Source organism: Bacillus cereus group sp. BfR-BA-01349, assembly GCF_022663795.1.
In the GTDB taxonomy this organism is placed as follows: domain Bacteria; phylum Bacillota; class Bacilli; order Bacillales; family Bacillaceae_G; genus Bacillus_A; species Bacillus_A cereus.
The window spans coordinates 114,566-172,236 of the sequence record NZ_JAKUGE010000002.1 but is presented as its reverse complement, the minus strand read 5'-3'; the positions used below and the strand labels follow the sequence as shown (position 1 = coordinate 172,236).

Below are 57,671 nucleotides of genomic sequence, written 5' to 3'. Positions count from 1 at the left end.
CTTAATCTGTCTTGTATAATGAACAGGTTAAGGGGTGATTTCGTGTTACAACCGAAGACGCGTTGGAAAGAAAAAGAATATAATGACGAGCGAGTGAGTGAATTAGCAAGTAAATTACAGTTATCGCCACTTGTCGTTTCATTATTCCTCGGTAGAGGACTAGATACAGAAGATAAGATTTTAGATTTTTTAAATACAGAAAATCAAGAATTTCATGATCCATTTTTATTAGAAGGAATGGATAGAACGGTAGAACGTGTAAATAAGGCCATTCAAAATGGAGAGCAAATATTAATATTTGGTGATTACGATGCGGACGGAGTAAGTAGTACGACGGTTTTATATCTTGCTCTTCAAGAATTAGGTGCAGAAGTAGAATTTTACATTCCAAATCGTTTTACAGAAGGGTATGGACCGAACGAAGAAGCGTTTCGTTGGGCGCATAGCGCAGGGTTCTCACTGGTTATTACTGTCGACACTGGCATCGCAGCAGTACATGAAGCAAATGTAGCGAAAGAGCTTGGAATAGATCTAATTATTACAGATCACCATGAGCCACCGCCAGAATTGCCAGAAGCACTTGCGATTATACATCCGAAATTAGAAGGTGGCGTATATCCGTTTCACTATTTAGCTGGTGTAGGTGTTGCGTTTAAAGTTGCGCATGCACTATTAGGCCGTGTACCAGAACATTTATTAGAGATTGCAGTAATTGGTACAGTAGCCGATTTAGTATCACTTCATGGTGAAAATAGGTTGCTAGTGAAACGCGGTTTAAAACATATGCGTATGACGAGAAATATTGGTTTGAAGGCATTGTTTAAAGTTGCTAACGTTTCGCAAAGTGAAATTACCGAAGAGAGTATTGGTTTCTCAATTGCACCTCGTATTAATGCGGTCGGGCGTTTAGAAGATGCAGCGCCGGCTGTACACCTTTTATTATCAGATGATCCAGAGGAAGCGAAAGAGCTAGCTGAAGAAATTGATGAGCTGAACAAACTGCGAAAAGATATTGTAAAGCAAATTACAGAAGAGGCTATCGCTGAAGTGGAAAATAACTTCCCACCAGAAGAAAATAAAGTATTAGTACTTGCAAAAGAAGGCTGGAACCCAGGGGTAATTGGAATTGTTGCTTCTAAATTAGTTGAACGTTTTTATCGTCCGACGATTGTATTAAGCATTGATCCTATAAAAGAAACAGCAAAAGGCTCAGCACGTAGTATTGCAGGATTTGATTTGTTTGCAAATTTATCAGATTGTAGAGAGTTATTACCACACTTCGGAGGGCATCCGATGGCAGCGGGAATGACGCTACATATGAATGATGTAGATGAATTACGTCGCCGCTTAAATGAACAAGCAGATGCAATTTTAACAGACGAAGATTTTATTCCAATTACAGCAGTTGATGTTTTTTGCAAAGTAGAGGATGTAACGTTAGCGGCAATTGAAGATATGCAAAAACTAGCCCCGTTTGGTATTGGAAATCCGAAACCACGTATTGCAGTAAAAGATGCAGAGTTAGAAAGCATTCGCGCAATCGGATCAGATGGCTCTCATTTAAAAATGGCTCTTCGTGATGGACAAGCAACACTGGATACAATTGGATTTGGTTTTGGTGCATATGCGAAAGAAATCTCTCCAGTTGCAAAAGTATCTGTAATAGGAGAAGCGTCTATTAATGAATGGAATAACTTTAAGAAGCCACAACTAATGGTACAAGATATTGCTGTAGAGGCGTGGCAATTATTTGATTGGCGTAGTATGCGTAATGCAGAAGCAAATTTAGCAGAACTTCCGAAAGAAAAAATAACAATGGTGTATTTTTCTGAAGAGGTATTGAATAAATTTTCTTTAGAGAGCTATAAAGAAAAGCTCATGCATGCTTCAGAAGTAACGCATTTAGATGATCAATATATCGTGTTACTTGATTTACCAAAAGGAACAGATGAATTACGTGAGCTATTTAAGGTAGGATTCCCAGCGCGAATTTATACGCTATTTTATCAAGAGAATAACCACTTATTTAGTACAGTTCCGACGAGAGAACACTTTAAATGGTACTATTCTTTCTTAAGCCAAAAAACACCATTTTCTTTAAGACAATATGGAGAACAACTATGTCGTCATAAAGGTTGGTCAAAAGATACAGTAAATTTCATGACACAGGTGTTTTTTGAGTTAGAATTTGTTACAATAAAAGATGGCGTCATTTTTATGGCAGACAAAAAACAAAAGCGTGATTTAATTGAATCGAACACATATCGTGAGAAAATGAACCACTTACAATTAGAAAAAGAATTGGTTTATAGCACATATCAGCAACTATATACATGGTTTGAAACGATTCGTAATCATAAAGAAGTAGAACAGTTAGGGTAAAGGATTTGTATTTACAAACCTTTTAGATCTGAGGAGGATTCAGAAATATGGATTTCAAGCAACATATCGCAATTGTACCGGATTATCCGAAAGAAGGTATTGTGTTTAAAGACATTACACCTTTAATGAATGACGGTAAAGCATACAAAGCAGCAACAGATGCAATCGTTGAATACGCAAAAGAAAGAGATATCGATGTTGTAGTAGGACCAGAAGCTCGTGGTTTCATTATCGGTTGCCCAGTTTCTTATGCGTTAGAAGTAGGATTTGCGCCAGTTCGTAAATTAGGAAAATTACCACGTGAAGTAATTACAGTTGACTACGGTAAAGAATATGGTAAAGATGTTTTAACAATCCATAAAGATGCAATTAAGCCAGGTCAACGCGTATTAATTACAGATGACCTATTAGCTACAGGTGGAACTATCGAAGCGACAATTAAGCTAGTTGAAGAACTTGGCGGAGTTGTAGCAGGGATTGCATTCTTAGTAGAGCTTACTTACTTAGATGGTCGTAAAATGTTAGATGGTTACGATGTATTAGTATTAGAAAAATACTAATCACTATATAGGTAAAACTACGGTGATAAAAAGTACCCGTGAATCTCTTGGAGAGGAGCGGGTACTTTTGTATAATTGAACAAAAAATCATGGTGAAATGTCAGTAAAATCTTTTCCTTTTCACAATTCACAATCATTGGGTTATAATGATAGAATATAATTTATTCTATTAAATAAAGATAAAGTCAATTTTCAATAAAAGGTGATTCGATGGCAAATGAGCAGGTACTAACAGCTGAACAGGTACTCGAGAAAGCAAGTCAATATTTAGTGGATGAAGATATTGAGCTAGTAGCACGTGCCTATGAATATGCACGCGATGCGCATAGCGAACAATACAGAAAATCGGGTGAACCGTATATTATTCATCCAATTCAAGTTGCAGGTATTTTAGTTGATTTACACATGGATCCAGCTACGGTATCAGCAGGTTTCTTACATGATGTAGTGGAAGATACAGAGATTACGTTAGAAGATATTGAACGGGAATTTAACAAAGAAATTGCTATGCTTGTTGATGGTGTTACGAAGCTTGGGAAGATCAAATATAAATCTCACGAACAACAACAAGCAGAAAACCATCGCAAAATGTTTATTGCAATGGCTCAAGATATTCGAGTTATTTTAATTAAACTAGCTGATCGTCTTCATAACATGCGTACATTGAAACATTTGCCTCAAGAGAAGCAGCGTCGCATAGCGAATGAAACGCTAGAAATCTTTGCACCTTTAGCACATAGACTCGGAATTAGTACTATTAAATGGGAGCTAGAGGATACGTCACTTCGCTATTTAAATCCACAACAATATTATCGTATTGTAAATTTAATGAAGCGTAAACGTGCAGAACGTGAAGAATATTTAGACGAAGTAATGACTGGTATTCGTGAGAAATTAAAAGAAGTTGCAATTCAACCTGAGATCTCTGGAAGACCGAAACATATTTACAGTATTTATCGTAAAATGGCACTGCAAAATAAACAGTTCAATGAAATTTATGATTTATTAGCTGTACGTGTCGTTGTAAATAGTATTAAAGATTGTTATGCAGTGCTTGGAATTATTCATACGTGCTGGAAGCCGATGCCAGGTCGTTTTAAAGATTATATTGCAATGCCAAAAGCAAATCTATATCAATCTCTTCATACGACTGTAATTGGACCGAAAGGTGATCCGCTTGAAGTGCAAATTCGTACGAAAGAAATGCACGAAATTGCAGAATTCGGGATCGCGGCACACTGGGCATACAAAGAAGGAAAAACAGCAGAAACAACAGGTACATTAGAGAAGAAACTCACGTGGTTCCGTCAAATATTAGAATGGCAAAATGAAACTTCTAATGCAGAAGAATTTATGGAGTCATTAAAAATTGATTTATTCTCTGACATGGTATTCGTCTTTACACCGAAAGGCGATGTAATGGAATTACCACTTGGATCGGTTCCAATTGATTTCGCGTATCGTGTCCATTCGGAAATTGGGAATAAAACAATTGGTGCAAAAGTAAACGGGAAAATGGTGACGCTGGATTATAAATTAAAAACAGGCGATATCATTGAAATTTTAACGTCGAAACATTCATATGGCCCAAGTCAAGATTGGGTAAAACTTGCTCAAACATCTCATGCGAAAAATAAAATTCGTCAATTCTTTAAGAAACAACGTAGAGACGAAAATATTGAAAAAGGCCGTGAACTTGTTGAAAAGGAAGTACGTGGTCTAGAGTATGAGATGAAAGAAGTATTAGCGCCTGATAACTTAAAACGCGTCGCTGAGAAATTTAACTTTGCAAATGAAGAAGATATGTTTGCAGCAGTTGGATATAGCGGAATTACAGCTTCGCAAATTGTTACGCGACTAACGGACAAGTTCCGCAAGCAACGCGAAGAAGAAGAAATTGTTGAAGTTAAAGAAGTTCGTAAACCGATGAAAATTCGAAAATGGGATTCTGGTGTAAAGGTAAGCGGTGCTGATAATTTATTAATCCGTTTATCGAAATGCTGTAACCCAGTTCCGGGTGATGATATCGTTGGGTATATTACCAAAGGCCGAGGTGTATCGATTCACCGCCGTGATTGTGTAAATGTTCATACAGAAGAAGCGATAGAACGTTTATTAGAAGTTGAGTGGGAAGGTAGCCCTGAAAAAGAAATAGAGTATAACGTTGATATTGAAATTTCAGGTTACGATCGCCGCGGTTTATTAAATGAAGTACTGCAAGCTGTTACAGAGACGAAAACATACATTTCAGCTGTTTCTGGTAGAAGTGACCGTAATAAGATGGCAACAATTAATATGTCAATCTCGATTCGTAATTTACAACACTTGAAAAAAGTAGTAGAACGCATTAAACGCGTTCCAGAAATTTATGCAGTACGACGCATGATGCATTAATAGGGAGTGTAGAAAGATGAGAGTTGTTTTACAACGATCAAAGAAAGCGTCTGTCACAGTAGACGGTGAGATCGTAGGACAAATTCCGTTCGGTTTAACATTACTAGTTGGCATTACGCACGAAGATACAGAAAAAGATGCAACTTACATTGCGGAAAAAATTGCAAACTTACGTATTTTTGAAGATGAGAGCGGAAAGATGAATCATTCTGTACTTGATGTAGAAGGACAAGTTCTATCTATTTCGCAATTCACATTATACGGAGATTGCCGCAAGGGAAGACGTCCAAACTTTATGGATGCTGCGAAACCTGATTATGCAGAGCGTCTATACGATTTCTTTAATGAAGAAGTTCGTAAACAAGGATTACATGTGGAAACAGGGAAGTTCGGAGCAATGATGGATGTTTCTTTAATCAATGATGGTCCGGTGACCTTAATTGTAGAAAGTAAATAGTGTTGATAAAAAAGAGAGGGTTATATAATCCTCTCTTTTTTATACATTGTTGTATGTTTTGTTCATTTATTTGGAATCAATAGCAGTTTCGGTTATGTATAACTCTCCCATCAATATGGAACAATAAAAAGTAAAACATCCATATTGAATGTGAGGGATATACGTATGCGTATGAATGAAAAAGGGCATTCTGTTACAAATGGTGCAAATCAACTATTTAACGTGAATTTTCATGATTTTATTTCAAAAGAGCAAAACAATACTTCAATGGAGCTTGCTTCCGAGTTTGGGATTTCTCTTCAAGATGTAAAGCGTTTAAAGAAGCAGATTGAACGTTCTTAGAGCACTTGACAATCCTACTTAACAAACGTATAGTAATTTTATATTTACATATGAATATAACCGTTGATAGAGAAGAGTAAATGAGACACACATGGAAAGAGAAGGAATGTCTTAGGCTGAAAACATTTCTGCATGATGACTGATTGAATGACACTCTAGAGGTTTCAACTTGAACGGCATATACGCTTAGTAGGGATGAACGCACATTTAAGCGTTATTAAAAAAGTGGAAGCATACGTGCTTCAATTAGGGTGGCACCACGGGTATAATACTCTCGTCCCTACTGTTTAAACAGTAGAGGCGGGAGTTTTTTTATTTTTATTAAGATTAAAACAATTTGAGGAGGAACTGAATATGTCTATTCAAATCCCACGCGGAACGCAAGATATTCTTCCAGGCACTGTTGAGTTATGGCAGTATATCGAAGGGCAAGCACGCGAAATTTGCCGTCGTTACAATTATAAAGAAATTCGTACACCAATTTTTGAGCACACTGAGCTATTTTTACGCGGTGTTGGTGATACGACAGATATCGTACAAAAAGAAATGTACTCATTCCAAGATCGTGGAGAGCGCAGCTTAACATTACGTCCAGAAGGTACTGCACCTGTTGTACGTTCTTACGTTGAAAATAAAATGTTTGGTGATGCAACACAACCAACGAAATTATACTATATCGGTCAAATGTTCCGTTATGAAAGACCACAAGCAGGTCGCTATCGTCAATTCGTACAATTCGGTATCGAAGCAATCGGCAGTAATGACCCTGCAATTGATGCAGAAGTAATTGCACTTGCTGTTGAATTTTACCGCGGCATGGGCTTAAAAAATATTAAAGTTGTATTAAACAGTTTAGGTGACGCAGCGAGCCGTCAAGCGCACCGTGATGCATTAATCGCACACTTTGAGCCACGTATCGGCGAATTCTGTTCTGACTGTCAATCTCGCTTAGAAAAGAACCCACTTCGAATTTTAGACTGTAAGAAGGACCGTAACCATGAATTAATGGGAACAGCACCATCTATTACAGAATACTTAAACGAAGATTCAGCAATATACTACGACAAAGTTCAAGAACTATTAACGATGATGGATGTTCCGTTTGAAAAAGATCCGAACTTAGTGCGTGGTTTAGACTACTACCAACACACTGTTTTTGAAATTATGAGTGAGGCAGAAGGTTTCGGTGCAATCACTACATTAAGCGGTGGTGGCCGTTATAACGGACTTGTACAAGAAATCGGTGGACCAGAAATGCCAGGTATCGGTTTTGCAATGAGTATTGAACGTTTAATTATGGCGCTAAAAGCTGAAAACATCGAATTACCACTTGAACATAGTATTGATTGTTACGTTGTGGCGCTTGGCGAAAAAGCGAAAGACCATGCTGCAAAAGTTGCGTTCGATCTTCGTAAAGCTGGATTGTCAGTTGAAAAAGATTATTTAGATCGTAAAATGAAAGCACAATTTAAATCAGCAGATCGTCTAAAGGCGAAATTTGTAGCTGTATTAGGAGAAGATGAGCTAGATAAAGGCATCATTAACTTAAAAGATATGGCAACAGGTGAACAAGAAGAAGTAGCGTTAGATGTATTTGCTTCATACGTAGCAGAGAAATTAATATAGGGGGAACTTACAGTGGCTGAAAGAACACATGCATGTGGAAAAGTAACAGTAGAAGCTGTTGGACAAACAGTTCAATTAAAAGGTTGGGTACAAAAACGCCGTGACTTAGGTGGATTAATCTTTATCGACTTACGTGACCGTACAGGTATCGTGCAAGTTGTATTTAACCCAGAAACCTCAAAAGAAGCGTTAGAAGTAGCAGAAACAATTCGTAGCGAATACGTATTACACGTAGAAGGTACAGTTGTTGAACGTGGTGAAGGCGCAATTAATGACAATATGGCAACTGGTCGTATTGAAGTACAAGCAACAAAAGTAAATGTACTAAATGCAGCGAAAACAACGCCAATCATCATTGCTGATGATACAGATGCATCAGAAGATGTGCGTTTAAAATATCGTTATTTAGACTTACGTCGCCCAGTAATGTTTAACACATTCAAAATGCGTCATGACGTAACGAAAACAATTCGTAACTTCTTAGACACAGAAGAGTTCTTAGAAGTAGAAACACCAATTTTAACGAAAAGCACGCCAGAAGGAGCTCGTGACTATTTAGTACCAAGTCGTGTGCATGATGGTGAATTCTATGCACTACCACAGTCACCACAGTTATTTAAACAGCTTCTTATGGTCGGCGGATTTGAGCGTTACTATCAAGTAGCACGTTGTTTCCGTGATGAAGATTTACGTGCGGATCGTCAACCGGAATTCACGCAAATCGATATCGAAGCTTCATTCTTAACACAAGATGAAATTTTAGATATGATGGAGCGTATGATGACGAAAGTTATGAAGGATGCAAAAGGTGTAGAAGTTAGTGCACCATTCCCTCGTATGAAATATGCTGATGCAATGGCTCGCTACGGTTCTGATAAGCCAGATACACGCTTTGAAATGGAACTAACAGACTTATCTGAGTTTGCTGCAGGTTGTGGCTTTAAAGTGTTTACAAGTGCTGTAGAAAGCGGCGGACAAGTAAAAGCAATCAATGCAAAAGGTGCTGCAAGTAAATATTCTCGTAAAGACATCGATGCATTAACTGAATTCGTGAAAGTATACGGTGCAAAAGGTCTAGCTTGGCTTAAAGTTGAAGAAGACGGTTTAAAAGGACCGATTGCAAAATTCTTCGGTGAAGAAGATGCAAATGTGTTAATGAGCACATTAGAAGCTACTGCTGGCGACTTATTACTATTCGTAGCAGATAAGAAGAGCGTTGTTGCAGATAGCTTAGGCGCACTTCGTTTACGTCTAGGTAAAGAGCTTGAGTTAATTGATGAAAGTAAATTTAATTTCCTATGGGTAACGGATTGGCCACTTCTTGAGTACGATGAAGATGCAGATCGTTACTTCGCAGCTCACCACCCATTCACAATGCCATTCCGTGAAGACGTTGAGTTACTAGAAACAGCACCAGAAAAAGCACGTGCACAAGCATATGACCTTGTATTAAACGGTTATGAGCTTGGTGGTGGATCACTTCGTATTTACGAGCGTGACGTACAAGAAAAAATGTTCAAAGCACTTGGATTCTCACAAGAAGAAGCGCAAGAGCAATTCGGATTCTTATTAGAAGCATTCGAATACGGTACACCACCACACGGCGGTATTGCATTAGGTTTAGATCGTCTTGTTATGCTGCTTGCAGGCCGTACGAACCTTCGTGATACAATTGCATTCCCGAAAACAGCAAGCGCAAGCTGCTTATTAACAGAAGCTCCAAGCCCAGTTGCAGAAGCACAGCTTGAAGAGTTAAACTTAAAATTAAGCTTAAAAGAAGAGAAGTAAGAATAGGGTCTAGATGGTTATACTAATACCATCTAGACTTTTTTTGAGAGGTTGTTTAAAAAGTCCGGTTTAGATAACTGTCGCATCTCATCGTTGCTTCGCCAGTTCGGTGCTCGAGTAGTATTTCTACACTGCGCTCCTCCTGGCTTCAGCGCCTCGATCTGCTCGGTTCTCTAAATCCTCCTTTTTAAACGTGTATTGAAAGGAAGTAAAAAAAGACCGGTTTACACTATGTTTTCATTATCGAAATATGTATTTTTAGGAATTCTATAACTTTTTCTATACAAATAGTCGGAAAAACGCTAGAATACATGGTAGACCATTTTTGTAATAGGAGTGTAGAGCTGAATGTTACATCAATTTTCACGTAATGAATTAGCCTTCGGTAAAGAAGGACTTGAAATATTAAAAAATAGTACAGTCGGTATTTTAGGAATTGGCGGCGTAGGCTCTTTTGCAGCTGAAGCGTTAGCACGTTCTGGCGTTGGACGTCTTGTATTAGTTGATAAAGACGTTGTAGATATTACAAACGTAAACCGTCAAATTCACGCTTTAGTATCTACTGTAGGACGTTCAAAAGTAGAATTAATGAAAGAGCGTATCGCAGACATTAACCCAGAGTGTGAAGTAATTGGACTTGAAATGTTTTATACAGATGAAACATATGAAGAGTTCTTTAAGCACGGTTTAGATTTCGTAGTGGATGCATCTGATACGATTACGTTCAAAATCCATTTAATTAAACAATGTTTACGTCGTAAAATTAAAATTATCTCATGTATGGGTGCAGCAAATAAAATGGATCCAACTCGCTTCCGTATTGCGGACATTTCTAAAACACATACAGATCCAATTGCGAAAGTAATTCGTACGAAGCTTCGTAAAGATGGTATTAAAAAAGGTGTAAAAGTTGTCTTCTCTGACGAAAACCCAATCGTAATTCGTGAAGAAGTACGTAAAGAAATCGTACCAGACGAAAATGCAAAAATTCGTAAAGCGAAATTACCACCTTCATCAAATGCATTCGTACCATCTGTGGCAGGCCTAATCATGGCAAGTCACGTTGTACGTGAACGTATTAAAAACGTTGAAGTGAAGCGTGTAGGGCAAGAATAAAAAGAAAGCATATATCCGTCAAGGGTATATGCTTTTTCTATTATGTTTTAAAGAATTGCAGATATTTGCAATACTAATAATTCGAATGTAAGTAATCCTAATAAAGAATAATCGTATTTATCCGACTTATAGGCGGAAGTCTTTTTTAAACTCTTAATGGTAAAAAGACCTAATATTAGAACGAGAATACCGAGTGTTATTTTGAAGACTATTAATGAAATAGCAACCATCGCCCTTAAAATGTATATGTTTATAATAACATTTTAGTAAAAAATATCTAATCTATACCGAGAGTTTTCTTGTGTGATAGGGAGGGATATTTCTTGTCGAATCATCGATATATTAAAAAAATCGTTGATATATTTTGAGTTACGATAGATATATTTGAAAAATCGTCGGTGTAATTTCATTTACCGACACATACATATATACTCTCCACCAAAGAAACAAACAGGGACGTCACTTAGTCAAAAAAGTGACATCCCTGTTTTTAATTCTCTGCAGAATAAATAATATCTAAATTCCCGTTTTGATCGGTTTTGAAAATCGGGGCAATTTGCTCTTCTTGCTCTTCGACCGAAACAAGTTTTCGAGCACGATCCATAATTCGAACAAGCATCGCGTAATCTTCTTCGATTGCTTGTTGTTTTTTTGTGAGTACCGCTAATTTCGTTTCAAGTTCATGATTCGTTTTTTGCAGAGAAGTGAGCTGAGCTTGTAATACATCATTTTCAGTTTGCAACTTTGCGAGTGAAGGGTTATTATGCTCCAAGTTTTGCAAAAATGAGATGACATTTTGCATCGTAAGTTCTTGTTTACTTGGCGTAATATCTTCAGAAAACTCAGCATCGATTACGAGTTGTTTCGTTTTCGTGAACTGATTTTTTTCTATTTTAGCTTCAGAGCGCTTTAATTCTTTACGTTGTTTCTTCGCAAGTTGCACAGCATCTTCGTAATTCGGCCTTACTTCAGCATTCCATCTAAAGCCGCAAGCTGCTGAAGTCCGGTTCAACGTATCGCCGACTTCATCAAATGCTTTTATTTGTGTACTTCCGCTGCGAATATGTCGTAAAACAGTTTCTGCTAAAAGGAGATCATCTTCTTTTGTCCATGCATCTTGACGTGTTTTCATAAGCGAAGCCTCCATAATGGTGACGTTTTCGTTTATGTTACCCTTTATTTTTCGTTTTATTCGAAGTTTGTAATCTTTCATAAACAGTAGAAAGGGCTTGCTCAAATTTCCCTGTCGTTTTCGGTTTATAATATTGCTTGTTTTTTATTTTATCAGGTAAGTATTGTTGCCTTACCCAGCCATTTGGATGGTCGTGTGGATATAAATATCCAATGCCTCTTCCAAGTGATTCTGCGCCTTTGTAATGACTATCTTTTAAATGGCTTGGAATGTCACCTGTTTGACCGTTGCGTAAATCGTGTAATGCAGCATCAAGTGCTTTATAAGCTGAATTTGATTTTGGTGATAAGCATAGCTCGATAACGGCATTTGCAAGTGGGATGCGTGCTTCTGGGAATCCAACTCGTTCAGCTGATTCAATTGCAGCTAGTGTACGTGGTCCAGCTTGTGGGCTAGCAAGTCCAATATCTTCATAAGCCATAATAAGAAGGCGTCTGCCAATACTTTGTAAATCACCTGCTTCAATAAGGCGTGCTAAATAATGGAGCGCTGCATTTACATCACTTCCGCGCACTGATTTTTGAAATGCTGATAATACGTCATAATGAGCATCGCCGCCTTTGTCGTGAACGAAGCTCTTCTTTTGTAAGCATTCTTCCGCAATCTCGAGTGTGATTTCAGCCGCTTGATCGTCTGTAGTAAAGCTAGATAGTACAGCAAGCTCAAGTGCGTTATAAGCGGAACGCATATCACCACCAGAGGCATTTGCAAAGTGATGTAGTGCTTCATCTGTTACCGTTACAGCATATTCTCCAAGGCCTTTTTCTTTATCTTCTAAAGCTCTTTTTAACCCAATTAAAATATCATCTTCTGTTAGTGCGTGTAATTCGAAAATTTGACACCTGCTTCGAATAGCGTAGTTTATTGCATGGAATGGATTACTTGTCGTTGCACCAATTAAAGTAAGAAGTCCGCTTTCTAAGTGAGGTAATAGAAAGTCTTGCTTTGCTTTATCTAGACGGTGAACTTCATCTAAAATTAAAACGAGGTGTCGATGCATCTTCGCTTCTTGCACGACAACTTCCATATCTTTTTTATTGTGAGTAACAGCGTTCAATAGACGAAACGGGGTACCGGTACTTCCAGCAATTGCACTGGCAATGGATGTTTTTCCTGTACCTGGAGGACCGTATAAAATCATAGATTGAAAATGATTGGCTTGGACCATTCGCCATAAAATCTTTCCTTCACCAACTAAATGTTGTTGCCCAATAATTTCTTGAATATTTGTAGGGCGCATTCGATGTGCGAGTGGTTGTTTCATTTGGACCGTCTCCCTTAATATATAATCTCGTTCTATCGTATCATTTTTTGCTACGAAATTTGAAATAGGATGCTGTTTTATGGGAAAAATGAAGGATAATATTTTCATTTTTCTTTCAATTGTAATAATTTCCGAGTTTTTCAATGTGATTTTATGTTATCATTTTGATACACAAGTTGAAATTTCTTATAATACTATATTATGCTATAATTTCATAGGATTTTAAATTGTGTTCTTTTTATAAATAAGATATAACCAATAGAAGTGAAAATTTGAAAAGAGGTGCAAAATAGATGAAAATTTCAACGAAAGGCCGCTATGGCTTAACAATTATGATTGATCTTGCAAAAAAGTTTGGTGAAGGTCCGATTTCATTAAAATCAATTGCGCAGGCGCATGACTTATCTGAGCATTACTTAGAGCAATTAATTTCACCACTTCGTAACGCTCGTCTTGTAAAGAGTACGCGTGGGGCATATGGCGGATATGTATTATCTGATCAACCGGCTAACATTACAGCTGGGGATGTAATCCGTGTATTAGAGGGACCGATTAGTGTTGTAGAAATGATAGAAGAAGAAGAGCCAGCGCAGCGCCAGTTATGGATGCGTGTTCGTGATGCGGTGCAAGAAGTGTTAGATAGTACAACGTTAGAAGATTTAGTACGTTATGAGGAAGAAAATCACGGGGGCTATATGTTTTACATTTAATTCCTTGTGAAACGATTTGGAAAGAAGGAGATTTAATGGAACGCATTTACTTAGATCATGCTGCGACATCTCCGACTCACCCAGAAGTGGTCGAAAAGATGATTCCATATATGACAGAAATATTCGGGAACCCGTCTAGTATTCACTTTTATGGACGTCAAACTCGTCACACAGTAGATGAGGCGAGAAGAGTGTGTGCACGCAGCATTCATGCGAATCCGAATGAAATTATATTTACGAGCGGTGGTACAGAAGCTGATAATTTAGCGCTTATCGGTGTAGCACGTGCGAACCGTCATAAAGGTAACCACATTATAACGACGCAAATTGAACATCATGCGATTTTGCATACGTGCGAATTGTTAGAGCGTGAAGGGTTTGAAGTGACATATTTACCTGTCGATGAAACAGGGCGCATTCAAGTTTCTGACATACAAAAGGCATTAACAGAAGAGACGATTCTTGTATCTGTTATGTTTGGGAATAATGAAGTAGGGACGATGCAACCGATTGTGGAAATAGGAAAGCTGTTAAAAGAGCATCAAGCGTATTTCCATACAGATGCGGTACAAGCTTACGGTTTAGTAGAAATTAATGTGAAAGAGTTTGGTATTGATTTATTATCAATTTCAGCTCATAAAATTAACGGGCCAAAAGGTGTAGGTTTCTTATACGCTGGTGCAAATGTGAAATTTGAACCGTTATTAATAGGCGGAGAGCAAGAAAGAAAACGCCGTGCTGGTACGGAAAATGTGCCTAGTATTGCTGGGCTTCAGTATGCAATTCTTATAGCTGAAAAAACTTGTGAGCAAAAAAATGCCCAATATGAAGAGTTTAAAGATATAATGGTATCTGTCTTCAAAAATGAAGGCATTACTTTCGAGGTAAACGGAAACTTAGAACATCGCTTACCGCATGTACTTAATGTAAGTTTTACAGGAATGAACATTGAACCTTTCCTTGTGAACTTAGACTTAGCTGGCATTGCAGTATCAAGTGGTTCTGCTTGTACAGCTGGTTCGATTGATCCATCACATGTATTAGTAGCGATGTTTGGAAAAGACTCCGATCAAATACGTTCATCCGTACGCTTTAGTTTTGGACTTGGAAATACGAAAGAGCAAATTGAAAAAGCGGCGTACGAAACAGTGAAAATCGTGAAGCGATTAACACAAAATTAGCATGGGAGGTGACATGATGAACAAACTACCTCACGAAACACGCGTTGTCATCGGAATGTCCGGTGGCGTCGATTCATCTGTAGCAGCACTTTTATTAAAAGAGCAAGGTTATGATGTAATCGGAATTTTTATGAAAAACTGGGATGATACAGATGAGAATGGTGTCTGCACAGCAACAGAAGATTACAATGATGTAATTGAAGTGTGTAACCAAATTGGTATTCCGTATTATGCAGTAAACTTTGAAAAACAATACTGGGATAAAGTATTTACGTACTTCTTAGATGAGTACCGAGCTGGTCGTACACCAAACCCAGATGTAATGTGTAATAAAGAAATTAAATTTAAAGCATTTTTAGAGCATGCAATTGCGCTTGGTGCGGATTATGTGGCAACAGGCCATTATGCACGCGTTGCTTATATGGACGGCGAATATAAAATGCTTCGCGGTGTTGATGACAATAAAGATCAAACATATTTCTTAAATCAATTAAGCCAAGAGCAATTATCAAAAACAATGTTCCCGTTAGGTGAATTAAAGAAACCGCAAATTCGTGAAATGGCGAAAGAAGCTGGCTTAGCGACAGCGGCGAAAAAAGATAGTACAGGTATTTGCTTCATTGGTGAGCGTAACTTTAAAGATTTCTTAAGTAACTACTTACCGGCACAACCAGGTGTAATGCAAACATTATCTGGTGAAGTGAAAGGGAAGCATGACGGTTTAATGTATTATACAATTGGACAACGTCATGGCCTTGGAATTGGTGGTAATGGTGATCCATGGTTTGCTGTTGGGAAAAATCTAAAAGAAAACATTTTATATGTTGATCAAGGATTCCATAACGAACTTCTATATGGTGATGAAGTTATTGCTACGAATGTAGGATGGGTAAGTAACAAAGAAAAAGAAACAGAATTTAAGTGCACGGCGAAATTCCGTTATCGTCAAGAAGACAATAAAGTAACGGTTCAAATCGTTGATGAAAATACAGTTCGTATTCTTTGTGATGAGCCAATTCGTGCAATTACACCAGGACAAGCAGTCGTTTTCTATGATGGAGATGAGTGCTTAGGCGGTGCTACAATTGATGAAGTATACCGTAGTGGTAAGAAATTGGATTATTTAGGATAAATGAGAAGCCTCTGCCGATTAGCGGTTAGAGGTTTCTTTTACATAAAGCGAATTTTCGTTCGCTTGGAAAATACATTCTTTGTTATAATTTGTTGTAGAGGTGAAGGACATGTCAAACAAACTTGAAACAGGTATTCAATATATGCAAGAAGGAAACTGGGAAGAAGCAGCTAAAAATTTTACAGAAGCAATCGAAGAAAATCCGAAAGATGCGCTTGGATACATTAATTTTGCAAATTTATTAGACGTATTAGGTGATAGCGAGCGAGCGATTTTATTTTATAAACGTGCACTAGAGTTAGATGATAAATCTGCAGCAGCCTACTATGGTTTAGGAAATGTATATTATGGCCAAGAGCAATTTACTGAAGCGAAAGCTGTATTTGAACAAGCAATGCAAGCTGGATTACAATCAGCTGATGTAACATTTATGTTAGGTATCACACATGTACAGCTTGGAAATGATCGTCTTGCACTACCATTCTTACAAAGAGCAACAGAATTAGATGAAAACGATGTAGAAGCTGTATTCCAGTGCGGACTTTGCTTCGCGCGACTAGAACACGTTCAAGAGGCGAAACCTTATTTTGAAAAGGTATTAGAAATGGATGAGGAGCATGCAGATGCGTATTACAATTTAGGTGTTGCGTACGTATTTGAGGAAAATAATGAGAAGGCTCTCGCTTTATTTAAGAAAGCAACTGAAATTCAGCCAGATCACTTTTTAGCGGGTAATGGCGTTCGTTTATTAGAGCAAGAAGCTGAATAAGATAAAAATATAGTTTAATGGGTAGTTATCCCTCATCTAAAAAGGTGGGGGATGTACTGCTCATTAAAGTGAAAATACCGGAAAGGAGAGGAAAAATGGGAAATCAACATGCAATGGATTTGTTTGAGGAAGAGAAAAAGTTTATAAAAGCGCAAGTTCTTCATACCATTTTCCACAACGAAGAAAACCTCTATTCCGTTGTCAGTATGAAAGTCATTGAAACGAATGAAACGTATGACGAAAAGAAAGTAATGATAAACGGTCATTTTCCCCGCATGCATGAAGATGAAGTGTTTACATTGACAGGTCATTTTAAGGACCATCCAAAGTATGGAAAACAATATATGGTTGAAACATTTAAAAAAGAATTGCCGCAAACAAAAGCAGGTATGGTGCAATATTTAGCGAGTGATTTATTTAAAGGGATAGGAAAACGTACAGCTGAAAAAATTGTGGACCATCTCGGAGAACATGCTATTTCTAAAATTATGGATGACCCTGAGGCATTAAATGGTGTTGTTAATAAACAAAAGGCTCAGGAAATATATGAGACAATTGTTGAACATCAAGGGCTAGAGAAAGTAATGAGCTTTTTAAATGGCTACGGTTTTGGAACGAAACTTTCTATTAAGATTTACCAGCAATATAAAGAGATGACATTAGAAGTGATTCGTAATAATCCGTATCAACTTATCGAAGAAGTGGACGGGATTGGTTTTGGAAGAGCGGATGATATAGGGCGTGCGTTAGGGATATCGGGTAATCATGACGACCGTGTACGCGCAGGATGTTTTTACACATTAGAGAATGTCTCATTACAACTTGGTCACGTTTATATGAGGAAAGATCAACTTGTAAGAGAAACGATGTCACTTTTAAACAATCATGAAGGGAGAGTGACTGAGGAAGATATTATAGGTTGTATTGAAACGATGCAAAGTGAAGGGAAAGTCATCATAGAAGAAGAACGAGTGTATTTAGCAACGTTATTCTACTCTGAGAAAGGTGTTGTAAAGTCTATTCGCAGGCTTATGAATCAAGAAGAAACACCTTCATTTCCAGAAGCAGAAGTGTTAAAAACGTTAGGTGAAATTGAAGAACAACTGAACGTACAATATGCACCGTTTCAGCAAGAAGCAATTCAAACGGCACTTCATAAACCGATGATGTTATTGACAGGTGGACCAGGAACAGGGAAAACAACAGTTATTAAAGGGATTGTTGAAATGTATGCATCACTACACGGGTTATCGTTAAATCCGAATGAATACAGTGATGATAATCCATTTCCAATACTATTAACAGCTCCAACAGGAAGAGCAGCGAAGCGAATGAGTGAATCGACAGGACTTCCAGCTTGCACAATTCACCGTTTACTTGGTTGGACGCCAGAAGGATCTTTCCAGCGTAATGAAACGGACCCTGTCCAAGGTAAGCTCCTTATTATCGATGAATTTTCAATGGTTGATATTTGGCTTGCAAATCAGCTATTTAAGTCGTTGCCGACGAACATTCAAGTTATCGTTGTAGGTGATGAAGATCAGTTGCCATCTGTAGGACCTGGACAAGTATTAAAAGATTTATTAAATGCAGGCGCAGTTCCGACAGTGAAGCTTACTGAAATTTATCGTCAAGCGGAAGGCTCATCAGTGATTCAACTTGCCCATGCGATAAAAAATGGAACTCTACCACCAGATTTAGCACAAAATCAAAAAGATCGTTCATTTATCGGCTGTACAGGAGCTCAAATTGTTGAGGTTGTGAAAAAAGTTTGTGAAAATGCTAAAACAAAAGGCTTTAGCGCAAGAGATGTACAAGTATTAGCACCGATGTACCGCGGGCCTGCTGGTATTAATGTATTAAACGAAGCGCTGCAACAAGTATTTAATCCGAAGAGGGAAAAGAGTAAAGAACTTGCTTACGGTGATGTTGTGTACCGAAGAGGCGATAAAGTACTGCAACTCGTGAATCAGCCGGAGAGCCAAGTGTTTAATGGTGATATTGGGGAAATTGTTTCGGTGTTTTATGCGAAAGAAAACGTTGAGCAACAAGATATGATTATCGTTTCATTTGACGGAATTGAGGTAACGTATACGAAGCCCGATTTAAATCAAATTACGCATGCATATTGTTGTTCCATTCATAAATCACAAGGTAGTGAATTTCCGATTGTTATTATGCCAATCGTGAAAAGTTACAACCGTATGTTACGTCGTAATTTAATTTACACGGGCATTACAAGAAGTAAGAAGTTCCTTATTATTTGCGGAGAGGAAGCAGCTTTCCAATCTGGTGTAAATCGCCTTGATGATGCAATGCGTCAAACAACCTTAGCTAGTCGCTTGCAAGAATCACAAGGAGAAGTACAGATGGTCACAGTTAATGGCGAGGAAATGGACGTGGAAAACATTTCACCGTATGATTTCATGTAACAAGGTGAAATTATATAGTGAAACTTTCAAACGCATAGCGTTGAAAGGCTCCAGTAAAATGTATAAATGAATGCAGTTTGGACATAATGGCGAATAGAATCTGGGAGACTGTAAGGAGATGAAAGCCATATGTTTATTTGTCCAAATTGCAAAGGGAAAGACATTGGAAAAATAGGTGTCAACCAATTTTATTGCTGGAATTGTTATATCGAATTATCGGTTTCAAAGGGGAAAATCCATACGCATCAAGTTGAGGAAGATGGTTCACTAAGCTCTCTTGATGATTTATTTGATGAGAATGAAAGAACGATCGGATAACGAAAAGGGGGATTTACTTTGAATCTACGCAATTCATTAATCGCATTAGGTGTTGGAGCTGCAGCATATCAATATGCTCGTAAGCAAGATGTATTTTCAAAACGCAATATGAAAAAAGCACGTAAGATGATTAAGTCTTACTTATAATCATTTCGATAAAGTGAAAAACTCCCTTGTAGACAAGGGAGTTTTTTTATGCACCCATATGCAAATAAAAAAGTCCGATCTCTGAGAAAAGATAAGATAGACCGTAGCAGCCAACGCCAAGTATTCCATACTGCCATAATTGCTTCGCTTTTTCTTTACGTGAGGAATGAATAAAGAACCCCTTCCAAATACCGAACCCGATACAAATCCATTCAAGAATCATAAAAAGTGCTGATAATCCAAGCATAAACAAAACCATAATTAGCCCTCCTGATTATATTAATTCATGCTGTATTCTCAGGGGTGGTTGTCCTTGTTATGTTATTTATATGTACGTCTTTAAAAAACAGTATGGTCCGTATGAAAAGATTTTAAAAGTTTCGCACATAACCTACCCCATTTATTTTCAAAATAAAGGTGGAGGAGGTTTTTCATGTGAAGAATCTTAAAATCATTTGGATATATCGTTTAGGATTATTGTTACTTGTTTTTCTTTGTCTGCTCGTCTTTTTAAAAATTAAGCCGCTATGGGCACCGATTATTTTTGTATTTAAAGTAGCGATTACGCCGTTTCTTATCGCGTGTTTTATTGCGTATTTATTGCACCCTTTAATTGAAAAAATTCATAAGGAAGGGATGCCCCGTACACTTGCCATTTTGCTCATTTATATCCTTTTCTTTGGCGGAATTGGTTATGGGATTTATAAAGGAACACCAGTCGTTATTAAGCAGTTACAAGAGATTAATGAACAATTTCCGCAGTTTACAAAAATGTACGATTCGTGGATGGATGGCGTTACAGAACAAACGGCGAATTTCCCTTCGTTCATTCATGAAAAGGTGAAACAACTTTTTGTGGGTGTGGAAACGAAGATTCAAGCGCTTTTAAATAAAGTGATGAGTACAGCTCGTGGTGTACTCGATTCATTGCTCATTATTTTCTTAATACCGTTCATTGTATTTTACATATTAAAAGATTATGGTGAGTTTTATCATATCTTTTGGAAACTAGTCCCAAGTAAATGGCGAGGTACGGGGCAAATGCTTGCGAAAGAAATTGATAAATCACTTGGAAGTTATATTCGAGGACAGTTATTTGTTTGTTTAGTATTAGGGGGAGTATCAGCTCTTTCTTTTTGGTTTATCGGTATGAAATATCCATTATTGCTTGGCATTATTATTGGGGTAACGGATATAATCCCGTACTTCGGTCCTATTTTAGGAGCAATCCCGACGTTAATGATTGCAGCAACAGTATCAACGAGTTTACTTATTAAGGCGGGGATCACAATTGCGATTTTGCAATTTGTGGAGAGTAACATTTTATCGCCTTACATCGTTGGTAAGTCACTTCGTATGCATCCCGTTATTATTATGCTTGCCTTACTAGTTGGGGGAGAGGTAGCTGGGATTGTAGGATTGCTAATATCGGTTCCGATTTTAGCAGTTATTCGCACTGTCACTGTTCATGTGAGACCGCTCTTGAAAAAAGAAGATGTGTAAGTATAGAAGCCCTCTATGTAAGAAATAGAGGGCTAATCATATATTTATTTAGAAAGCTGCTCGTGTATCTTTTGAACGAGGGAGCTCACATCATTTGTTTGAATATGTTTTATTTTTTTCCATTCGTTATCATACATAAATACAATTTGATTGTTGAAAAGACGCTTTTGTTCTTTTAGATTAGAAATTTTTGCGAAAGAGTACTCTTCAAATATTGGATTCTTACTTACATCTGGCCCATAAAAGAATAGCCTTTTGTTCGTTAAAATTAGCAATCCTGGCCTTGCGACGGAACGATAAATAAATATGTCTAATGAACATGCTGCGTAAAATAATATCGTTTCGTCAGTCGCTAATATGTTTTTAGCTTTGCTAAGTAAGGTTGTCATTGTGATCGCTCCTTTATTTTATTAACAATAATTTAATTGTCACAAAAAAAGTAATATTTAGAAATTTTTATAAATTATTCTTATAAGGAGATTCCGATTTATTAATAAATGCATACTATATGAAAAGGCTGTTAAGAATGAATAGTGGAATACTTATGATTAATAAGTAATTAATCCAATATAAATGATTATCTACATTGACAAACTTAAGAGAATTCTATTATATTTAATCATATAATACATTAAATCAATGACGGAACAAGTACGTTACAGTCCATTTATAGAGAGAAGCTTCCATATGGCTGAAAGAAGCTTTAAATGAAGGGTAACAGAAAGCTAATCCTGAGAGCAGCTAATCACTGCCGTCTTGCCACGTTACGGCACCATGAGGTGATGAATTGATTGTTATTGTAATCAATTCATAATTAGGGTGGTATCGCGAGTTAACTCTCGTCCCTTTTATAGGGACGGGAGTTTTTTATATTTAAGGAGGAAAATACAATGAAACAACTAACAGGCGCACAAATTCGTCAAATGTTTTTAGACTTTTTCCAAGAAAAAGGACATGCAGTAGAACCTAGTGCATCACTAGTTCCGCATGAAGATCCATCTCTGTTATGGATTAACAGTGGTGTAGCGACATTAAAAAAATATTTTGATGGACGTGTAATCCCGCAAAATCCACGTATTACAAATGCCCAAAAATCAATTCGTACAAACGATATTGAAAACGTAGGGAAAACAGCTCGCCACCATACATTCTTTGAAATGTTAGGAAACTTCTCAATCGGTGATTACTTTAAAGAAGAAGCAATTACTTGGGCTTGGGAATTCTTAACGAGCGACAAATGGATCGGATTCGATAAAGAATTACTATCAGTTACAATCCATCCAGAAGATGAAGAAGCATTCACAATTTGGAATGAGAAAATGGGCGTTCCAAAAGAGCGTATTATCCGCTTAGAAGAAAACTTCTGGGATATCGGTGAAGGCCCAAGTGGACCGAATACAGAGATTTTCTATGACCGCGGAGAAGCTTACGGTAATGACTTTAGTGACCCAGAATTATATCCAGGCGGAGAAAACGAACGTTACTTAGAAGTATGGAACCTTGTATTCTCTCAATTTAACCATAATCCAGACGGTTCATATACACCACTTCCTAAGAAAAACATTGATACAGGGATGGGTCTAGAGCGTATGACATCTATCGTTCAAGATGTGCCTACAAACTTTGATACAGACCTATTCATGCCGATGATTGGTGCAACAGAAACAATTTCTGGTGAAAAATATCGTAATGGCGATTTAGAAAAAGATATGGCATTCAAAGTAATTGCTGACCATATCCGTACAGTAACATTCGCTGTTGGTGACGGTGCTCTTCCATCTAACGAAGGCCGTGGTTATGTATTACGTCGTTTATTACGCCGCGCTGTTCGTTATTCGAAGAAATTAAACATCAACCGTCCATTTATGTTTGAATTAGTACCGGTTGTTGGAGAAGTAATGAAAGACTTCTATCCAGAAGTACTTGAAAAGAAAGATTTCATTGCGAAAGTTGTGAAGAACGAAGAAGAGCGTTTCCATGAAACACTTCATGATGGTGAAGCGATTTTAGCTGAAGTAATTGCAAAAGCAAAAGAAGAAAAAACAACTGTTATTTCTGGAGTAGATGCGTTCCGTCTATATGACACATACGGTTTCCCAATTGAATTAACAGAAGAATATGCAGAAGAAGCTGGCATGACAGTTGATCATGAAGGTTTTGAAAATGAAATGGAAAAACAACGTGAGCGTGCACGTGCTGCTCGTCAAGACGTTGATTCTATGCAAGTTCAAGGTGGTGTCCTTGGAGAAATTAAAGTAGCGAGCGAATTCGTTGGTTACGGTACAGTTGCAGCAGAAAGTAACGTTGTTGCACTTGTGAAAAACGGCGAATACACAGACAGCTTACAAGCTGGTGAAGAAGGACAGTTAATTCTTGATGTAACACCATTCTATGCTGAGAGCGGTGGACAAATTGCAGACCGTGGTTACCTTCTTGCAGATGGTGTGAAAGTTCTTGTAAAAGACGTACAAAAAGCACCAAACGGCCAAAACTTGCATAAAGTTGTTGTTGAAGAAGGAACATTAACGAAAGATGCGGCTGTAAAAGCTATTATCGATACGAAAAATCGTAGTAGCGTTGTAAAAAATCATACAGCAACTCATTTACTACACCAAGCATTAAAAGACGTACTTGGAACACACGTTAACCAAGCAGGTTCTCTTGTAACTTCTGAACGTCTACGCTTTGACTTCTCTCACTTCGGTCAAGTACAAGCTGACGAATTAGAAAAAATTGAGCGTATGGTAAACGAGAAAATTTGGGAAAGTATTGATGTTGAGATTTCTCAAAAAGCAATTGAAGAAGCGAAAGAAATGGGCGCAATGGCATTATTCGGTGAAAAATACGGAGATGTTGTACGCGTTGTACAAGTTGGCGATTACAGCTTAGAGCTTTGTGGTGGTTGTCACGTTGATAATACAGCTTCTATCGGTATTTTCAAAATCGTTGCTGAATCTGGTATCGGTGCAGGAACTCGTCGTATTGAAGCAGTAACTGGTAAGTCTGCATACGAATTAATGAACGATCAAGTAGGTTTATTAAAAGAAGCAGCAGGAAAAATGAAAACAAATCCGAAAGATATTTTAACAAGAGTTGATGGTCTATTTGCTGAAGTGAAACAACTGCAAAAAGAAAATGAATCTCTTGCTGCGAAATTAAGCAATATCGAAGCTGGAAACTTAACTGATTCTGTAATGACAGTTGATGGGGTGAATGTATTAGCAGCGAAAGTAAATGTTGCAGATATGAACAACTTACGTACGATGATGGATGACTTGAAAAATAAATTAGAGTCAGCAGTTGTTGTATTAGCGTCTGTTAATGACGATAAAGTAAACATCCTAGCAGGTGTAACGAAAGACTTAATTAGCCAAGGTTACCATGCTGGTAAACTTGTGAAAGAAGTAGCTTCTCGTTGCGGCGGTGGCGGTGGCGGCCGTCCTGATATGGCACAAGCAGGGGGTAAAAACCCAGCTCAAGTCGAAGAAGCTTTAGCATTTGTACAAGAGTACGTTAAATCTGTTTCAAAATAAAGAGATAGTAGTGTACAATGGTAGGGAGAGGAGAAGTTCTTCTCCCTATACTTACTATATAAGTGAGGTGCTTGAAATGGACGGTTTTGATAAAACAATGAAGTTTAGCATTCAAGATGAAAAACAGAGTGTCCATGTAAATGATGTACTTTTAACTGTGTATGATGCACTTCAAGAAAAAGGCTATAATCCGATTAACCAAATCGTCGGTTATTTATTAAGTGGAGACCCAGCATACATACCTCGCCATAAAGATGCACGTAGCATCATTCGCAAGCTTGAACGTGATGAGTTAATTGAAGAGCTTGTGAAGTCTTACTTGAAACATCATCGTGAGGAGTAGTTTATGCGGATATTAGGTTTAGATGTAGGTACAAAAACAGTCGGAGTTGCAATTAGCGACGAAATGGGCTGGACAGCACAAGGATTAGAAACAATTAAGATTAACGAAGAACGAGGTCACTTTGGTTTTGATCGTATTTCTGAGTTAGTAAAGCAGTACAATGTGGACAAGATAGTAGTAGGTTTACCTAAAAATATGAATGGTACAATTGGCCCGCGTGGTGAAGCGTGCCAACAATTTGCAGAAAACCTACGAGAGCTGTTACAATTAGACGTTGTAATGTGGGACGAGCGTTTGTCAACAATGGCAGCGGAACGTCTGCTCATTTCAGCCGATGTAAGCCGTAAGAAGCGAAAGCAAGTAATTGATAAGATGGCTGCAGTCGTAATCTTACAAGGATTTTTAGATAGTAAATAAGAGGTGACCAAAATGGAAGAAAATCAAATTACAATTGTAGACGAAAAAGGTAACGAACATTTATGTGAAATTATTTTCACTTTTGACGCGGAAAAATTTGGAAAAAAATCATACGTAGTCTTCTATCCAATCGGTGAAGTAGACGAAGATGGAGACCAAATTTATGATGCAATGGCTTATGAGCAAAATGAAGAAGAGGGCGGAACTTTACTTCCAATCGAATCTGAAGAAGAGTGGGAAATGGTACAAGAAATGTTCAACACTCTAGCTGATGAGCAAGAAGCTGAATAATAAGTACTGAAAAGATGGACGACATACAGTCCATCTTTTTTTTGTATTTATATGTAAAATGAAAGATTTTTTGTCGAAACTGTGTAAGTCTTTGTAGTATAATGAGACGGATTGTAGAAAAATAAAGTGTCAATTAAAAAAGATAAGTGAATTTTTTGCGTTTTTACATCGTGCTGTATAGAAAGGTGTACATACGGTCTACAATTAAGTAAGGAGGAAATGTTTTGATAGAGAATCAAGTGAAAAAGAAGCGTAGACGTATCTTTTTATTTTCGATTATTGCACTGCTTTTAGTTTGTGGTTCAGTCTATGCGTATATTTCATCCGCATTAGGACCAGTTGATAGCGGGAATAAAAAAGAGATTGAAGTAGAAATTCCGAAAGGATCATCTACAAGTAAAATTGGAGAAATTTTAGAAGAAAAAGGTGCTGTGAAAAACGGTACAGTTTTTAGTTTTTATACAAAGGCTAAATCGAAAAGTTTACAAGCAGGTACATATCTATTAAACCCTTCAATGAGTGCTGAAGATGTGATCGAACAAATGTCATCTGGCAATGTGCATCGTCCAGCTCTTTATAAAGTGACGATTAAAGAAGGGGCGCAAGTAACTGAAATTGCAGAAACGATTGCGACAGAACTAAAGTGGAATAAAGATGATGTTACGCGTCAATTAAACGATAAAGCATTTATTCAAAAAATGCAGCAAAAGTATCCGAAGTTATTAACGGATAAAATCTTTGATAGCAATATTAAATACCCATTAGAAGGTTATTTATATCCTGCAACGTATTCGTTTTATAAGAAAGATACGACGTTAGAAGAAATTGTAATTCTAATGCTTGAGAAAACAAATGCAATCATTGTTCAAAATGAGGCGACAATGAAAGCGAAGAATTGGGATGTTCATCAGCTTTTAACATTATCTTCACTTATTGAAGAAGAGGCAACTGGTTTTACAGATCGTCAAAAGATCTCTAGTGTCTTTTATAATCGTTTAGCAAAAGGTATGCCGCTTCAAACGGATCCAACGGTATTATATGCACTTGGAAAGCATAAACAACGTGTATTATACGAAGATTTAAAGGTCAACTCACCGTACAATACGTATGTTGTAAAAGGATTGCCGGTAGGGCCAATCGCAAACTCTGGTAAACATTCAGTAGAAGCTGCGTTAGAACCTGCGCAAACAGATTATTATTATTTCTTAGCTGCACCAAGTGGTGAAGTGTACTATGCGAAAACATTAGAAGAGCATAATGCATTAAAGCAAAAATACATTACGAAAAAACAGTGAAATGGGGAGGGATAGCGAAAAAAGTCGCACATCCCTCTTTTTTGTGGTAAAATATATCGGGTTAAAAACTGGCAGAAGAATCGTTTTTAATATCAAAACGGGACGTACAAGCTAAGGGTAAAGCTGGCTTGTATTTTTATTGCATTCTATGTGTGAAAAGACGTCATAGAGGCACTTCTCCATGTAAATAAGGAGGACCATTTATGGAGGATGCAGTTAACGAGTACCTATTATCATTTATTGATCCGAAAGATAAATTAATTCTTGAAATGGAAGAATATGCAACAGAAAATCATGTGCCGATTATGGATCGACTTGGAATGGAATTTATGCTGCAATTTTTACGTTTAATTGGACCGAAAAGCATTTTAGAACTTGGAACAGCAATCGGTTATTCTAGTATTCGTATGATGCAAGCTATTCCAAATTCACGTATTGTGACAGTTGAGCGCAATCGTGAGCGATATGAAAAAGCACTTGAATATATAGAACGTTCCCCAGTAACAGATCGTATTTCAGTTATTTACGGTGATGCGTTAGAGACAGGTGAACAAGTAAAAGAACACGGGACATTTGGCGTTATTTTTATTGATGCAGCAAAAGGACAGTATCGTCGCTTTTTTGACTTATATGAACCGTTATTAAATCCTGGTGGCGTAATTATTTCAGATAATGTTATGTACCACGGTCTTGTAACGACAAAAGAGAAAATTGAAAACAGACGTACACGTGGTTTAATCCGTCGTATTAAGACGTACAATGAGTGGCTTATGAACCATGAAGGATATGATACAACGATTTTCCCAATTGGTGATGGAGTAGCTGTTAGTAAAAAGAGAGGGTGACCAAGGTATGAAGAAACCTGAATTGTTAGTAACGCCAAGAGCGGTGGCGGATATCGAACAACTTGCGAAAGCAGGAGCAGATGCGGTAATGATCGGTGAGCAAAAGTTTGGTTTACGTTTAGCAGGGGAGTTTTCACGTGAAGATGTAAAACAAGCTGTGAAGATTGCACATGAAAATGGTGTGAAAGTATACGTAGCCATGAACGCTATGTTCCACAACGATAAAGTAGAAGAATTAATAGATTACGTTTCATTTTTAAACGAAGTAAATGTAGATGCAATTGTTTTCGGAGATCCAGCGGTATTAATGGCTGTTCGTGAAGTAGCACCAAATATGCAGTTGCACTGGAATACAGAAACGACAGCAACAAACTGGTTCACTTGTAATTACTGGGGACAAAGAGGATCAAAGCGTGCTATATTAGCTCGTGAGCTTAGCTTAGATGAAATTGTTGATTTAAAAGAAAATGCTGAAGTGGAACTGGAAGTACAAATTCACGGTATGACTTGTATGTTCCAATCGAAGCGTTCATTAGTAGGAAACTACTTTGAGTATCAAGGACGTAATCTTGACATTGAAAAGAAAAAATATGAAGAGAATATGTTCTTATATGACCCAGAGCGTAACAATAAATATCCAATTTATGAAGATGAAAATGGTACTCACATTATGAGTCCGAACGACATTTGTTTCATCGATGAATTAGAGGAACTAATCGATGCTGAAGTTGATAGCTTAAAAATCGACGGTGTACTAAAAAGCTCTGAATACATTATTGAAGTAACGAAGAAATATCGTCAAGCGATTGATTTATGCGTAGAAGATCGTGATGCATATTATGACGTGAAAGATGATCTATATAAAGAAATAGAAGAAATGCAACCAGTAAATCGTCCGTTAGATACAGGATTCTTCTTTAAAGAAACGGTTTACTAAACGAGGAGGGTGTAGGAAATGACTGTACAAGAAATTTCACGAGTGATCGATGGCAAACGTGTTATTGTGAAGAAACCTGAACTGTTAATCCCTGCGGGTAACTTAGAAAAATTAAAAGTAGCTATCCATTACGGGGCAGATGCTGTATATTTAGGTGGACAAGAATTTGGTCTTCGTTCGAATGCAGGTAACTTTACGCTAGAAGAAATGGCAGAAGGCGTTGAGTTTGCAAAGAAGTATGGAGCAAAAATATACGTAACAACAAATATCTTTGCACATAATGAAAATATGGACGGGCTAGAGGAATATTTAAAAGGGATTGAAAAAGCTGGCGTAACGGGAATTATCGTTGCTGATCCACTTATCATTGAGACTTGTAAACGCGTAGCGCCTTTTGTTGAGGTGCATTTAAGCACACAGCAATCACTATCCAACTGGAAAGCAGCACAGTATTGGAAAGAAGAAGGTTTACATCGCCTTGTATTAGCTCGTGAAGCAAGCTATGAAGAAATGAAAGAAATTAAAGAAAAAGTGGATATTGAAATTGAAGCATTCGTCCATGGTGCAATGTGTATCGCATATTCAGGAAGATGTACATTAAGTAACCATATGACAGCGCGTGATTCTAATCGTGGTGGTTGTTGCCAATCTTGCCGCTGGGATTATGATTTAGTTCAAACAGTATCACAACATAAAGATGCAAAAGAGCTTCCTCTATTCCAAGAAGGAGATGCTCACTTTGCGATGAGTCCAAAAGATTTAAATTTAATTTTATCAATTCCAAAAATGATTGAAATCGGAATCGATAGCTTAAAGGTAGAAGGACGTATGAAATCAATCCATTACGTAGCGACTGTAGCAACTGTATATCGTAAAGTAATTGATGCGTATTGTGCGGATCCAGATAACTTTGAGTTTAAACAAGAATGGTTAGATGAGCTTGATAAATGTGCAAATCGTGATACAGCTCCTGCATTCTTTGAAGGGGTTCCAGGACATCAAGAGCAAATGTTTGGAAATCATAGTAAGAAAACAACGTATGATTTTGCTGGTTTAGTGTTAGATTATAATGAAGAAACGGGCATCGTAACGATTGAGCAACGTAATCATTTCAAACCAGGACATGAAGTGGAGTTCTTTGGACCAGAAATAGAAAACTTTACGCAAACGGTGGAGAAAATTTGGGATGAGGATGGAAACGAATTAGATGCAGCGAGACATCCGTTGCAAATCGTGAAATTCAAAGTGGATCAACGAGTGTATGTGAATAATATGATGCGCAAAAGCATACTTCAATAAGAAAGAGTGATAGTCGAATGGGGACGAATAAGCCTATTGTAATTGGAATTGCTGGTGGTTCGGGATCAGGTAAAACGAGTGTAACGAAAGCGATTTTTGACCATTTTAAAGGTCATTCTATTTTAATCTTAGAGCAAGATTATTATTACAAAGATCAAAGCCATTTACCAATGGAAGAGCGTTTAAAAACAAATTATGATCATCCGCTTGCGTTTGATAATGATCTGTTAATTGAACATTTGCAGCAGTTGCTTGCATATGAGCAAATTGATAAGCCTGTATATGACTATACATTGCATACGCGTTCAGAAGAAATTATTCCGGTTGAGCCGAAAGATGTAATTATTTTAGAAGGAATTCTTATTTTAGAAGACCCACGTCTTTGCGAGTTAATGGACATTAAATTATTCGTTGATACGGATGCTGACCTTCGTATTCTGCGCCGCATGCAACGTGATATTAAAGAGCGCGGTCGTACGATGGATTCAGTTATTGATCAGTACGTAAATGTTGTACGTCCAATGCACAATCAATTTATTGAGCCTTCTAAGAAATTTGCGGATATTATTATCCCTGAAGGTGGACAAAACCACGTTGCAATTGATATTATGGTGACAAAAATTGCAACAATTCTTGAACAAAAAGTAAATTTGTAATAGCATAGTAAAAGATATACGGTAGGAAGGGATTTTTTCCCTTCCTATCGAATACAATGAAACATGCAACCTCATCTATATATAGGTGAGGGCATATTTATATCAACTTTCCATACATATCTTCTTTATATAAAGAAGAATTGGAAATACGGGGTTGTATGTGACAACCCCGCTAGTGCAAGGGTACTAGAAACCTCCGCTAACAATGGAAGCGGAGGAGTTTTCATATGGAACTCCTCTTTTTTTCGGGGGATTGGTATATAAAAGGAGTGGAAAATATGTCAACAGAAAAAACATACCCTATGACGCAAGAGGGTAAGCAAAAACTAGAGAACGAACTTGAGCAATTAAAAACAGTAAGACGTAAAGAAGTAGTAGAACGTATTAAAATCGCACGTAGCTTCGGGGATCTTTCTGAGAACTCTGAGTACGATGCAGCGAAAGATGAGCAAGCGTTCGTAGAAGGACGTATTACACAATTAGAAAATATGATTCGTAACGCAGTTATCATTAAAGATACTGGCGAAGTATCTACTGTTGTTACATTAGGTAAAACAGTAACATTTAAAGAATTACCAAACGGAGATGAAGAAGCGTATACAATCGTAGGTAGCGCGGAAGCTGATCCATTCGAAGGAAGAATTTCTAACGATTCTCCAATCGCAAAAAGCTTATTAGGTAAGCAAATTGGTGAGAAAGTAACAATCCAAACACCAGGCGGAGAAATGCAAGTAGAGATTGTCTCTGTAAAATAAAAAAAAGATTCTCCTATCGGGAGAATCTTTTTTTTATCCCGCTATTTGCCAGACAGTAAGACCACCATCTCAAAATTCAGCGGAAGCAAAGAAGTTAGGTGGGCATCGGACTGCTCGTAAACGCCCGCTTGGTGAGGGCTAATTAAAGTTTCTTTTTATCTGTAGAATAGAAAAATTTGTGTAAACCTTAGAGTGATTCGACAAAAAATGTCAAAAAAACATTTTAAGCTTTGATATCATAATTAGAGACCATAGTTTTTAAAAGGGAAAAGGGGCTAATTATGAAACATAAAATCTTTACAGGATTGGTTTGTAGTATCTCTATATTAGGACTTGCTGCATGCGGAACGAATGAAGAAACTACATCATCAAAGGGAGAAAAAGTAAAGCAAGAAGAAAAAAAGGATATTAAAGCAACTGAGAGTTCAAAAGCCTTAGAAAATCCACAAGATAAAAAGGAATTTAATGATTTTGATGTAGCGTATCAATTAGCAATTGTCATGAAAATATTTCAAGATGTAACGATTAAGTATGATTACGCAATTGGGAATCCAGATTATTTATTGCGAGATTCGATGGATCAAAAAACAATAGATGATATGAAGAATATGTTACAAGAACAGGCGAAGAATAATGATAAAATTTTAAAAGATGAAGTGAATCAAGCATATACATATTTAAAACAATCGAAAGTAAGTAATAAAGATGATATTCAAAAAATAATAGATGCACAAAATAATTATTTACATATTGTAGATAAGATGATTACTTGTATTGATTCTGTAACAGTTGAGAATGCAAAAGAAAAAAGAAATGAAATGGATAATCTTAGTAAGGATTATTTAAAAATAGCGGCTAATGTAACAACCACTGTAATTGAAGTTGCTAAAAACACTGGAGTGAATGAAACTGAATTTAGATCGCTTCTTATGAAATTTTTAGAGAAGCCAAAGAAACAATAATAGCCTTATATAATATCTGTTTTTGTTTTGGAGATTGTATAAATAAAATAGTACCTCGTCTAAACTACAATAGACGAGGTGTTTTTTATGAAAATAAAACGGAGAATTACAATTGTTTTAGTTTGTTTTATGTGCGTTATGTTTGTATTGCTTTGTCGTTTAATCCAAATTCAAATTATAGATACAGAATCATTTACTGATCGCAAAATAAATTTAATTGAAAAAAGTGTTACGCAACGCACACAATCCATTACAGTAGACGATGGACGTGGGCAGTTTATAGATCGTAATGGTAAAAAAATAGGTGAGGAAAAATATCCTGTTTTAATTATTTTTCCATTTTTACAAATAAAAAATGACATGTTAGAGAAAATCGCGCATATCATTGGTGTGTCGAGACAAGAGATTAGAAGACAAATGAAAAATAATAAAAATGCATTTACACTACAAGGAGAAACTGCTCCATTTCGAGTGACACGAGAGCAGATGGAGAAGGTAAATGAATTACATGTATTAGGTATTGTAGCAGCTGAAGTGCGATTAAAACAAACTGGAGAGATAAATCATTTAATTGGTGATGTAGGGGAGAACGAAAGGGAGTTTCAAAAGCGATATGGAGAATTGAAAAGAATCTCAAAACAAACGCCGATAGGTATTTCAGGATTACAGCAATCATTTGATGAATTTCTATTGACTGATGGAGAGGCAAAAGTATTATATCAAGTAGATCGGCAAGGAGAACCAATTTTCGGAAAGCAAGCGAAATACACTTCACCAGGAAATCCATTTTATCCAGTTAGGATTCAAACTACTTTACATAAAGAGTTGCAGCAAAAAGCAGAAGAAGTGATTGAAGCGAACGAAATAAAGAAGGGGGGACTAGTATTACTAGATGTAAAGACAAATGAAATATTAGCGATGGCTAGTAAGCCGTCTTTACAAGTAAGGGATGAGAATTTATATAAAACTACACTTGAAAATCAAATGTTAACGCCACATTTTCCAGGCTCTGTTTTTAAAACAGTAGTTGCAGCTGCAGTCATTGATCAAAAAGTAAATTTGTTTAATCGGACATTTAACTGTAATAAAGATTTATATGGTGAAAACGACCCGCAAGTTAGGATGGGTACACTTAACTTTAAAGAGAGCTTTGCTAGGAGTTGTAACAGGACATTTTCCGAGTTAGGTAACGAGCTATTACAAAAGGATAAGACGGTGCTAGAAACATACGTAGCAGCTTTAGGAGCAAATGAAAAGGTTGGATGGAAAGGTTCTGTATTTCATACACCTCATTTTGAGCAAATGCCAGAAGAAAAGGGTACTACTATTTGGGGGAATGAAGAAAATAAAAATAGTAAAAAAGCGGTAGAACAAACAGCAATTGGACAGAAAGATGTACGTATATCACCTCTAGCAATTGCAAATATGATGGCGACGATTGCGAGGAATGGAGAAAAGATGGAAGTGAAAGCAGTTGAAAAAATAGTATATAAAAATGGAGCGGATTTTTTTACATTTGAGAGCCATACGTTAAATGGAAAACAGCTTTCGTATGAAACAGTGAAAACATTACAAGAGTTATTAAGAGGCGTTGTAACAAGGGAGAAAGGAACAGGAACGGCATTCCGTTCGTTGCCACTAAGTGTCGCTGGAAAATCCGGGACAGCGCAAACAGGGAAAGGGACGAGGGTGAATCGCTGGTTTGCAGGTTATTTTCCGTATGAGAATCCAAGATATGCTTTAGTTGTTGTTGATCTAGAGACTGATAGCAAAGTGAATAAAGTTACACCTATTTTTAAAGATATGGTAGGAGCAATCTATCAATTGGAGAATGAAAAGTAATCTTGCAATTTATAGTGAAATGTCTTCATTTCATGAAAATATCATTGTAAATGTTCAACCTTTCTAGATTTAATGTTACAATAGCAATTAGGAAAAACTGCATGGAGGTTTGGAGAATGGCAGGAGGATCAAGATTCCAACAGAAACAACAAAAACGTCGTCAAAACGGTGTTTTAAATATTGCAATCGCTATTGTATTACTATTAGTAGCTATTGTAGCATATCAATTGTTCGTTCCTAGTACGAAAGAGCAAGCATCTTCTACTGATAAGAAAGTCTCTCAACAAACAACAAAGAATGAGAAAGCTGGAAAATCAGAAGATAAAGAAGCTGCTAAGAAAAAAGAAAAAGAACAAGAGCAAGCAGAAGCCAAGAAAAAAGCTGAAGAAGAGAAGCTAAAGGCTGAAGAAGAACAGAAAAAAGCTGAAGAAGAAGCGAAAGCTAACGAGAAAGTATCAGCTGAGAAAACTGTATCTAAGGCAAAAGAGGCGTATACAAAACCTTCTTGGAAAGCTGTAGGAACAGAACAAGGTTCATCACCAGCGATGACGTTTAAACAGGGTTCATCAGATTGGAATGAGATGCAAAGTGCAATTGCTGCAGGTGTTGAAGTACCGAAAGAGCAATTAGTATTCCATTTTGTTGGAAGAGACAAAACTGGAAAGAATAAAGCTTATGGTGATGTTCAAGATAAGCAAAGTGGGAAAAGATATTATGTAAATATTGATTGGGTAGACAATGAGGGCTGGAAACCAGTACTTGTTCAAACTCTAAACTAAAAAAGAGAGGCTCCTTAGGAGCTTCTCTTTTTTGTTAACGCAATTTCTTTAATTTAAAATGAACAACCGCGCTATAATACGGTCTTTTGCTTTCAGGATCCATAACCATCTGATGTGAGATGTGATGAACTTCAAGCATAAGTGCTTTATTATTATCAATTTGTTCACTAATTTTTCGTTCTAAAGAAGCTAAGTCTCCCGCTTCAAAAAACTCTACTTTATCTTCTAACATTTCAAAGGTAAATGACATGAAGACGGCCCCTCTCCTATGTAATCAACTATAGTGTAACAAAGAAAAGAAGGAAATACCATGTACATTTCAATTGACATTTTTAGAAAGAGGGAATATCATACTGATAAAACCGATAAGAAAAAGAGGAATTTTTATGGGTGCAGAATTTAATGGTTTATTTGATGAGTGGGCTCATACGTACGACTCATTTGTACAAGGCGAAGATATACAATATAAAGAAGTTTTCGCCCATTATGAGGACATTCTAGAGGATGTAGTTAACAAGTCATTTGGTAATGTATTAGAATTTGGTGTCGGTACAGGTAATTTAACAGATAAATTATTACTTGCTGGCCGCACAGTTTACGGTATAGAACCGTCGCGTGAAATGCGCATGATTGCAAAAGAGAAATTGCCAAAAGAATTTTCAATTACAGACGGTGATTTTCTTTCGTTTGAAGTTCCAAATTCAATTGATACCATTGTAAGCACCTATGCATTTCATCATTTAACAGATGATGAAAAAAATGTAGCGATTGCGAAGTATAGTCAATTGCTAAACAAAGGTGGTAAAATAGTGTTTGCTGATACGATATTTGCAGATCAAGATGCATATGATAAAACTGTTGAAACAGCAAAACAAAGAGGTTTCCACCAGTTAGCAAACGATTTGCAAACGGAATACTATACACGTATTCCAGTTATGCAGACTATTTTTGAAAACAATGGCTTCCATGTAACGTTCACGAGATTAAATCATTTCGTTTGGGTAATGGAGGCAACTAAGCAATAGAAAGAGGGATTAGATTGAGAATTGCTGTAATTGGAGCAATGGAAGAAGAAGTACGTATTTTACGTGACAAATTAGAACAAGCAGAGACAGAAACAGTTGCAGGTTGTGAATTTACGAAAGGGCTATTAGCAGGGCATGAAGTAATCTTGTTAAAGTCTGGTATTGGTAAAGTAAACGCAGCGATGTCAACGACAATTTTATTAGAAAAATATAAGCCTGAAAAAGTAATTAATACTGGTTCAGCTGGTGGATTCCATCATTCTCTAAACGTAGGTGATGTAGTTATTTCCACTGAAGTTCGTCACCATGACGTAGATGTAACAGCATTTAACTATGAATATGGTCAAGTACCAGGAATGCCGCCTGGATTTAAAGCTGATGAGGCGTTAGTTGCATTAGCTGAGAAATGTATGCAGGCTGAAGAAAATATTCAAGTTGTAAAAGGTATGATTGCAACAGGTGATTCATTTATGAGTGATCCGAACCGCGTTGCAGCCATCCGTGATAAATTTGAAAATCTTTATGCGGTAGAAATGGAAGCAGCAGCAGTTGCACAAGTATGCCACCAATATGAAATTCCGTTTGTTATCATTCGCGCACTTTCTGATATTGCTGGTAAAGAATCAAATGTTTCATTTGATCAGTTTTTAGATCAAGCAGCTCTTCACTCTACAAACTTTATTGTAAAAGTGTTAGAAGAGTTAAAGTAATGTAACAAAAAGGCAACTGTCTCATATAAAGAAAATACATACAGTTGCCTTTTCTTTATTGGCAAACAAGGGGGAGAACACGATGAATGTATATCGTGGAGTTCATGAGTTAATTGGTCATACACCAATTGTAGAAATTACTCGTTTTTCACTTCCGAAAGGGGTCCGTTTATTTGCAAAGCTTGAATTTTATAACCCAGGCGGAAGCGTTAAGGATCGTTTAGGAAGAGAATTAATCGAAGATGCGCTAGAAAAAGGGCTTGTTACCCAGGGTGGAACAATTATTGAACCGACTGCAGGGAATACTGGTATTGGACTGGCACTTGCAGCATTAGAACATGATTTACGTGTTATCGTTTGTGTACCAGAGAAATTTAGTATTGAAAAACAAGAATTAATGAAAGCACTAGGTGCAACGGTCGTGCATACACCGACTGAGCAAGGAATGACCGGTGCAATTGCTAAAGCAAAAGAGTTAGTAAATGAACTACCGAATTCATATTCTCCAAGTCAGTTCGCAAATGAGGCAAATCCTCGTGCATATTTTAAAACATTAGGACCTGAACTGTGGGACGCATTGAATGGAGAGATTAACATATTTGTTGCTGGAGCAGGAACTGGCGGTACGTTTATGGGGACTGCATCTTATTTGAAAGAAAAAAATATAGATATTAAAACAGTGATTGTAGAGCCAGAAGGATCTATTTTAAATGGTGGTAAGGCTGGTTCACATGAGACCGAAGGAATTGGACTGGAATTTATCCCGCCATTTTTGAAGACATCTTATTTTGATGAAATTCATACGATTTCTGATCGAAATGCATTTTTACGAGTGAAAGAATTAGCCCAAAAAGAAGGACTTCTCGTTGGGAGCTCTTCAGGAGCAGCATTTCATGCGAGCTTACTGGAGGCAGAGAAGGCAGCACCAGGTACAAATATTGTAACCATTTTTCCTGATAGCAGTGAGCGCTATTTAAGTAAAGACATATACAAAGGATGGGAATAAAAAATGAGAGCAAAGACAAAGTTAATTCATGGTATTCGCATAGGAGAACCTTCAACTGGATCTGTAAACGTACCGATTTATCAAACAAGTACGTACAAACAAGAAGCGGTTGGTAAGCATCAAGGATATGAATATTCACGTACAGGTAACCCAACACGTGCAGCTTTAGAAGAAATGATTGCTGTATTAGAAAATGGGCATGCTGGATTTGCATTTGGTTCAGGAATGGCTGCTATTACAGCGACAATTATGTTGTTCTCAAAAGGTGACCACGTAATTTTAACAGATGATGTTTATGGCGGAACATACCGCGTTATTACGAAAGTATTAAACCGTTTCGGTATTGAGCATACATTTGTAGATACAACAAACTTAGAGGAAGTTGAAGAAGCGATTCGTCCAAATACGAAAGCAATTTATGTGGAAACACCAACGAATCCACTACTAAAAATTACTGATATTAAGAAAATATCTACTCTTGCTAAAGAGAAAGACTTATTAACAATTATTGATAACACATTCATGACGCCATATTGGCAGTCGCCGATTTCTTTAGGAGCAGATATTGTGCTTCATAGTGCAACGAAATATTTAGGAGGTCATAGTGACGTAGTTGCAGGTTTAGTAGTTGTAAATAGTCCACAACTAGCAGAAGATCTTCACTTTGTACAAAACTCAACAGGAGGTATTCTTGGGCCACAAGATAGCTTCTTACTACTTCGCGGTTTAAAAACATTAGGAATTCGTATGGAAGAACATGAAACGAATTCACGCGCTATTGCTGAGTTCTTAAATAATCATCCAAAAGTAAATAAAGTATATTACCCAGGTCTTGAATCACATCAAAACCACGAATTAGCAACAGAACAAGCAAACGGATTTGGTGCTATTATCTCATTTGATGTAGATAGTGAAGAGACATTAAATAAAGTACTTGAGAAACTACAATACTTTACACTTGCTGAAAGCTTAGGAGCAGTAGAAAGTTTAATTTCTATTCCATCTCAAATGACACATGCATCAATCCCAGCCGATCGCCGCAAAGAATTAGGAATTACAGATACATTAATTCGTATTTCTGTCGGTATTGAAGATGGTGAAGATTTAATTGAAGATTTAGCACAAGCGCTAGCATAATAAAAAATGCACTGCTCTATATTAGCAGTGCGTTTTTTTATTACATCATTTGTGAAACATTTCACAAAATAGACATACACAAACGAAATGATTTCATGTATATTGAATTCAGGAAATGTTACTCACGAACAAACTTGTGAAACTTTTCACAAACAATGAAATTCATGTAGGAAAGCATCTCTATTTTTTTGTGTTAATTGGGACTTATTTTGACCTATAGGGACATATAAGGACCGTGATAGTAGAATAGGAGGAAATTCACATGGTAGTCAAAGAGAAAGTTGTAAATGAAATGCAGGAAGTAAAAAAGATGATTGATACGCTAGTAAATAATGGTCAACAAGCTTTACAAGCATTAGAAAGTTTTACACAAGAGGAAATTGACAACATTTTTCATGAAATGGCATTAGCAGGTGTTGATCAACATATGCCGCTAGCAAAATTGGCAGTTGAAGAAACTGGCCGTGGTGTATATGAAGACAAATGCATTAAAAATATTTTTGCCACTGAATATATTTGGCATAGTATAAAGCAAGATAAAACGGTAGGGATTATTCACGAAGATCCTCATGAAGAAATAATAGAAATCGCGGAACCTGTCGGTGTAGTAGCTGGGGTAACGCCAGTAACGAATCCAACGTCGACAACAATGTTTAAAGCGTTAATTGCGATAAAAACAAGAAATCCAATTATTTTCGCATTTCATCCTTCCGCACAAAAATGTTCTGTGGCAGCAGCGAAAACCGTATATGATGCAGCGATGAAAGCTGGTGCACCAAAACACTGTATTCAATGGATTGAAAGACCGTCTGTTGAAGCGACGAAACAATTGATGAACCATGATGGTGTAGCACTCGTTCTAGCAACTGGAGGCGCTGGTATGGTGAAATCAGCTTACTCTACTGGAAAACCAGCGTTAGGCGTTGGTCCTGGTAATGTACCGTGTTATATAGAAAAATCAGCACATGTAAAACGAGCTGTTAATGATTTAATTTTATCGAAAACATTTGATAACGGTATGATTTGTGCATCGGAACAAGCAATCATTGTCGATAAAGAAATTTATGATGATGTTAAAACAGAAATGATTGAAAACAATTGTTACTTTGTAACAGAAGAAGAAAGAAAAAAATTAGAAAAGCTCGTTATAAATGAAAATACATGTGCAGTAAATAGTGATATTGTAGGGAAATCAGCACAGTATATTGCCGATTTAGTTGGGATCACTGTTCCTGAACATACAAAAATGCTTGTAGCTGAAATTCAAGGTATCGGAGCAGCATATCCGTTATCTCGTGAGAAACTGAGTCCAGTATTAGCTTGTGTGAAGGCGAATTCATTAGAAGAAGGATTTACATATTGCAAAGAAATGTTGAACCTCGGTGGTTTAGGACATTCAGCAGTTATCCATTCTACAAATAAAGATGTGCAAAAGCAATTTGGGTTACGTATGAAAGCTTGCCGTCTCATTGTAAATGCACCTTCATCACAAGGTGGAATAGGGGATATATATAATGGATTTATTCCATCACTTACACTTGGTTGTGGTTCATACGGAAAGAATTCAGTTTCCCAAAATGTAACAGCGACCCATTTATTAAATATAAAAAGGCTGGCAAATAGAAAAAAGAATATGCAGTGGTTCAAACTGCCACCAAAAATTTATTTTGAAAAACATGCTACAGCTTATTTAACAAATATGCCTAACATTTCACGTGCATTTATTGTAACGGACCCCGGAATGGTTGAACATGGCTATGTCGATACAGTCGCGCACTATTTAAACAAGAATGCAAATGATGTGAAAGTTGAAGTTTTCTTTGAGGTCGAACCAGATCCATCAGATGAAACTGTTTTCAAAGGTGCGGAAATGATGAAAAGCTTTAAGCCAGATGTAATTATCGCACTTGGTGGTGGTTCAGCTATGGATGCAGCAAAAGGAATGTGGTTATTCTATGAGCATCCAGAAACGACATTCTATGGTATTAAACAGAAATTTTTAGATATAAGAAAACGTACATGTAAATATCCGGAATTAGGAAATAAGGCGCAGTTTGTTGCGATTCCAACGACATCAGGAACGGGATCAGAAGTGACACCATTTGCGGTTATTACAGATAAGAAAAATAATATAAAGTATCCGCTCGCAGATTATGAATTAACACCAGATGTAGCAATTGTTGATCCACAATTTGTAATGACAGTACCACCACATGTAACAGCAGATACTGGTATGGATGTTTTAACACATGCAATTGAGGCGTATGTGTCTGTTATGGCAAATGACTATACAGATGGATTAGCATTAAAAGCTATTGATCTCGTATTCAAATATTTACCGAGAGCATATAAAGATGGAAATGATGAAGAAGCAAGAGAAAAAATGCATAACGCTTCTGCAATTGCAGGGATGGCATTTGCGAACGCTTTCCTCGGTATTAATCACAGCTTAGCACATAAGATTGGACCAGAATTCCATATTCCGCACGGACGCGCAAATGCCATTCTAATGCCGCACGTAGTCCGCTATAATGCTATTAAGCCAAGAAAACACGCATTGTTCCCAAAATATGAGCACTTTGTGGCAGATGAAAGATATGCACATATAGCGAGAATGCTCGGTCTTCCAGCAAGTTCGGCAGCAGAAGGGGTGGAATCACTCGTCCAAGCAATTATTGAGCTTGGAAAAAGCTTAAATATTAATATGAGTATTGCGGGACAAGGAGTCGATAAAGAGCAATTTGAAGAGGTTGTTGGAGTATTAGCAGAAAGAGCTTTTGAAGATCAATGTACAACTGCTAATCCAAAGTTACCGCTTATTTCAGAGCTGAAAGAAATTTATATGGAAGCATATAAAGGTGAATAATGATAAAAAAAGAGCCGCAGTAAAAGCGGCTCTTTTTTTTATTGGAAAACATCTCCCAGAATGGCTGTATTTACTGGTCTTTCAGTTTCATAGAATATGATACAGTGAAATGGAGGAGTGAGAATATAATGAAAGAATTAAAAGGAAAAATAGAAGATTATACTCGGTTTGGACAAATGCTTCTCGCTGTAAGTACATTGTTAATGGTTGGCTTATTGATTCCGAGTGGAGCAAAAGAGACAATCCAATTTTTTGTTATGATGGGGAGCATCGTTATATTTTTAAGCTTATCGTTCTTTTTCTTTCAGCGTGTGAAAGTGATGCGTGACCAGCTAGAGGAAAATGAATGTGAATAATATTGTTAACTAGAGCGCAGCGAAAAGAAAAAATCTTTTTGTCGCGCTTTTTGTTTTTTGTAGGAAAATATATGCGTTTCGTGTTGACAATGATAATCCTTATCAATTAAAGTAGAATAGTAGTTAATGATTATCATTATCAATTAGAGGTGAAGAAATGAAAAAATCTATTACGCTATTTACAGCGATTTTATCTATTTTTTTCTTGTTAATAGGTTGCAGTGCCAAAGGGGACGAAAAAGCGTCTGCAACCAAAACAGAAAAAGGAAAAGAGAAAATCGAAATTACCGACCTATCAGGAAGAAAGGTAACATTCGATAAAGTGCCAGAAAGTTTTGCAACATTAAGTATGGGGGACATGGATATTATTCATGCTTTAGGTGGAAAAATAGTAGGTCGCCCGGATACGAAATTAACTCTTCCGGATGAGCTAAAGAAAGCACAAGTAATTGGGAATGCACATCAACCGAATTTTGAGCAAATTGTTAGTTTAAAGCCCGATGTACTTGTTGCTAACAATGGATTCCAAAAGAATGTGCCAACGGTTGAAGGACAAGGAACGCAAGTTATCATTTCTTCTGCGAATTCTGTACAAGATATTCAAAAGAATATTGAATTATATGGAACGGTAATGAAGAAAGAAGATAAAGCAAAAGAAATTATTCAAAAAATGAATGATCAAATGAAGAAATATGAGAAAAAGAGCGATGTGAAAGCATTGCTAGTGTATGGCGCACCAGGAACTTATTTAGCGGCATTACCAACATCTTTATCAGGTGATATTTTAGAAAAAACAGGCGGAAAAAATATTGCTTCTGATTTTCCAGAAACGAAAGAATATCCGCAATATGCACAGCTAAGTGTAGAACGTATTATTGAGGCGAATCCAGATGTGATTTATTTAATTACACACGGAGATCCAAAAAGTGTGAAAAAAGCATTCGAAGGCGAAATGATGAAAAATGAAGCGTGGAAAAATTTAGAGGCAGTAAAACAAAACCGCGTAGTTATTTTGCCACCTGATTTATTTGGATCTAATCCTGGTACAAAAGTTACAGAAGCAATGGACTTTATGTATAAAAGTATACAAGATGTAAGGAAATGATACGTATGGAAAGTAGTGAAGTAGTAAGAGAAAAGGAACATCCTTTTGCGAAAAAAAGATGGATAATAGCAGTTACTTTAGTTGTATTAACAATCCTAGGTCTCTTTTACGGTCTTTTCGCAGGAAGTTTATCCTTTTCTGTACGAGATATTCTAACGGGTATACAAGATGAAGGTTCGACAGTTCATCGAATTGTATGGGATCTTCGCATACCGAGAGTGCTCATTGGGTTTATAGTAGGAACATGTTTAGCTGCATCTGGTACACTGCTACAAGGAGTTATGAGAAACCCTCTTGCAGATCCTGGTATTATCGGAGTTTCATCTGGGGCAGGCCTTGTAGCAATTGTCATCATGATTTTATTCCCACAGCATCTAGCTTTTTTACCACTAGGGGCGTTTTTAGGAGCTTTCATAACAGCGATGGTTATTTATGCTTTATCATGGCAAAAAGGGGCACCACCTTCAAGAATCGTCTTAGTAGGGGTGTCGATCAATGCATTAATTGGTGCAGCAACGTCAGCATTAATGTTATTACATAGTGACAAAGTACAATCGGTGTTACCGTGGCTAGCGGGTGGTATTGGTGGTGTAAGTTGGGCACATTTAAATATGATTATTTATTATGCAATATTCGCCATTATATTAGCTTTCTTTGGTATTAAGCATATTCGAGTGTTAATGCTTGGAGATGAAATGGCAAAGTTATTAGGACATAACGTGGAAAAAAGTCGGTTTTATTTAATCGTAGTAAGTACATTATTAGCTGGAATTGCAGTAAGTGTGTCTGGTCTTATTGGATTTGTCGGTCTTGTCGTACCACATATGCTACGTTTATTAGTTGGAAATGATTATAGATATTTGCTACCTTTATCATGCCTTGGCGGCGGGGTATTACTTGTTTTTGCGGATGCAATAGCTCGAAGTTGGTTTGACCCAATCGAATTGCCTGTTGGTATTTTACTGTCCTTCTTAGGTGGTCCGTTCTTCTTATATTTAATTCATAGAGGAGGAAAACAAAGTGATTTCCGTTAACAAAGTGTTTTACGCACACTCTGAAAGATTTCAAATGCAAAATATGAATGTACATATTAAGGCTGGAGAAATCGTTAGTTTAATTGGTCCGAATGGATCGGGAAAATCTACTTTGCTTCGTTTAATAGCAAGGCTACTGAAACAAAGCGAAGGGGACATCATTTTAGATGGGAAAAATATTCATATGATGAAGAGTGCTGATGTAGCGAAGCAATTAGCAATGTTACCACAAATGCATGATCATCAATTAGATTTAACAGTGAAAGAACTAATTGAGTTCGGAAGAGGTCCACATAAATCATGGAGTAGCCACTTAAATAAAGAAGATGAAGAAATTGTTGATTGGGCATTGTCTGTTACAAATCTTGAAGGGTGTGAATATCGTCTTTTACATTCTTTATCAGGAGGAGAACGGCAACGTGCTTGGATTGCGATGACGCTAGCGCAACGTACAAATGTCTTATTATTGGATGAACCAACAACCTTTTTAGATATCGTTCACCAGTTGGAAGTAATGGAACTTGTGAAACGATTAAATGAGGAGTTTGGAATGACAATTATAATGGTTTTACATGACATTAACCAAGCTGCTCAATATAGCGATCGTTTACTTGTATTAAAGCGAGGGAAAATTCAGTATGATGGTATACCAGAAGAAGTACTATGCCATGAAATGTTTCAACATGTATTTGGCATAGATGTAGATATTTTTCAGGGAAGTGACAAGCCTTTTTTTACACCGAAACGAATTTCTAAAAGGGGAGAAGAGCGATGCAAACAGAAGAGCGTATTACCATTGAATTAGTAAGAAAATTTGTTATGGCAGCTCACGGGGATTTAGAGAAAGTACAAGAGCTATTGGTTGAATCACCAAGCTTACTTCACGCCTCTTATAATTGGGGTGGATCAGATTGGGAAAGTGCGTTAGGCGCATCGGCACATGTAGGTCGTAAAGATATTGCTCTTTATTTACTAGAAAAGGGTGCTCGGATGGATATTTTTGCAGCAGCTATGCTTGGTGAATTAGAAGTTGTACAAGCTATTTTAGTAGCTCAACCAGAAGCATTGCGCGCATCTGGTCCTCATGGTATTTCGCTTCTTCAACATGCACGAATGGGTGGAGAGAAATCTAAGCGTGTATATGATTATTTAGCAATACTATCTTAATGAACGAAGGAAGTTCTTATGTGCGGTAAACTTTTCACTTGAAACAATTGGAAAGTTTACCGCCCGTTAGAACGGGATAAGTATCTAGTATATTTGAAAATCCTACCCCCCCCCCTCAATTGTAGTTTTCTTTATGCTAGTTATGATATGGATGCAGTGGACAATATTTGTCTACTGCTTTTTTTGTTTCTATAAGATTGAATATTCTGTGTTATGTAGTTGATTCATTTATAATAAATGGTAACATTTATTGTGCATACAAAATATGATTGTGAAATTAAGAAGAAATTAGTAGAAAGGAGTGAAGGAATGTTTCATACAGACCGTTTACAAATTCGTAAATATACAATGGATGATTTACAGTTCTACGCTTCACTATGGGGAAACGAAAAAGTAATGCGCTATATTGGAAATGGGAATTTAAAAACATATATGCAATGTAAAAAAAGTTTGGAAGAGTGGGTAATTCCTAGCTATAAAAACGGCCTCGGTTTATTTGTATTAATTGAAAAGGAAACGGGGATACGGATTGGTCATGCAGGATTAGTAAAGCAGCAGATAGATGGAAAAGAGGAAATTGAAATTGGTTATTGGTTATTACCTCAGTATTGGGGAAAAGGCTATGCGAAAGAAGCAGCGGCAGCATTTCGAGACTATGGCTTCCAAGCGTTACGAATGAATAAATTGATTTCTCTTATTAATCCGGACCACCCCGCCTCAATCTTTGTCGCTAGAAAAACGGGGCTTAGTTATGAGAAAACAACTTCATTTCATGGGATGGATGTTCTCGTTTATTCCATTAGGCGCGTTGGATGAAAAAAGGTTAATTGCATTTTTTGAAGAATGGTATATAAAAATAAAAGGGGGGATTACATGTACATTTATCATAATGGACTTATTATTCGTGAGGGAACGAATGGTGTACCTGCATATGCAATTAAGACTTTATTTGAAGATGCCGGTTGGAGCAATGATAATATCCCTTCTTGGCAAATTGAAAAATTCACGATAGCATTTGAAAATTCAACATGGGCATTCACAATCTGGGATGAAGAAGAGATGATTGCCATGGTTAGAGTCATTTCTGATGGAATCATGGTCGCGAACATAGTAAATTTAGTTGTGAAATGTGAATATAGAGGGAAGGGATTAGGTAAGAAACTTGTCGCTCTTTGTTTGCAAAAGCTACCACATGGTGACTGGTTTGCACATACTTCTGCGAACAATTTTGATTTTTATAGAAGCTGTGGATTTGAAGTTAGAGAGCTATCGAGAAATGGAACATGTGCGTATTATGGATATCAAGTCGCCAAAAGAGATGGTCACCGATAAATGAATGGCAAGTAAAAAAGTATAGCGAGGTAATTTTGAGACTTTTGATAATAGAGAATGGATTGAGGCTCGTTTTATGATAAAATAAAAGAAAGTTCTGTTTATTTCTAGGGGGATAAAAATGAGTATAAAAGTTGGGGATGTATTTAAATATGAAAGAAGGTTTACTGAGGAAGAGGTTTTTGAATTTGCAAATATTACCGGTGATAAAGGTAGACACCATGTGGAATACGATGAAGATGGAAGATTAATGGTTCATGGTTTATTGACTGCTAGCATTGGGACGAAAGTGGGAGAAGAGTTACATTACATAGCAAGAGAATTAGTAAGTGAGTTTATTAGACCAGTGTTCACAGGAGATACGATCACTTATGAACTAACTTTAACAAATGTTGAGCAAATGGAAGGCTATAAAAAAGGTTCAATCGAGTCAGTTTATCGCAATCAGCATGAAAAGACTGTACTAGTTGGGACAAGTTATGGAATTATAAGGGGATAAAAAAGAAGCCTGTTTAACAGGCTTCTTTTTTATTATTTAGTAAACACGTTTTCGATTTTCTGCATAACTAGAGATGAGTAATAATGCAGTTTCTTCTCCTATATTACGAACAATATGAGGAACACATGCATTCCATGAGAAAGAATCACCTTCTTCTACAATTGCAATATCTTCACCGTGCTGAACTTCTAGTTTTCCGCGTAATACAAGGTGACATTCTTCCCCTTCATGGGCATTTGGTGAGTTTTCTTTCGGGAATCCAGTAGGGATTTCTACTAAAGATAGGCGAAGGCCCCCTTGCTCCGCAACATGTTCAATTCTTTGCTCATCTTTGCCGTATACACTGTATTTCCGTTCTTCTTTTTTGACAATTTTTAATCGATCTTTTTGCTCTAACAATAAATAGGGAAGGGGAACGTTTAAAAAATTGGAGATCGTTTCTAAAGTTGAGATAGATGGTGATGTTTTATTATTTTCAACCTGACTCATAAATCCTTTAGAAAGACCTGTTCCCTCACAAATTTGTGCGATTGTTATGCCCCTACGTTGACGAATTTCACGTATTGCAGAACCAATATTCATAAAATCAAGCTCCTTTTTGTAAACAACTATTTGTATCATAGCAAAAAAAATATATTTTTTCCCAGTGAAAATGAATTGACGAATAAAAAAAATTAGTGTATGTTTTGTAATGTAAATAAAAGTTTTATATAGTAAAACTATAAAGGAGAGAAAGAAATGAATCAACATATTGGTAACTTAATTATTCGTATCGTGTTAGGGGTAACATTCTTCATGCACGGTTTAACAAAATTCCAATCAGGAATTGACAATATTGCAGGGTGGTTTACAAGCATTGGTTTACCAGGAGGACTTGCATACGGTGTAGCAACATTTGAATTAGTTGGAGGCCTATTATTAATTCTAGGTTTAGGTGTAAGATATATTGGATTATTATTTGCACTTGTTATGGTTGGAGCAATCGTAAAAGTGAAATGGTCAGCTGGTTTATTGGGAGATGGAAAAAATCCTGGTTTCGAATTAGAACTTGCATTATTAGCAATGGGTGCATACTTATTTGTTGCAAAAGCTGATGGTTTTGTAGATAATTTCTTAAAAGAAAAAATGTCAAAGAAGAAATAATTTAAATGGGGGAGGCTAACAAGATGAGTTTTCAACTTCATCCCAATACAACACTTGATGTTGTTCATTTATACGTATCTAATGTAAAGAAATCACTAGAGTTTTATACGGAAGTACTAAGTATGAAGGTGCTAAAAGAAGAAAAAGCAGTCGTTACATTTGGGAATGAAAATGATGAACCACTTCTTATCATTGAAGAAAAGAAAGAAGCTTTTCCGAAGCAAAGAGGAAGAACAGGGTTATATCATTACGCAATTTTATTACCAAGTAGGCAGGATTTAGCGAATGTTCTTCGTCATCTTGTAGAAATGGTATATCCACTACATGGCGGGGCCGATCATTACTTTAGTGAAGCTCTTTATTTAGCTGATCCAGATGGAAACGGGATTGAAATTTATCATGATCGACAAAAAGAAGTTTGGCGTGATGAGAATGGAGAGCTCCCATTTGTTAGTAACCCGTTAGCTGGTGAAGAATTATTGCAGCAAGGAAGTACATGGAGTGGATTTCCAGCTGGTACTGTGATGGGGCATATTCATTTCCATGTAGCTGATTTAGAGGAAGCGAAACGTTTCTATGTTGATGGTCTTGGTTTTGAAGTAACGATCCCAGCTCGTAATGGAGCGTTGTTCGTATCAGCAGGTGGCTATCATCACCATATCGGTTTAAATACATGGCAAGGTGAAGGGGTACCACCGCAAATGCCAGGTTCTGTTGGTTTGAAATATTTCACAATTGTACTAGCGGATGAAAAACAAAAAGAACAAGTATGTGAAAGCTTAAAAAATATTGGCAAGATTGCTACGTACAAAGATGGAATATTACAAGTCGAGGATCCATTTGGACATTGTATCCATTTCAAAATAAAAGGAGAAGCCTAAAAAGGCTTCTCTTTTTTATTTTCTTATAATTGCATTTTCGTTTTGTAAAAATAGTTCATCAAATTGTTTTGCAAGCTCAAAATCTAGTTTCGTTAAACCTTTTGCATTCCAAGATGACAAAGTAATAATAACTGCTTTATACTGGATAAGGATAAATGGATGGTGATTATGTTCTTCTGATAGTTTGGCGGCTTCAGAGACAAATTCGACTCCTTTTAAGTAGTCGGAAAACATATATTTTCGTTCAATCCATTTCTCATCTTTTACCATCCATTTATCTACCTTCAATAATTCCTCGTGAACTTCTTCTTCAGTTAATCTTAGCATCATTTTTCACATCCTTTATTGGAAGTAACGCAAGACCATTGTTAATAAGGCGTGTTACAGCTTCGTCAGTTGTGAAAGTAGAAAGTTGATGTAGTAATGCTGCAGATGTTTCATGCCCTTTGTTATGCTCTAAAAGTAACTCTAATACTTCAAGGCGCAGCAACCATTCTTTCGCATAAAATTTATTTAATACTTCTTGAATTGCTACTAATTGATCGATATGCGCGTCGTGTAAAATCCCCTCACTTCGAATATCTCGAACTGTTTGATACATACGCTCGAGTTCATTCAGTACAAGCGGAGCAGGAATTTCTTGAACTTCTTCATCCATTGGGAAAAATGCTGCTGCATCTGCGGCACCTGGGAATACTGAAGTGATTTGTGAGCCAACAGCCATATCAAATGCGCCCCATGAAGCATCAAATAAAACGCGGGCGTTATAAGTAACTGTGCAATCGATAAAGGAAATAAGAGCAATTTTCTTATCGTTTTTCACAATATCTGTTACTGTTCCTTTTACATGAATACCACTTGCAAAAGTAAACTCAGCGATAGTTCCAATTGTAATTCCTAATGATTGTAGTTGTTCGTCTGTACAATTTTCTAATGCAATATTTTCAGTAAGTAATCCAATCGGTGTTCCAAATCCGTCACTGTGTACAGAAGTAGAATGATTCGCTAACTGTTTATTATGAAGCGCTAATGCCGTTGGCGAATTTGTTCGCATGTAAATTAATTCACCTGCATCGTTTTCAATTGTCTCGCTAAATGTACCTGTGATTTGTAATCCGCTATTTAGCTCAGCTGTTGCATAGTTCTCAGAGCGAATTGCTTTTTCTAAACCTTCTTTTCCACCTGTTTTAAAGGCCATTGTTTTAGAAAATGTTTCAAGCGCATCTGTTAATTCTTCAAAGGACTTGCAAACGAATAGTTGTGGTTGCATTTTTGTTACGTCATAAGTTGTCCCTGTACATGCTTCGATAGAAAATGGAACTTTTTCTACAGCGTCTGTTAAGCAATGTTTGCTTTCGCCAACAGAAGAAAGGAGACCAGCACCATATATTTTTGGATCATCTATATTTCCAATCAATCCATATTCTACTGTCCACCAGAAAAGACGTGAAATTTGTTCAGCTTCTGATAAACCAGAAACTAAGTTTTGTTTTTCGATTACAGCATTTTCAGCAGCCTTAACTTCATCAGGAGTAGAAGTAGGACTTTCTTTTACTATCGTTAATGTACGAACAGCTTCAAATGCATCATGTTCTTCTTTTGTAGAGAAAGCTTTTGCACCAATTTGCCCAAAACGTTTCACATATTTTGCATATGTAGGATCAAGTAAAATCGGTGCGTGTCCTGCGGCTTCGTGTACGATATCTGGAGCTGGTGTGTACTCGATATTTTCTACTTTCCGAATATCTGTTGCGATTGGTAGTAATCCGTGTCCTTGGAAATCGAAGAATGCTACACCGGGAATAAGTCCGTCAATCGTTACAGCGCCCCAGCCACTTGGTGCCAAACACTCATTCATTTCTTCTACTTTTGGAATTGAATCTATATTAATACCAGATGATTGTAGTCCGTTCACATAGGCTGGATGAGCAACGTCTTTTAAGAAACTATGATTTTGTCTCATAATATAACGCCACACAGCGTGATTCACCGGTGTGTATTGATCATAATGTTGTGTGGATACGAATGGTTTTAAATGCGATGGGATTTCTGTTTTCTTTGTCATTTAGACATCCTCCTTTTTTTTTCAATAAAATTGAATATCGATTTCGTAAGCTTGTATCACCTCCTTTCATTTTTGTAAGCGCTTATAAAATTTTATCATAAGATTCGGAATTACTTAACATATGTTTCTGTGAGAAATAGAAAAAGCCCCTATCGGAAAATCCGATAGGGGCGAAAGAATCGCGGTACCACCCTATTTGTAAGAGAAAATATACTTACATCTCAATTAATGATAACGGAAAAATTCCGTCTTTTCCTTCATGCATAAAAGCACTACGAAAAAGAAGCTCCAGAATTGTAATTCATACTTATATATGTGCTAATTTCCACCGACCATTAGCTCTCTGTAACAGGGATATAAGATACTACTGCGATTCTTTCAACGCGTATATATGAAATTGTGTAAGAGGATGGATGCAAAAAAGTCCCTATCGGAAAATCCGATAGGGACGATAAAAATCGCGGTACCACCCTATTTGTAAACAACTAATTGTTTACCACTCACTTTACGATAACGGAAAGATCCGTCTTTCTCTTCATGCCATAAAAAGCATTACGGGAAAGAAGCTCCAGAATTGTAATTCACGCTTGTATATGTACTGATTCGCACCAACCATCAGTTCTCTGAGACAGTGATATAAGTCGCTACTAGCATTCCTTCAAAGCCGATATATAATTCGTTCAACTAAACTATGTTTTGTATTATAAAACTATATTAAAAAAATTGTCAACAAAAATTTTTTATCCCGTGTTAATGAGCAGTAAAATTCCTACCTCAAAATTCAGTGGAAGTAAAGAAGTAAAGAAGTAAAGAAGTAAAGAAGTAAAGAAGTAAGATGGGAGCCTAACTGCTCGTGAACCCCCGATTGGTGAAGGCTAATAATCAGTGGGGATGAACGAAATCTCCACTGATTAAAATTTCACTTTATTTCACTTCTAAATTAACAGTTAAATTAGAGGTATTGCCAGCTGCATCAGTTGCTACAATGTGAATAGTATTTTTTCCTTCGTGTAATTGAGTGCGATCGAAATAAATGTCATAGCTTTTCTCCCAAGGGTTCAGGAATGCCTGTTCCCATACACCATTTCCGTTAATTTCATATTGCATTCTCACTGGAATACCAGGTGCTATCCAACCAGATTCTGACATCCAATCTAGTAGAATATCATCAACTTTTCCTCTAATTACAAGATTTTCTTGGTCAACCTCGTGTGTTAACTTAGGTGCAGTTCGATCAAGAAATACAGCAGCTGTTTGCTTTGTTTCTCCGCCAGAATTAGAAGCAACTGCTTCAATTTGATATAGCCCGTCAGTTAAAGGAGTGCCATCTGCTTTTGTACCATTCCATTTGAAAGGTTTATACCCAGGAGTTGCATTTTTAGCTTGATGGATAATCCCTTGATACGTTACATGTTCTTTCGTAACTAAATTTGCATGCAATGTGATATCATCCACAGGCGCAACTAAATAGTAGTTGATGAGATTATCATCTAGTACGTGGTCGCCATTTGGGCTAAAAGTAGAATTAATAATTTCAAGTCCATCGATACGTTTATAATCTTTAGGATCGATACTAAATGTGAATGGAATTCGAATTTCTTCTTTTGCCCCTTGTTCTTTTACATATACATTTCCAGTATATACACCTTGTTGTAGTGAGTTATCTACAGTGATAGTAAATGGTTTTTCGGTACTACTATTCGGTTGTATGCTAATCGATGAAGGGACAGAAGCTTTTACTTTTGTTTTTGTGTTTGCATCTAGTAATTCCACACGAGTTGAAAAACTTTTCTTTTTACTAGAAAGGTTTTGTAATGTAACATTTTGCGTCAGTTTTACTTTTCCGCTATTGGGCTTAATAAGACCGAAGCTGACATTGTTAGGTTTTACTAATATATTTGTTTGAGCTGCTTTCGGAATGTTAATTAAACCAGATCCTTGTGCCATAACAGGGTATGTATTTTCATTGACATCATGTAATGTTTTGGCATTGTTGGCAAGAGCCGCTTTCAATTGTTCTGTCGTCCAATCAGGATGCATTTGACGCAAGAGGGCAACCGCTCCAGCTACTTGCGGAGCAGCCATACTTGTTCCGTTATGCGATTCATAGCCGCCTCGCGGTACTGTACTAGTAATTTGTACTCCAGGTGCAACAACATCAGGCTTTATTAGCCAACTTCCTTGTGATGGTCCTCTTGAACTAAAGTTACCGATAAGTTCTGTTTGCTTTGGTTGTCCAATTTTTATGTTTTTCTTTCGTTTTGTAATTAAAGTTTTTAATTCTTCCCCATTTGTATTTGATAATTGCGTTACTGGGACAGCTAGATGTTCACGTGAAAAATATTCCGGCATCATATTAATTTCTTTTTCGCTAGAGATTAATAACACACCAAGTGCACCAGCTTGCTTCGCTTGTTCTGCTTTTACTAATGTACTAGAAGTACCTTGTAAAATAAGTGCGAATTTCCCTTTTACATCTTGTTTTGCATAAACACTTGGATTGCCATAACCAACATATACAAGAGGGGAATCATTTCCTATTGGAAAATCGGATTTTGATAACGGTAACCCTTGATATGTTTTGCTGGAACCAGCTACTTGGAATGTTGGAAACGGGATAGAAACCGTAGATGCTCCAACAGAAATGACACTACTTGCGTTACCGGGAGCATCAACAGACCAAGGTTTTGGTCCGTCATTTCCATTTGAAACGACAGCAGTAACACCAAGTTTCGCTGCTCGTTCTAACGTTAATGTTACAGGCTGATCAGGTACATTTAAATCCTGCCCAAGGGAGAGGTTTAACACATCCGCACCATCTTGAATCGCTCGCTCAATCCCTTGGATAATATCATCTGTTGTACCAGTTCCACCGTCATTCATTACACGATAGGCTAGAATAGAAGCGTTTGGAGCAACGCCTTTAATTTTTCCGTTACCTGCAATAATTCCAGCTACATGAGTACCATGTACGTTACCATCCATTGGATCGTTATCTTCATCAACCGTGTCATATCCACCGATATAATTTGCCTTTAAGTCAGGGTGTGTATAGTCTACGCCAGAGTCGATAATGGCTACTTTCATGCCTTTTCCATCAAGCGGTTTGCCAGATGGATCTTTTAAATTCCACGCTTCAGGTGCACCAATTGTCGGTCCACCGATATTTGGTGCTTCTTCGTTAGTAGCACTTTTTGATGTTTCATGCAATTTATATGTTAAGTTCGGATAGACTGCTTTTACTTCAGGTAAAGAGGCAAGAGAGGTAATTTGATCTCCAGGAACTGAAATAGAGAATCCGGAAAATAACGTATTATACACTTCTTTAATTTTTGCACCAGGTGCTTTTTCTTTTATTTTCTTAGTCGTATCTTCTTGTGCTTTTTTTAGCTCAGCATGATAAGACTGCGCATTACTATTTTGGAAATCTGGAGCATGCTGAATATTACTTTGAGCAGCGAGAGGTGCGTGTTGCAATTCTACAATTACTGATATTTCTTTTGTTGTTTTCGTTTCAACATTTTGAGCAATTTTATGTTCTCCCCACTGTTCAATCGTTGTTTTTAATTGTGGACTAAATTGCTTTTCCTTTTGTAGTGATTCAGCATGAGCGCTTAAAGCTCCAAAACTAGAAAAGACAAGCGCCATGCTTAATAGTGTAGATGTAGTTTTTTTCATTGATACTCCCCCTAATAAAAGTGCTAATATTCAGAAATAAAATCTTGCATTTTAGTTAAAAATTATAAATATAAATGTTGGATAAACTATACTTTCGACACAATTCATACCAATCCTCTGTGAATTGAAAATTTCTTGGGAAATTTTTTCTGATTATGTCGAATCGATATTTTTCACATATTGTAGGGAGAAAGTGAGGAATGCTATGAGGGAAATGGAGTGATGGTATGAAAAGGCTAATAGTAAGTGGTAGTGTAGTGTTGTTTATGTTTTTATTTTCTATCACTATTACTAGTGCAGAAAATAATAGTGTGAAAGTTGCTTTTATTCGTCATCATAACCTTTGGATTAAAGTTGATGGGAAAGAAATACAGATTACAAAAGGAGAGTACATAACAGGGCCGAAGTGGTCACATGATGGAGAATGGCTAGCATATGTAAAAGGGAAGAAACAAAGTATTCTTGAGTTATATCGGATGAAAGATGGAAAGAAAGTTACGCCGTTTCACTCAGAAGCATCAAATTATCAATGGTCACCAACAGAAAATATAATTGCATTTATATTTACAGGTACATTAAATACATTTGATGTAGAAAAAAAGAATGCAGATTTTGAAAATGTATCGGCTGGTGTAGGGGATTATGCATGGTACCCCGATGGAAAGAACTTTCTTGTATCCTCTGAAGCGCACTTACTTCCAACAGGATGGACAGGTGCTCAGCTATATGAAGTGCAAAAAGATGCACATATGAATCCTCACAAAATGAAGCATTTGTATGCATTGCCAAATGAACATGATGATTTCCTAGCGCTAGTAGCAAGTGGCTTTAAGTGGTCACCAGACCAAAAGTGGATTTCATTTTTAGCAGTACCGACAGCTTCATGGTCAGCTGATAGTAATACGCTTTGCTTAGTTCGTGCAGATGGCAGTCGGTTTGAAAAAGTAGATCAAATGTTATTAAACGCACAATGGTTTCAATGGGCACCATCAAAAAATATATTAGCTTATATTGAAGGGAGCGGAAGAGTTGCATTAGAAAATAAGCATTTAAAAGTAAAGGAATTGCCAGCACTTCAGCAGAACATATTTACGCCGAAAGGATATGTTGATTGGGATTTTGTATGGAAGAACGATAGAGTAATTATCGTTTCACGAGCAAAAGAGGCAGGGATAGAAACTCCACCAGAAAAAAGGCCACTACCATCTTTGTATGAGGTCGATAGTACAAGTAATGCACAGCATCAAATCACAAAGAAAACGAACAAGCAAGGGGATTACCACCCGATCTTCATGAAGAAGAGTAATCAATTAATTTGGATACGTTCAGACCGTAAGAAAGCGGATGTATGGCTTGTTCATAAAGATGGGAAACAGGAAAAGAAGTGGATTGAAAATATAGATGTACCAGCGTGGTATTATGAGAAATGGAATTGGGAAAATGTCATCTCGGTGAAATAACAATAAAAAACTGCCTAAAAGATCATTTTAGGCAGTTTTTTATTGTTATTTATGCGTTTTATTTGGCTTTTTTTTCGCTGGGTTTCCGTTCCCTTGGCGCTTTCTATTTTGTTCATCTTTTGCTTGTTTTTCATGCAGTGTATCTAAAAAGTCATTCGAGTTACTCATTTTTCTATCGCTCCTTTCATTTCGTCCTAATTACTATAACCATTTAGGAGGATAATCATGAGTTAGAAGTTAGGCACTTAATTTTCTTCGATAATGTAAGTAAAATATTCCATACATAACAAATAGCATGAGTAAAACTTGTAACTCTACATTTTCCTTTAAAATAGCTGCGATAGGGTCTGGTAAGTACGGTGATTTATCGTTTGTGCTTAAACCTAACCATTTATTTAAGAGGCTAATGGTACAAAACATAAAAACAACGGACCAGCTTGCCGCAATTGCTTTTTGTTTAATTTTTGTTTCACGTTCATCATCTGTAATCCAAGGATTAGCAGTTTTATCACTACTAAAGAAGCCGTTTATATATCCCCATACAATCATTCCAATAAAGACAATTATCCATTTCATATATGTAATTCTCCTTTCGGTGTAAAAAGTATTTTACATGTGATATTGTAATATTTTACAAAGATTAGTGTCAAACCTTTTTTACATATCGTTTTTTATACAGCAGGAATAAAGAATGCAATAGGGAAGAAATATGTGTGAGGATTTTATAGTAAGAGGAGGCTGAATATGAAAATCGTTTTTGTTCGGCATGGTGAAGGTGAACATACAACGGATTTACCAGAAAGTTTACAAGTGTTTGACCCACCATTGACGAGAGTAGGAAAGGCTCAAGCTAAATTACTTCAATGCAATGTGCCATTGCAAGAGACAGATATATTAATTGCTAGTCCTACACTTAGAACTTTGCAAACGGCGACAATAT

The 57,671-nt window shown here is 36.9% G+C and carries 57 protein-coding genes and 4 other annotated features (1 of these 61 cut by a window edge); of the genes, 46 read left to right on the top strand and 11 right to left on the bottom strand.

Going from position 1 to position 57,671, the window contains the following annotated elements:
• The first annotated feature begins 42 nt into the window (after positions 1-42).
• The 8 genes from recJ (at position 43) to MR169_RS02155 (ending at position 10,665) form a co-directional block, all read left to right on the top strand.
• Positions 43-2,382, top strand: coding sequence for a single-stranded-DNA-specific exonuclease RecJ (gene recJ, locus MR169_RS02190; RefSeq protein ID WP_242318823.1), 2,340 nt, complete (start codon positions 43-45; stop codon positions 2,380-2,382).
• A 47-nt stretch (positions 2,383-2,429) separates the two neighbouring features.
• A complete protein-coding gene (locus tag MR169_RS02185) occupies positions 2,430-2,942 on the top strand; it encodes an adenine phosphoribosyltransferase (RefSeq protein WP_000346215.1) in 513 nt (170 codons plus the stop codon).
• 210 nt (positions 2,943-3,152) lie between these two features.
• Positions 3,153-5,336, top strand: a complete 2,184-nt coding sequence (gene relA / locus MR169_RS02180) for a GTP diphosphokinase (protein ID WP_001262813.1) — start codon at positions 3,153-3,155, stop codon at positions 5,334-5,336.
• Positions 5,337-5,352: 16 nt separating this feature from the next.
• Positions 5,353-5,793 carry a D-tyrosyl-tRNA(Tyr) deacylase gene (locus tag MR169_RS02175; RefSeq protein ID WP_001266965.1) on the top strand — a complete coding sequence of 147 codons (441 nt, stop codon included), beginning with the start codon at positions 5,353-5,355 and terminating at the stop codon, positions 5,791-5,793.
• 165 nt (positions 5,794-5,958) lie between these two features.
• Positions 5,959-6,135 carry a hypothetical protein gene (locus tag MR169_RS02170; RefSeq protein WP_001242605.1) on the top strand — a complete coding sequence of 59 codons (177 nt, stop codon included), beginning with the start codon at positions 5,959-5,961 and terminating at the stop codon, positions 6,133-6,135.
• Between the two features lie 54 nt (positions 6,136-6,189).
• Positions 6,190-6,420 (top strand) — a binding site (T-box leader).
• 69 nt (positions 6,421-6,489) lie between these two features.
• A complete protein-coding gene (hisS, locus tag MR169_RS02165) occupies positions 6,490-7,761 on the top strand; it encodes a histidine--tRNA ligase (RefSeq protein ID WP_000027081.1) in 1,272 nt (423 codons plus the stop codon).
• A gap of 12 nt (positions 7,762-7,773) precedes the next feature.
• A complete protein-coding gene (aspS, locus tag MR169_RS02160) occupies positions 7,774-9,549 on the top strand; it encodes an aspartate--tRNA ligase (RefSeq protein ID WP_000840898.1) in 1,776 nt (591 codons plus the stop codon).
• 348 nt (positions 9,550-9,897) lie between these two features.
• Positions 9,898-10,665: a tRNA threonylcarbamoyladenosine dehydratase gene (locus MR169_RS02155; RefSeq protein ID WP_044795860.1), complete on the top strand. Its 768-nt coding sequence runs from the start codon at positions 9,898-9,900 to the stop codon at positions 10,663-10,665.
• Positions 10,666-11,155: 490 nt separating this feature from the next.
• Here the strand turns inward: MR169_RS02155 and MR169_RS02150 are convergent, their stop codons facing one another.
• Both MR169_RS02150 and MR169_RS02145 read right to left on the bottom strand, forming a co-directional pair.
• Complete coding sequence (locus MR169_RS02150) at positions 11,156-11,797, bottom strand: RsfA family transcriptional regulator (protein WP_000857722.1); 642 nt, start codon at positions 11,795-11,797, stop codon at positions 11,156-11,158.
• A 37-nt stretch (positions 11,798-11,834) separates the two neighbouring features.
• Complete coding sequence (locus MR169_RS02145) at positions 11,835-13,121, bottom strand: replication-associated recombination protein A (RefSeq protein ID WP_242318822.1); 1,287 nt, start codon at positions 13,119-13,121, stop codon at positions 11,835-11,837.
• A gap of 293 nt (positions 13,122-13,414) precedes the next feature.
• Here MR169_RS02145 and cymR point away from each other — a divergent pair, with 293 nt between their 5' ends.
• From cymR to MR169_RS02110, 7 genes are all read left to right on the top strand, one after another.
• Positions 13,415-13,831 carry a cysteine metabolism transcriptional regulator CymR gene (cymR, locus tag MR169_RS02140; RefSeq protein WP_000704116.1) on the top strand — a complete coding sequence of 139 codons (417 nt, stop codon included), beginning with the start codon at positions 13,415-13,417 and terminating at the stop codon, positions 13,829-13,831.
• A gap of 35 nt (positions 13,832-13,866) precedes the next feature.
• Complete coding sequence (locus MR169_RS02135; protein WP_242318821.1) at positions 13,867-15,012, top strand: cysteine desulfurase family protein; 1,146 nt, start codon at positions 13,867-13,869, stop codon at positions 15,010-15,012.
• A 16-nt stretch (positions 15,013-15,028) separates the two neighbouring features.
• Entirely contained in the window at positions 15,029-16,144 is a 1,116-nt protein-coding gene (mnmA, locus tag MR169_RS02130) for a tRNA 2-thiouridine(34) synthase MnmA (RefSeq protein WP_001038010.1), read from the top strand.
• Positions 16,145-16,253: 109 nt separating this feature from the next.
• A complete protein-coding gene (locus MR169_RS02125; RefSeq protein WP_000066409.1) occupies positions 16,254-16,913 on the top strand; it encodes a tetratricopeptide repeat protein in 660 nt (219 codons plus the stop codon).
• Between the two features lie 95 nt (positions 16,914-17,008).
• Positions 17,009-19,345 carry an SF1B family DNA helicase RecD2 gene (recD2, locus tag MR169_RS02120; RefSeq protein WP_242318820.1) on the top strand — a complete coding sequence of 779 codons (2,337 nt, stop codon included), beginning with the start codon at positions 17,009-17,011 and terminating at the stop codon, positions 19,343-19,345.
• Between the two features lie 129 nt (positions 19,346-19,474).
• Complete coding sequence (locus MR169_RS02115) at positions 19,475-19,663, top strand: hypothetical protein (RefSeq protein ID WP_000469281.1); 189 nt, start codon at positions 19,475-19,477, stop codon at positions 19,661-19,663.
• 18 nt (positions 19,664-19,681) lie between these two features.
• Positions 19,682-19,810 (top strand): YrzQ family protein, encoded by a 129-nt coding sequence (locus MR169_RS02110; protein ID WP_001053553.1) that lies wholly within the window; start codon positions 19,682-19,684, stop codon positions 19,808-19,810.
• Positions 19,811-19,856: 46 nt separating this feature from the next.
• Here MR169_RS02110 and MR169_RS02105 read toward each other — a convergent pair whose 3' ends face one another.
• Positions 19,857-20,069 carry a hypothetical protein gene (locus MR169_RS02105; protein WP_000242535.1) on the bottom strand — a complete coding sequence of 71 codons (213 nt, stop codon included), beginning with the start codon at positions 20,067-20,069 and terminating at the stop codon, positions 19,857-19,859.
• Between the two features lie 176 nt (positions 20,070-20,245).
• Here MR169_RS02105 and MR169_RS02100 point away from each other — a divergent pair, with 176 nt between their 5' ends.
• Complete coding sequence (locus MR169_RS02100) at positions 20,246-21,313, top strand: AI-2E family transporter (protein ID WP_000793130.1); 1,068 nt, start codon at positions 20,246-20,248, stop codon at positions 21,311-21,313.
• A gap of 44 nt (positions 21,314-21,357) precedes the next feature.
• On the opposite strand, the gene MR169_RS02095 is transcribed toward MR169_RS02100, so the two are convergent.
• Positions 21,358-21,702: a PH domain-containing protein gene (locus tag MR169_RS02095; RefSeq protein ID WP_000209579.1), complete on the bottom strand. Its 345-nt coding sequence runs from the start codon at positions 21,700-21,702 to the stop codon at positions 21,358-21,360.
• 241 nt (positions 21,703-21,943) lie between these two features.
• Positions 21,944-22,163: a binding site (T-box leader), on the top strand.
• A 40-nt stretch (positions 22,164-22,203) separates the two neighbouring features.
• Here MR169_RS02095 and alaS point away from each other — a divergent pair.
• The 13 genes from alaS to MR169_RS02030 all read left to right on the top strand — a co-directional run bounded on the left by alaS (position 22,204) and on the right by MR169_RS02030 (position 35,267).
• Positions 22,204-24,846 carry an alanine--tRNA ligase gene (gene alaS / locus MR169_RS02090; RefSeq protein ID WP_000811820.1) on the top strand — a complete coding sequence of 881 codons (2,643 nt, stop codon included), beginning with the start codon at positions 22,204-22,206 and terminating at the stop codon, positions 24,844-24,846.
• 76 nt (positions 24,847-24,922) lie between these two features.
• A complete protein-coding gene (locus MR169_RS02085; protein WP_000348590.1) occupies positions 24,923-25,189 on the top strand; it encodes an IreB family regulatory phosphoprotein in 267 nt (88 codons plus the stop codon).
• Positions 25,190-25,192: 3 nt separating this feature from the next.
• Entirely contained in the window at positions 25,193-25,606 is a 414-nt protein-coding gene (ruvX, locus tag MR169_RS02080; RefSeq protein WP_001221193.1) for a Holliday junction resolvase RuvX, read from the top strand.
• Positions 25,607-25,618: 12 nt separating this feature from the next.
• Positions 25,619-25,897: a DUF1292 domain-containing protein gene (locus tag MR169_RS02075; RefSeq protein WP_242318819.1), complete on the top strand. Its 279-nt coding sequence runs from the start codon at positions 25,619-25,621 to the stop codon at positions 25,895-25,897.
• A gap of 224 nt (positions 25,898-26,121) precedes the next feature.
• The gene (gene mltG / locus MR169_RS02070) at positions 26,122-27,192 is read left to right on the top strand and encodes an endolytic transglycosylase MltG (RefSeq protein WP_242318818.1); all 1,071 of its coding nucleotides are present in this window, start codon (positions 26,122-26,124) and stop codon (positions 27,190-27,192) included.
• 203 nt (positions 27,193-27,395) lie between these two features.
• Positions 27,396-28,037 carry an O-methyltransferase gene (locus tag MR169_RS02065; protein WP_242318817.1) on the top strand — a complete coding sequence of 214 codons (642 nt, stop codon included), beginning with the start codon at positions 27,396-27,398 and terminating at the stop codon, positions 28,035-28,037.
• 7 nt (positions 28,038-28,044) lie between these two features.
• Positions 28,045-28,974, top strand: a complete 930-nt coding sequence (locus MR169_RS02060; protein WP_242318816.1) for a peptidase U32 family protein — start codon at positions 28,045-28,047, stop codon at positions 28,972-28,974.
• A gap of 18 nt (positions 28,975-28,992) precedes the next feature.
• Positions 28,993-30,273, top strand: a complete 1,281-nt coding sequence (locus tag MR169_RS02055; RefSeq protein ID WP_242318815.1) for a peptidase U32 family protein — start codon at positions 28,993-28,995, stop codon at positions 30,271-30,273.
• 17 nt (positions 30,274-30,290) lie between these two features.
• The gene (udk, locus tag MR169_RS02050) at positions 30,291-30,929 is read left to right on the top strand and encodes a uridine kinase (RefSeq protein ID WP_242318814.1); all 639 of its coding nucleotides are present in this window, start codon (positions 30,291-30,293) and stop codon (positions 30,927-30,929) included.
• A gap of 278 nt (positions 30,930-31,207) precedes the next feature.
• Positions 31,208-31,684, top strand: a complete 477-nt coding sequence (greA, locus tag MR169_RS02045; RefSeq protein WP_000102591.1) for a transcription elongation factor GreA — start codon at positions 31,208-31,210, stop codon at positions 31,682-31,684.
• A 281-nt stretch (positions 31,685-31,965) separates the two neighbouring features.
• Positions 31,966-32,646, top strand: coding sequence for a hypothetical protein (locus MR169_RS02040; protein ID WP_000680878.1), 681 nt, complete (start codon positions 31,966-31,968; stop codon positions 32,644-32,646).
• An 87-nt stretch (positions 32,647-32,733) separates the two neighbouring features.
• On the top strand, positions 32,734-34,488 hold the full coding sequence (locus MR169_RS02035) for a peptidoglycan D,D-transpeptidase FtsI family protein (RefSeq protein WP_242318813.1): 1,755 nt from the start codon (positions 32,734-32,736) through the stop codon (positions 34,486-34,488).
• Between the two features lie 116 nt (positions 34,489-34,604).
• Positions 34,605-35,267, top strand: coding sequence for a DUF1510 family protein (locus MR169_RS02030; RefSeq protein ID WP_242318812.1), 663 nt, complete (start codon positions 34,605-34,607; stop codon positions 35,265-35,267).
• Positions 35,268-35,301: 34 nt separating this feature from the next.
• On the opposite strand, the gene MR169_RS02025 is transcribed toward MR169_RS02030, so the two are convergent.
• The gene (locus tag MR169_RS02025) at positions 35,302-35,517 is read right to left on the bottom strand and encodes a YrzA family protein (protein WP_000010984.1); all 216 of its coding nucleotides are present in this window, start codon (positions 35,515-35,517) and stop codon (positions 35,302-35,304) included.
• A gap of 136 nt (positions 35,518-35,653) precedes the next feature.
• Here MR169_RS02025 and MR169_RS02020 point away from each other — a divergent pair, with 136 nt between their 5' ends.
• The 13 genes from MR169_RS02020 to MR169_RS01960 all read left to right on the top strand — a co-directional run bounded on the left by MR169_RS02020 (position 35,654) and on the right by MR169_RS01960 (position 47,504).
• A complete protein-coding gene (locus MR169_RS02020; protein WP_242318811.1) occupies positions 35,654-36,292 on the top strand; it encodes a class I SAM-dependent methyltransferase in 639 nt (212 codons plus the stop codon).
• Positions 36,293-36,306: 14 nt separating this feature from the next.
• Positions 36,307-37,002 (top strand): 5'-methylthioadenosine/S-adenosylhomocysteine nucleosidase, encoded by a 696-nt coding sequence (gene mtnN / locus MR169_RS02015; RefSeq protein ID WP_001217024.1) that lies wholly within the window; start codon positions 36,307-36,309, stop codon positions 37,000-37,002.
• 82 nt (positions 37,003-37,084) lie between these two features.
• Positions 37,085-38,008: an O-acetylserine dependent cystathionine beta-synthase gene (locus tag MR169_RS02010; protein ID WP_001103881.1), complete on the top strand. Its 924-nt coding sequence runs from the start codon at positions 37,085-37,087 to the stop codon at positions 38,006-38,008.
• Between the two features lie 3 nt (positions 38,009-38,011).
• Positions 38,012-39,145, top strand: a complete 1,134-nt coding sequence (locus MR169_RS02005) for a bifunctional cystathionine gamma-lyase/homocysteine desulfhydrase (protein WP_001201908.1) — start codon at positions 38,012-38,014, stop codon at positions 39,143-39,145.
• Between the two features lie 262 nt (positions 39,146-39,407).
• Positions 39,408-42,011 carry a bifunctional acetaldehyde-CoA/alcohol dehydrogenase gene (gene adhE, locus MR169_RS02000; RefSeq protein ID WP_242318810.1) on the top strand — a complete coding sequence of 868 codons (2,604 nt, stop codon included), beginning with the start codon at positions 39,408-39,410 and terminating at the stop codon, positions 42,009-42,011.
• A 128-nt stretch (positions 42,012-42,139) separates the two neighbouring features.
• Positions 42,140-42,367, top strand: a complete 228-nt coding sequence (locus MR169_RS01995; protein WP_000661265.1) for a YrhC family protein — start codon at positions 42,140-42,142, stop codon at positions 42,365-42,367.
• Between the two features lie 157 nt (positions 42,368-42,524).
• Positions 42,525-43,472 (top strand): ABC transporter substrate-binding protein, encoded by a 948-nt coding sequence (locus MR169_RS01990; RefSeq protein ID WP_000748455.1) that lies wholly within the window; start codon positions 42,525-42,527, stop codon positions 43,470-43,472.
• Between the two features lie 5 nt (positions 43,473-43,477).
• Positions 43,478-44,506 carry a FecCD family ABC transporter permease gene (locus tag MR169_RS01985; protein ID WP_002000971.1) on the top strand — a complete coding sequence of 343 codons (1,029 nt, stop codon included), beginning with the start codon at positions 43,478-43,480 and terminating at the stop codon, positions 44,504-44,506.
• Entirely contained in the window at positions 44,493-45,311 is an 819-nt protein-coding gene (locus tag MR169_RS01980) for an ABC transporter ATP-binding protein (RefSeq protein WP_000626524.1), read from the top strand. The genes MR169_RS01985 and MR169_RS01980 overlap by 14 nt, the downstream gene beginning before the upstream one ends.
• Positions 45,278-45,673, top strand: coding sequence for an ankyrin repeat domain-containing protein (locus MR169_RS01975; RefSeq protein WP_016118650.1), 396 nt, complete (start codon positions 45,278-45,280; stop codon positions 45,671-45,673). Before MR169_RS01980 ends, MR169_RS01975 begins: the two co-directional genes overlap by 34 nt.
• Positions 45,674-45,910: 237 nt before the next feature.
• Positions 45,911-46,489, top strand: coding sequence for a GNAT family N-acetyltransferase (locus MR169_RS01970; RefSeq protein ID WP_136986246.1), 579 nt, complete (start codon positions 45,911-45,913; stop codon positions 46,487-46,489).
• Positions 46,490-46,546: 57 nt separating this feature from the next.
• Positions 46,547-47,005, top strand: a complete 459-nt coding sequence (locus tag MR169_RS01965) for a GNAT family N-acetyltransferase (RefSeq protein WP_000276114.1) — start codon at positions 46,547-46,549, stop codon at positions 47,003-47,005.
• A gap of 121 nt (positions 47,006-47,126) precedes the next feature.
• Positions 47,127-47,504 carry a hotdog family protein gene (locus MR169_RS01960; RefSeq protein WP_242318809.1) on the top strand — a complete coding sequence of 126 codons (378 nt, stop codon included), beginning with the start codon at positions 47,127-47,129 and terminating at the stop codon, positions 47,502-47,504.
• 36 nt (positions 47,505-47,540) lie between these two features.
• On the opposite strand, the gene MR169_RS01955 is transcribed toward MR169_RS01960, so the two are convergent.
• Positions 47,541-48,086 (bottom strand): helix-turn-helix domain-containing protein, encoded by a 546-nt coding sequence (locus MR169_RS01955; protein ID WP_001020693.1) that lies wholly within the window; start codon positions 48,084-48,086, stop codon positions 47,541-47,543.
• Positions 48,087-48,242: 156 nt separating this feature from the next.
• On the opposite strand from MR169_RS01955, the gene MR169_RS01950 reads away from it, so the two are divergent.
• Complete coding sequence (locus tag MR169_RS01950; RefSeq protein ID WP_001071552.1) at positions 48,243-48,647, top strand: DoxX family protein; 405 nt, start codon at positions 48,243-48,245, stop codon at positions 48,645-48,647.
• A 23-nt stretch (positions 48,648-48,670) separates the two neighbouring features.
• The gene (locus MR169_RS01945) at positions 48,671-49,528 is read left to right on the top strand and encodes a VOC family protein (protein ID WP_000009857.1); all 858 of its coding nucleotides are present in this window, start codon (positions 48,671-48,673) and stop codon (positions 49,526-49,528) included.
• A gap of 15 nt (positions 49,529-49,543) precedes the next feature.
• Here MR169_RS01945 and MR169_RS01940 read toward each other — a convergent pair whose 3' ends face one another.
• The 3 genes from MR169_RS01940 to MR169_RS01930 all read right to left on the bottom strand — a co-directional run bounded on the left by MR169_RS01940 (position 49,544) and on the right by MR169_RS01930 (position 55,271).
• Complete coding sequence (locus MR169_RS01940; protein ID WP_000979538.1) at positions 49,544-49,858, bottom strand: 4a-hydroxytetrahydrobiopterin dehydratase; 315 nt, start codon at positions 49,856-49,858, stop codon at positions 49,544-49,546.
• Entirely contained in the window at positions 49,839-51,593 is a 1,755-nt protein-coding gene (locus tag MR169_RS01935) for an aromatic amino acid hydroxylase (protein WP_000163212.1), read from the bottom strand. Before MR169_RS01935 ends, MR169_RS01940 begins: the two co-directional genes overlap by 20 nt.
• Positions 51,594-51,756: 163 nt before the next feature.
• Positions 51,757-51,984: a binding site (T-box leader), on the bottom strand.
• Between the two features lie 50 nt (positions 51,985-52,034).
• Positions 52,035-52,264, bottom strand: a binding site (T-box leader).
• A 253-nt stretch (positions 52,265-52,517) separates the two neighbouring features.
• A complete protein-coding gene (locus tag MR169_RS01930; protein WP_242318808.1) occupies positions 52,518-55,271 on the bottom strand; it encodes a S8 family peptidase in 2,754 nt (917 codons plus the stop codon).
• A gap of 227 nt (positions 55,272-55,498) precedes the next feature.
• Here MR169_RS01930 and MR169_RS01925 point away from each other — a divergent pair, with 227 nt between their 5' ends.
• Positions 55,499-56,731, top strand: a complete 1,233-nt coding sequence (locus MR169_RS01925; protein WP_000825728.1) for a TolB family protein — start codon at positions 55,499-55,501, stop codon at positions 56,729-56,731.
• Positions 56,732-56,776: 45 nt separating this feature from the next.
• Here the strand turns inward: MR169_RS01925 and MR169_RS01920 are convergent, their stop codons facing one another.
• Together MR169_RS01920 and MR169_RS01915 are read right to left on the bottom strand one after the other, a co-directional pair.
• Positions 56,777-56,899, bottom strand: coding sequence for a DUF4023 domain-containing protein (locus tag MR169_RS01920; RefSeq protein WP_000071861.1), 123 nt, complete (start codon positions 56,897-56,899; stop codon positions 56,777-56,779).
• A gap of 69 nt (positions 56,900-56,968) precedes the next feature.
• On the bottom strand, positions 56,969-57,307 hold the full coding sequence (locus MR169_RS01915) for a hypothetical protein (RefSeq protein ID WP_044795871.1): 339 nt from the start codon (positions 57,305-57,307) through the stop codon (positions 56,969-56,971).
• 168 nt (positions 57,308-57,475) lie between these two features.
• Between MR169_RS01915 and MR169_RS01910 the strand changes: the two genes are divergently transcribed.
• Positions 57,476-57,671, top strand: partial view of a histidine phosphatase family protein gene (locus MR169_RS01910; RefSeq protein WP_044795872.1) — the 5' portion only. 407 nt of this gene lie beyond the right edge of the window; only the first 196 of its 603 coding nucleotides appear in the window; it begins with the start codon at positions 57,476-57,478; its stop codon lies off the right edge, out of view.

Bases quoted from the DNA above. Each gene is read 5' to 3' on its own strand.
- MR169_RS02175 (WP_001266965.1), top strand. From the start codon at position 5,353: ATGAGAGTTGTTTTACAACGATCAAAGAAAGCGTCTGTCACAGTAGAC.
- MR169_RS02170 (WP_001242605.1), top strand. From the start codon at position 5,959: ATGCGTATGAATGAAAAAGGGCATTCTGTTACAAATGGTGCAAATCAA.
- greA (WP_000102591.1), top strand. From the start codon at position 31,208: ATGTCAACAGAAAAAACATACCCTATGACGCAAGAGGGTAAGCAAAAA.
- MR169_RS02025 (WP_000010984.1), bottom strand. From the start codon at position 35,517: ATGTCATTTACCTTTGAAATGTTAGAAGATAAAGTAGAGTTTTTTGAA.
- MR169_RS02010 (WP_001103881.1), top strand. From the start codon at position 37,085: ATGAATGTATATCGTGGAGTTCATGAGTTAATTGGTCATACACCAATT.
- MR169_RS01920 (WP_000071861.1), bottom strand. From the start codon at position 56,899: ATGAGTAACTCGAATGACTTTTTAGATACACTGCATGAAAAACAAGCA.
- MR169_RS02115 (WP_000469281.1), top strand. From the start codon at position 19,475: ATGTTTATTTGTCCAAATTGCAAAGGGAAAGACATTGGAAAAATAGGT.
- adhE (WP_242318810.1), top strand. From the start codon at position 39,408: ATGGTAGTCAAAGAGAAAGTTGTAAATGAAATGCAGGAAGTAAAAAAG.
- MR169_RS01930 (WP_242318808.1), bottom strand. From the start codon at position 55,271: ATGAAAAAAACTACATCTACACTATTAAGCATGGCGCTTGTCTTTTCT.
- MR169_RS01915 (WP_044795871.1), bottom strand. From the start codon at position 57,307: ATGAAATGGATAATTGTCTTTATTGGAATGATTGTATGGGGATATATA.
- alaS (WP_000811820.1), top strand. From the start codon at position 22,204: ATGAAACAACTAACAGGCGCACAAATTCGTCAAATGTTTTTAGACTTT.
- MR169_RS01935 (WP_000163212.1), bottom strand. From the start codon at position 51,593: ATGACAAAGAAAACAGAAATCCCATCGCATTTAAAACCATTCGTATCC.
- MR169_RS02150 (WP_000857722.1), bottom strand. From the start codon at position 11,797: ATGAAAACACGTCAAGATGCATGGACAAAAGAAGATGATCTCCTTTTA.
- MR169_RS02095 (WP_000209579.1), bottom strand. From the start codon at position 21,702: ATGACAACCTTACTTAGCAAAGCTAAAAACATATTAGCGACTGACGAA.
- MR169_RS01965 (WP_000276114.1), top strand. From the start codon at position 46,547: ATGTACATTTATCATAATGGACTTATTATTCGTGAGGGAACGAATGGT.
- MR169_RS02065 (WP_242318817.1), top strand. From the start codon at position 27,396: ATGGAGGATGCAGTTAACGAGTACCTATTATCATTTATTGATCCGAAA.
- MR169_RS02105 (WP_000242535.1), bottom strand. From the start codon at position 20,069: ATGGTTTTGTTTATGCTTGGATTATCAGCACTTTTTATGATTCTTGAA.
- cymR (WP_000704116.1), top strand. From the start codon at position 13,415: ATGAAAATTTCAACGAAAGGCCGCTATGGCTTAACAATTATGATTGAT.
- MR169_RS01925 (WP_000825728.1), top strand. From the start codon at position 55,499: ATGAAAAGGCTAATAGTAAGTGGTAGTGTAGTGTTGTTTATGTTTTTA.
- recD2 (WP_242318820.1), top strand. From the start codon at position 17,009: ATGGGAAATCAACATGCAATGGATTTGTTTGAGGAAGAGAAAAAGTTT.
- MR169_RS02075 (WP_242318819.1), top strand. From the start codon at position 25,619: ATGGAAGAAAATCAAATTACAATTGTAGACGAAAAAGGTAACGAACAT.
- relA (WP_001262813.1), top strand. From the start codon at position 3,153: ATGGCAAATGAGCAGGTACTAACAGCTGAACAGGTACTCGAGAAAGCA.
- MR169_RS01970 (WP_136986246.1), top strand. From the start codon at position 45,911: ATGGTAACATTTATTGTGCATACAAAATATGATTGTGAAATTAAGAAG.
- MR169_RS02135 (WP_242318821.1), top strand. From the start codon at position 13,867: ATGGAACGCATTTACTTAGATCATGCTGCGACATCTCCGACTCACCCA.
- ruvX (WP_001221193.1), top strand. From the start codon at position 25,193: ATGCGGATATTAGGTTTAGATGTAGGTACAAAAACAGTCGGAGTTGCA.
- MR169_RS01950 (WP_001071552.1), top strand. From the start codon at position 48,243: ATGAATCAACATATTGGTAACTTAATTATTCGTATCGTGTTAGGGGTA.
- MR169_RS01990 (WP_000748455.1), top strand. From the start codon at position 42,525: ATGAAAAAATCTATTACGCTATTTACAGCGATTTTATCTATTTTTTTC.
- MR169_RS02155 (WP_044795860.1), top strand. From the start codon at position 9,898: ATGTTACATCAATTTTCACGTAATGAATTAGCCTTCGGTAAAGAAGGA.
- MR169_RS02005 (WP_001201908.1), top strand. From the start codon at position 38,012: ATGAGAGCAAAGACAAAGTTAATTCATGGTATTCGCATAGGAGAACCT.
- MR169_RS02030 (WP_242318812.1), top strand. From the start codon at position 34,605: ATGGCAGGAGGATCAAGATTCCAACAGAAACAACAAAAACGTCGTCAA.
- MR169_RS02060 (WP_242318816.1), top strand. From the start codon at position 28,045: ATGAAGAAACCTGAATTGTTAGTAACGCCAAGAGCGGTGGCGGATATC.
- MR169_RS01955 (WP_001020693.1), bottom strand. From the start codon at position 48,086: ATGAATATTGGTTCTGCAATACGTGAAATTCGTCAACGTAGGGGCATA.
- MR169_RS02125 (WP_000066409.1), top strand. From the start codon at position 16,254: ATGTCAAACAAACTTGAAACAGGTATTCAATATATGCAAGAAGGAAAC.
- MR169_RS01985 (WP_002000971.1), top strand. From the start codon at position 43,478: ATGGAAAGTAGTGAAGTAGTAAGAGAAAAGGAACATCCTTTTGCGAAA.
- udk (WP_242318814.1), top strand. From the start codon at position 30,291: ATGGGGACGAATAAGCCTATTGTAATTGGAATTGCTGGTGGTTCGGGA.
- MR169_RS01940 (WP_000979538.1), bottom strand. From the start codon at position 49,858: ATGATGCTAAGATTAACTGAAGAAGAAGTTCACGAGGAATTATTGAAG.
- MR169_RS02020 (WP_242318811.1), top strand. From the start codon at position 35,654: ATGGGTGCAGAATTTAATGGTTTATTTGATGAGTGGGCTCATACGTAC.
- hisS (WP_000027081.1), top strand. From the start codon at position 6,490: ATGTCTATTCAAATCCCACGCGGAACGCAAGATATTCTTCCAGGCACT.
- MR169_RS02055 (WP_242318815.1), top strand. From the start codon at position 28,993: ATGACTGTACAAGAAATTTCACGAGTGATCGATGGCAAACGTGTTATT.
- MR169_RS02145 (WP_242318822.1), bottom strand. From the start codon at position 13,121: ATGAAACAACCACTCGCACATCGAATGCGCCCTACAAATATTCAAGAA.
- MR169_RS01960 (WP_242318809.1), top strand. From the start codon at position 47,127: ATGAGTATAAAAGTTGGGGATGTATTTAAATATGAAAGAAGGTTTACT.
- mnmA (WP_001038010.1), top strand. From the start codon at position 15,029: ATGAACAAACTACCTCACGAAACACGCGTTGTCATCGGAATGTCCGGT.
- MR169_RS01995 (WP_000661265.1), top strand. From the start codon at position 42,140: ATGAAAGAATTAAAAGGAAAAATAGAAGATTATACTCGGTTTGGACAA.
- MR169_RS02185 (WP_000346215.1), top strand. From the start codon at position 2,430: ATGGATTTCAAGCAACATATCGCAATTGTACCGGATTATCCGAAAGAA.
- MR169_RS02085 (WP_000348590.1), top strand. From the start codon at position 24,923: ATGGACGGTTTTGATAAAACAATGAAGTTTAGCATTCAAGATGAAAAA.
- MR169_RS01945 (WP_000009857.1), top strand. From the start codon at position 48,671: ATGAGTTTTCAACTTCATCCCAATACAACACTTGATGTTGTTCATTTA.
- MR169_RS02035 (WP_242318813.1), top strand. From the start codon at position 32,734: ATGAAAATAAAACGGAGAATTACAATTGTTTTAGTTTGTTTTATGTGC.
- MR169_RS01975 (WP_016118650.1), top strand. From the start codon at position 45,278: ATGCAAACAGAAGAGCGTATTACCATTGAATTAGTAAGAAAATTTGTT.
- MR169_RS02040 (WP_000680878.1), top strand. From the start codon at position 31,966: ATGAAACATAAAATCTTTACAGGATTGGTTTGTAGTATCTCTATATTA.